This is a genomic window from Streptomyces sp. NPDC005195 (assembly GCF_040608315.1).
GTDB lineage: Bacteria > Actinomycetota > Actinomycetes > Streptomycetales > Streptomycetaceae > Streptomyces > Streptomyces kaempferi.
Genome location: NZ_JBEXHZ010000004.1, coordinates 116227 through 172379, shown reverse-complemented (window position 1 = coordinate 172379; position 56153 = coordinate 116227). Strand labels below are relative to the sequence as shown.

Sequence of the window (56153 nt, the reverse complement as noted above, 5' to 3'; positions counted from 1 at the left end):
GTCCGTGGATACCTGCGCACGCGGGCGATCGCCCGCGAAGGCATCACAGAGATCACGGACTTCCCGGCGGTCAGATGGGCGACACCCAGGGGACGCAAGCGCTGGACCCCCATCACGGCTTTCATGACAAACTCGAACGAAGTCTCGGCGAGCCAACTTCACAAGGCGCGCGCCGTCGGGAAACTGCGGCGGTGGGCGAGGCAGTAAGGACCTGGCCCGGCCATGGACTACTCGCACCAGAGCTACGGATCGCAAGGCGTCGTGCCCCAGTCGTGCCCGGTCGAGCGGGAAACAACGGTGAACCGCGGGCATCCACGGGCACCAGGCAACGCATCGGCCCCTGACTGATTTACCTGGTCCGGGGCCGTTCACCTGCGGTGGGTATGGGATTTGAACCCACGGTGACTCGCGCCACGGCGGTTTTCAAGACCGTGGACGGACCGAGGGGCAGCGAATGCGTAAGACCCTCAGTCGCAATGGGCGGAGCCGTTGAGATCCGGCAGCGAAGGGATTCACCATGCCGTAGCGCCGTACACCAGCATGCCCAGGCCGACAACGAGCGCAGTGACGCCTTGCACCTGTCCCGCTCGAAAGGACCAGGGACCCTCCTCCTGGAACACCTTCCGTCCCCAGCACCGAGCGAGGAATGTGAAGACCAGCACCAGTGCGCCGATGGCCAGGAAGCCCAGGCCTCCGGCTATCGGGTCGTCGTTGGTCTGCGGAGCAGAGGAGAGGAACACGCTGGTAAAGGTAAGCCAGCCCAAGCTCTTCTCGACTGCCACCCAGCCGTCCTGCTCGGGCCCGGGCCAGTGCGGGTCCGTCTCGGTAGGCATCCCCAAACCATCGCGATACAGCAGCGAAGTACAGCAACCGACGTGACCGCAGTCGACCGTCACAGGCGCTCGGCGACTGGTTCACCGGCTCGGCAGACCTGAATGACCGTCGTGCCCATAGTTCGCATCGAGGGACCCAGGGCCGTGCCACTTCCGTGCCAGAACGGACAGGGACTCACGGGGAGTCGAGGTTCCCCAGGGTGTGGACCACCCCTCGCTGCCCAGGGCAGAGATTCCCAGGTCACGCCTGTGATCGCGCAACCTCGCTCCTAAAGCGGTGCTCCATATCTGGCGGTGAGATCATCCGTGTATGGCAGACGCGCGGCTACCCCCGGGGTGGTCCCTTCAGCAGATCCGCGACGTATCCGGGGACAAAGAGACTGTCGCCCTGGGGCCAAACCGGGCGGTGAAATGGGTAGGGCGCCCCGGAGCCCCCGACAAGGCGCTGCACCCGGAGATCGTTCTCGGGTTCCACGACCTGTGCCTTGTGCAGCCTGTCCATGACGACGACTGGTACATGGGCAGCCTGTACGACGACGGCAGTGTCATCTGTTGGGCAGCCTGTAACAGTCTGTACGAGGCACTGCGCGGTCTGTAGAGGCATGCGGGCCTGTCCCTGTACTCACGAGACTTCCTGAAACGGCGGTACAGCAGCGAAGTACAGCAACCACAGAAACCGATCCCATCCTGTAGCACCTCCCTGTGCCCGAAGTGTGGCCTGTATGACCACCGCTGACCGATCTCTCCAGAGCTACGGATCAGAAGGCGGCCCGAAGGTCCGGACAGCAAAAGAGTCCCTCGCTGATCTAGCGAAGGACTCTCTCAGACATCGGGAGAAGGAGCCGGTCAGAACGCTTCTTTTGACGGCGTGATCGGCTCGCCCGACTTACGTACTACAGGCAGAACACTCCACGGGAAGTTGATCCATTCATCGGTCCGCTTCCACACGTACTCGCACTTCACGAGCGAGTGGGGCTTCTCGTAGATCACGGCGCTGCGGACCTCGGCGACGGTGTCGACGCAGAAGTCGTGCACGAGCTTGAGCGTCTTGCCGGTGTCGGCGACGTCGTCCGTGATCAGGACCTTCTTGTCGGAGAAGTCGATCACGTTGGGGACGGGGGCGAGCATGACGGGCATCTCGAGCGTGGTTCCGACGCCCGTGTAGAACTCCACGTTCACCAGGTGAATGTTCTTGCAGTCGAGGGCGTACGCGAGGCCGCCCGCGACGAAGACACCCCCGCGCGCGATGGAGAGCACTATGTCCGGCTCGTATCCGTCGTCAGCGATGCTCTGGGCGAGTTCGCGGACGGCGGTCCCGAACCGCTCGTAGGTGAGGTTCTCCCGCGCCTCCGTCACGCTCACGCCCTCAGACCTGGGTCCGGTGGAAGTTGAGGAAGGACCGGGAGGCGGTCGGTCCGCGCTGCCCCTGGTAGCGGGAGCCGTACCGGTCGCTGCCGTACGGGAACTCAGCCGGCGAGCTGAGCTGGAACATGCACAGCTGCCCGATCTTCATGCCCGGCCAGAGCTTGATGGGCAGCGTCGCCAGGTTGGACAGCTCCAGGGTCACGTGCCCGGAGAAGCCGGGATCGATGAACCCCGCGGTGGAGTGCGTGACGAGGCCGAGCCGCCCGAGGGAGCTCTTGCCCTCGAGCCGCGAGGCGAGGTCGTCCGGCAGCGTGATGACCTCGTACGTACTGGCGAGGACGAACTCCCCGGGGTGCAGGATGAACGGCTCGTCGCCCTCGGGCTCGACCAGCCGGGTCAGATCCGCCTGCTCGACGGAGGGGTCGATGTGGGGGTAGCGGTGATTCTCGAACACCCGGAAATAGCGGTCGAGCCGCACGTCGACACTCGACGGCTGCACCATGGATTCGTCGTACGGAGCGATCCGCACCCGTCCGGCACCGATCTCGGCCCGGATGTCCTTGTCTGAGAGAAGCACGCCCCGAGGATACGCGTGGGGCTGCCCACAATTGTGGACAGCCCCACGCCTACACCTGCTGACACCGCTCAGCGGTTGCCGCTACTGCTTCTCCAACGCCACCGGAACGACGTTCCGCAGCCGCGCGCACCGCGGGCACCGGATCAATCGACCGGGTCCGAGCCGCTCGGCCTTCTGCATCGGGAACGAAGCGGTGCTGAACACGTGCCCGTCGGCACATCGGACGACGGTGCGCTCCATCAAGTCCACGGAGTCCCTTCCCCAAGAGCCTTCGTCAGGCACTGGCGTGACTGACGACGAAAGCCACATTACGGGATGATTGGGACGGCCCTCCAAGCGGCACTCCGACCCCGCCCGGACCCTCTCCCTCGCCTCCACCGTACGCCCCAACTCCGTTCCCCCGCAGCCGTGTCCATCCCCCGAAACGCGCACCGGCCCCGCGGCTTCAGCGCCGGGGGCCAGGCATGAGGTAGAGTGAGCGGGCATTCGACACCGGCCAGGCCGATGTCTTACGCGGGTGTAGTTTAGTGGTAGAACATCAGCTTCCCAAGCTGAGAGTGCGAGTTCGATTCTCGTCACCCGCTCCATGTGAAACCCCCAGGTCGATGACCCGGGGGTTCTTTGTCGTCTAGACCTGCAAGTGGGGCGCGCACCACATCCGGACCCGCTGAGGTTCAGCACCTCCGTGAGCCGGCGGAACGTCGTATGGCTGACTCCGCGACCCCGGGCCTCGGACTCGAACTCGTCGAGCTGGGACAGCACCGTGTCTGGATCGAGCGAGACGGCCGACTGTTCCTCGTCGGAGTGCTGATAGATAGGCGCCGCCTTCTCGGAAGACTGGCCGGCCGCCGAGGCCGCCGAGTGAGCTGGCCAATGTCTATGACCTATTGGAGGAGGTGCGGCTGCGCCCCAGCATGTGGGTCCGTCGCAGCTCGCTGCAACATCTGGACTCCATCCTGACCGGGTACCACGTCGCCCTGGAGATTCACGGGGTGGAGGAAGAGTCCGACTTCGTGCACACCGGTCCCTTCGCCCAATGGCTGTGGAAGCGGCTGGGCATGACGTATCCCAGCGCCCTGGGCTGGGCGGTTGAGATCGAGCGGGCCGCGCAAGCAACCAACGTGCCTGCGATGGACCTGTTCTTCGACCTGTTGGACGAGTTCCAAGCTGTGCACCACGGCGCCCAGCCTTCAGCAGAGCAAGCGCACCAAGCGTCTCCTGAGGCTGAGTAACCTCACGCCACCGAGTGAGTTACAACCTTCTCTACTGGTTCAAGCCCCGGCTGCGCTCCGCTCCGCCGGGCGCGCTCCCGGCTCCGCCGCGGGCGCCGCTCCTGCCTCCGGCCCGCTCCGCCCGCGCTGCGCCGACGCGCACCCTGGTGAGGATTGGCCGGCGGCATGAGGTCAGAACACGTCGTGGCTGGGGCGGTCGGCTCCACGACTTTAGCCAGCCACCATGGGGCGAGCCTCGAAGATCATGGCCCCAACGTCGTGCTTTACCGGGCAGGTCCACAGACTGCCCGACGCGCCGGAAGCTTACGGGGCCATGATCACTCGCGCCAAAGCAGCTCCCGGCCAAAGTCGCTACGCCAACCGCATGCTTATGCGCAGGCTCTGGATCATCCGCACAACCGACAATCACTTGCGACCACTCCTCAGCGCCCGATGACCGTCCCGAATGGCATACCCCGGATGCTGTGCACAGGATGGAGAGGTACGCGCGACCTCTAGCTCTGGCGTCCGGAGTGCCTAAGGGGATGGTTTGTATGTCGTACCCGAAGCAGGTGTACTACGGCGATAGAGGCGAGATCAACGCGCACTTCCTGCCGGCCGACACTGCGACGAATGTCGGCGAACCCGGAGACGACATGCGCATCCGCTACCTTGCGACGAGCGACATCACGCACGGTGAGTTCGGCCTCTATCGGGTCATGCTGGGGGCGAAGGCGGATGGCCCAAAGACGCACTTCCACCGGACCATCTCGGAGTCCTTCTTCATCCTCAGTGGAACCGTCCGTCTCTTCAACGGCGAGAAGTGGATCGACGCGCGAGAGGGCGACTTCCTGCTCGTTCCGCAGGGAGGGCTGCACGCCTTCCGTAACGACTCCGACAGTCTGGCCGAGATGCTGCTCCTCTTCACGCCGGGCGCACCGCGTGAGGAGTTCTTCGAGACAGCGTCGGAGATGGGCGACGCCACGGAGGCGGAGCGCGCCAAGTTCTTCGACAGGCACGATCAGTACTTCGTCGACTGACCGGTCCCGCAGCGGTGGCGCGACAGTACCCGTCCTGCCCACAGTTCGCATCGAGGAGACCGTCGTGCCCCGTGCGTGCCCGATCGAGCGGAAAACCACGGGGAACACCGGTCAGTCACGGTAGCCGGACACGAGAGCGGCCCCCGACCAACTAACCAGCTCGGGGGCCGTTCTCACTGCTCTGCGAGCGGAGGTGGTGGGATTTGAACCCACGGTGACATCGCTGCCACGACGGTTTTCAAGACCGCTTACGGCCTGATTCGGTCGGAATCATTGGACGGCGTAGGCCTGGTTGGAGTAGGTCTGCACGCTGTTGCCCACCGCGTCCGTGGCCTTCGCGCTCAGCGAGACCTTGCCTTTGGCAGGGTTCGGGACGTTGGTCGACCAGGTCGAACCGCTGTGGGTGACGTGCAGGCCGTGCCAGGTCTTGCCATTGTCGGTGGAGTACCAGGCCTGCACGGTCTTCGCGGTATCGGACTTGTACGCCACGCCGTGGTGCGGGTCGGAGCGGTCCATGAACAAGCCGACCGGGGTGGTGCTGTTCGGCTTTGCGATGCCGTACGCGTCGAGGCCGCCGATCAGGAAGCGGCTGAGCACGCCTGGGGCGACCTGCGATGTCCGCGGGTCGGCGTGGAAGCGGAATACCGCGCGGGTGGAGGGCGAGAGCATGCCCGCGGGGTAGGTGATACCGGGCCGATAGCGAATCGCATACGCGTCCAGCGTGTACCAGCCGGCCCCACTCGCTTCCGATATGAACTCGGTCGGGCTGTTGCCTCTGTAGTTCCCGATCACGGTTTTCGTGGAGAGCTGCTTGCCGTCCCGGCTGAGTGTCACCCGTGTCTTGGAGCCGAACTCAAAACCGGTGGTGTATGGGTCCTGGAACATGTGGTTCACGCTGAGGCGGATCTCGCCGTACGTCATGTATGGGAGGAACCTCGCCGGCCCCCATCCCGCCCGATAGAAAGTCTGACTGTACGACGTACCGGCGGCCAGGTTACGAACACTGTTGAAGGTGCCGCCCCCGCCCAGTTCGCCGTACTCGTCGGAGCTCACGTCCCACTTGCCCGCCCCGAGGTGGAGGGCGAACGGATACGGCGCGCCCCCACCGAGGTTGGTGTAGGCGTTCACCCGCAGCCGGCTCTGGCAGGGCGAGCCCTGCGGTGCGAGATACAGTTCCTGGCTGCTGTTCCCGTTCGGGCCCACGTTGGACTGGACATGCTCGGTGGCCAGGTTCTTCGCGTAGTGGACGCCGCCCGGGTTCGCCGGAACACCGACCGTGGCCCCGCTGACGGCGTAGGCCTCCCGCATCGCGCCCCATTCCCATCGGGACAGATAGGCAAAGCGCAGCAGCGACGACGCATTGGGGATGGCGTAGACGTGGCCCGCAGGCCCACCCGCTGTGAGGTCGGTGGACGCGCTGGCTGGGGCACCGTCCACACAAATCGCTGCATCGATGTCCTGCGGCCCGAGGCCGGGCGCGTCGAGCGACACCTGCACCGGCCGGCCCTTCCGGGCGTCGATGGTGACGGAAGTGGCGCCGGAGACCGTCACCACCGCTGCGCCAAACGTCTGGTTATCAGAATCAGACTCGCGAATGAGGGAGACAACCGCGTACTGACCCGCAGGCAACGCGATCGGGCTGCCGTTCGCCCCGAACCGGCCCACCGACCTACGGGTTCGGACATCCACGATCTGAAGAAGCGAGTCAGACGCCACCGAGCCGTTGCGGCCGATCGTGGTGACCTTGAGCGAAGGACTGGCCGCGGCGGCGGAGCCGCCGGTGGTCGTGACGAGCAGCGACGCAAGAACGGCACCGGCCGCCAGCGCCACGCGCACGGGTGATCGCATGAACTTCCCCCCAGGGAATCCGGCCAGCATCCACGAGGCGGCCGGCACGCTGATCGTGAGCGTAGCAACGCGTCCAAGCCCTGCTCCGGCCGGTACTGGTGGCACAGCACCTAGCACGACAGCCTGCGAAATCGCCGACGGAGCTCGGTTCGGCCGGGTCGCTCGGTGGTCTACCCCCAAGGCGCTCCCCTCCCGCTGCGCCCGAACGCGGACATCCTCACCTCAAGTGGTCATCGGTGGACGTGTCAGCCCCAGCAGTCGGGAGACGCATCGGTCGGGCGGCGATCGCGGACGCCTGGACTGACTCGTGACAGGCACGCTGTACAGCAGCGCGGTACCGCAACCCCAGCAACCAACCCCGTCCGCTAGCGCCCCTCATCAACCTCCAAGCGGCCGGTATGGCCACTGCTGACCGATCCGGCTCTAGCTACGGATCAGAAGTGCCCGTGCCACAGCGGTGCCCGATAGAGCGGGAGGCCGCGGCCAGCCCACGGCTCAAGGACTGCCGGTGCTGGGCCGTCGCCCTGACGGCGGTGGCCGCGCGAGCGGAGCGAGCTGCCAAGGAACACGCGGCCGTAGGCCGCTCCTTCTTGCTGGTTTGGCGGAGGTCCGATCGTGCCCGCAGCACGAGGACTTCCTTCGGGCCCGGCCCGGCTCGAACGGGCTGCCACCCTCACCAACTGCGGGCAGGACGCACCCTTACCGGGTAGATGCGCCTTGGGCGGGTCGCGGGAAACTCTAGGGCCCAGACGATGACGGGTCACGCGGTTTAGAAGACCGACAGTTCTCGGACCCCTCCCGGCGCAGCATCAACGACCGCGCCCTCCGCGCGCCGCGGAGGCGTCGGCGTGACGGCAGGTGCGAGGCGGTGTGACGGGCCCCATTCGGGCGCGTCACACCTGCGCCTGCCTAGGGGTTTGGGTGTGATGCGGCCGTCACACCGTTACGCCTTCAGGGGCCGTTGCGGTACTCACCGTGTGGTTCCGGCCGGGCCGTCTGTGGGCCGTCCGAGGTCGACCAACGCCGACAAGCGATGACAGTTGCCGACAGCTCTCCCCCAGCTCAGACAGGGTGGTTTATGTGTCGGCGCAGGTTCCCATCAGCGAGGGTGAGTTGAGGAACATCAGCCGATAGCGAGCCGGGCGGATGGCGAGTCGACGCGGAAGCGCTGACCACGGCGATACGAGCTCAATGGACAGCCGTCGAGATTGACTCGACGCACCGAAGCGAAGCGCGGAGCCTCTGTTGGTCCTTCGAAACGGAGAACGGCCCAGGCGAGGCATACCTACACGAGGACGGTGCCTGCCTGTACCTGGACGTCTGGCAGGCCGACGCTGCATGGTTGGCGATCGTCTTCCGCAGACTCGCTCCCGCGGACCTTGCCGTGGTGTTCTGCGACGAGGGCTATAACTTCGACGTTCATCTCCGGCCGGAGGCCACCGACGCCGAACTGACCGACTTGATGACACATGCCTGATCCAGGCGCGGAGTCTACGTGCACCACAAGCGCACCAGATGGAGCGGGGAACAGCGGGGAATCACGGTGAAAGCAAGCGAGCACGAATAGGCCGCCTCGAAGCCGTCCGCCCAGGTCAACCTCCAAGTCGGCCTCCGATGCTCGCAGCTTCCCAAGCTGAGAGTGCGAGTTCGATTCTCGTCACCCGCTCCATGGATAAGGCCCAGGTCATCGACCCGGGCCTTTTTGCTTTCCGCCAGCATCAGTCGCCGCGTGCCAGAACGATTGTCGGGGGCCTTCTCGACGGCTGTGGCCCGAGCTCTCCGAACTGTTGCCACAGTCGGTGTTCCCGCCTCCGACTTGGTGTCGCCCTGGACCCGTCGCCCGTTCATCCGCTCCGGCTCGGCGAGACGAACACGGACCCGAAGGGTGTCGAGGCCGACGTCCCGGCGACGCAGGCCCGCCAGTTCCTCCGGCCGCATCGGACCGTAGGCGCCGAGATGGACCATGAGCCGCCACCGCATCCCCACCGCTTCTGCGAGGGCATCGACCTGGGCGACGGTGGCGATCCGGCGCTCGGCACCTTTCTCCTTGCCACCGCCCTTGATCCGACAAGGGTTGCGCTGAACCAGTTCGTCATCGACGGCCGTCTCCATGATCCCTCTGAGGAGGCGGTACGCCTTTGCTGTGATCGTCTTGGCCCCGGTCACCCGCAACCGCTCGGCCCGCCATTCGCGGACACGAGGTGCGGTGATCTCGTCCAGGTCAATGTCGGCGAGGGCGATCAAATGCTTGTCGAGGAGGTAGCGGTAGAGATCCTGCGTCAGGGGCGCCAACTCCCGTTCCTCCACCCATTTATCGGTGTAGGCCCTCCACTCGGATGATCCGTCAGATCGCCAAGTGCTGGAGTAGGGACACCAGCACCCGAACGGGCGACCCGGTCCCGCCTGTCGCCGCACCTCAGGTTTCGCTCAACCGTGCGAACGGCGGTGGGAGTCGGCGCTAGGGTCTCTCCTCGGCGGCTGTAGAGGCCGTTGTCGACCAAAGAAAAGCGAGGGGAACGCGTGCGCGGAATTTCGCGAATCATGTCGACAGGCTGTGTCGCAGCGGCACTGGCCATCATCAGCTCCACACCTGCCTCCGCCGCTGTGCCCATGAGTTGCCCGATGACCACGGGCTACGATTTTTCCGGCAGTCAAAATTACTACCGGGACCTGGAACCCCGTTCCGGCGGCGACAGCGGTACGACAATCAGCATCACTTTCCACAAGGGAAAGACGACGACGTCCACCGTGGGCGGAGCGATCTCGGGCGAAGCGAACACGGTCTTCGACAAGGCGTCGGCGTCGTTCGACTACCACTTCGCATGGTAGTAGACGAACAACTCGACCTAGACGTGGTCGTAGAAGGTGCCGAACAACAAGCAGCACGGTTACCTGCACGCGGGTGTGAAGGTCAAGTACACGAAGTGGAACTACAACCAGACGCAGCCCAACTGCACTACCAAGGTGCTGCGCAGTGGATCAACGCGGCTGGTCTACCAGGGTCGCGAAACCTGGCACGGAAAGAGCTGATGCGCAGAAGACATCTGGCCGTACTGCCAGTCATCGTCATCCTGGCCGCCGGGTGTGGGGGAGGGGGAGGGGGAGATCGGGCTTCTGTGAGCAGCCCGTCGAAATCAGTGCTGGTGTCTGATCCGGACCATCCTGACAGCGGAAAGGAGACGCCGGGCCATCTCGGACCCGGGACGGTCAAACTTCCTGTTTCTGCTGACCGGATCGCCGAACTAGGCGTCCGCTACGACTGTCTCGGACCTGGCGGCCTCACTGTCACCAGCGGAACCGGCCTCAGCGCCGAGGCCGGTGGCTGCGACGACAGCGCCACGTTCGGCGCCCGCATCAAGGCGAAGGATCTGCACGGCAGAAAATTCGCGGACACGGTCACCGTCACGGTCGACAAGCGTACGAGGTGGCGGATGTCCGTGGACATCACCACCGAGGACGGTGTGAAGCAGACCGTCCACGGCTGATCGCGTGACGAGATCCCCGCTGATGCTGATCTCTGACTACGGGCTGACGCGGGGGCGACAAGTTCCAGACCGGTTCCGGCCAGGAAGCCGATGAGGAGTTCGGGGTGGCGCTGGGCGCAGCGCAGGGTGCTCTACGTGGCCCAGTACTCCAGTCCTACTTCGTGATCTGACGGTTCAACGGGGTGGTGGGTTCAGTCCAGGTCGGTGAGGCGTCGCTTGCAGTGAGAAGCCGCATCTCAACCGATCTTGAAACCTGCAGGTCGAACGGAGTTCCTGGTCGGGTGATCTTCCGGCCGTACGCGCATCAAGGCAGGGCCTCCTGATAGCTCGGGGGTGCGACCTCATTCCGAGCATTCCGGGAGGCCCTGTTGCAGGGCGGTTGCAATGCGGCGAGGTCAGAACTGCTCGCCGGACGTGACTCTCAGTCGGTAAGGCCCTGCTTGTGCAGGGCGGCACGCGCCCGAAAGCGGATGCGGCCGCAACGATCACGATCTTCATCCGAGGTCTCCGGACCGCAGCAACAATGCTCTGCCAGCCGACGGAGGTCATCGGGAGCGAGCCAGAGGGCGACCCGCCCCCTCTCGTGCTCTCGCTGCGGGTCAGTGGGAACAACAGCAGTCATGGCAACAGAGGTTATCCGTGCCCCTATCGTGCCCGTTCGCTCGAGGAGCCAAGGGGAACACCGGGCGCCAGCGGTGCAAGGACATGGCAACGGCTCCCGACCGAGTTCCTTGGTCAGGAGCCGTTCACCTGCGGTGGGTGTGGGATGTGAACCCACGGTGACATCGGTACCACGACGGTTTTCAAGACCGCTCGCGACTTGTCGGGGGCGGAGGAATCGTCGAACGCCCGAGCGGGGACCGGATCGCGAAATCGGCTCTTGTCCATCCGATCAGGTGGGCCAAGTCCTGGCTGGGTACGACGCTCTTGGCCTGAGGCCCATTCTTGCCCTGGGTGACCTCCATCGTCACCTTCTGGCCTTCCTTCAGCGACTTGAAGCCTGTGGCCATGATTGACGAGTGGTGCACGAAGACGTCCGGCCCCCGTCCCGACCAAATGGGCGACTGGGGGAGCTTCATGGCTTCCGGGCCTGGTCGTCCAGGTCAACGGGTCAACGGGTCAACGGGTGACCATGACCGCATCCAGGTGCACGGTGGAGCGCCCGGCCGAGCTACCGGCCAGCACCTTCAACTGCACCTTGTGGCCGGTGATCTTCGTACCGAGCGTGTACGTGAACACCACCTTCCGGTAGCCCGTCGTCGGAGCGTAGGTGTCCACCGTTCCCACGGTGACTCCGTCGACGAACACGGCGAAGCGGCCGCCATTCGACTTGCGGGTCGCCACGATCCGGATCTTCGTACCGTCGCCGGTGAGGGACACCGTGGCGCCCTTCGTGGCGGACACCCGCTCGGTCTTCGCCCAGGCCGACGTCACCGACGCCGATGTCCAGGTCCCCTTGTAGGTCAGCAGCGAGGACCGGTCGTCGATCGGCACGCCCGTCGTGGCCGCCGCGCTCCACGCCCCGGTCTGACCGGCGTCGTCATGGGCACGCACGTAGAAGCGGTACGTCAGACCGGACTTCGGCGTCACCGGGCTCCCGGATGTGCCGAACGCCGCAGACGTGGCCGTGGTGCGGTTGTGCCACGTCTGGAGCGAACCGAGCGTCCAGACGCCCGTGCTGCCGCGGGTGGCGACCCGCCAGCCGACGTCGTACGACGTCACGCCCACCGTTCTCGCCGCCCAACCGACCGGGATCACCGCGCCCGTCGAGCCGTCACTGGCGAGAGTGGGTGTGGTGGCGGACGCGGCAGGAACGCTCCTGCGCAGGGTGACCGTACCGCTGAGGCCGGCCGCGGGTTCGTCCGTCACCGTGTCCTTCGCGGTGAGTGTCCAGGTGTAAGCGCCCTCGGTGACCGCCGTACCCGCGGTGTTCTTGCCGTTCCAGACCGGAGAGACGTTCCCGCCCGGGGCCGTTCCGGTCAGGGTGCGCACCGAGGTGCTGCCGGACTTGAGGGTCAGCGTCCAGGTCACCGGCCGGTTGTACGTCCAAATGGGCGCCCAGGTGTCGGACGAGCCGTCACCGTTCGGACTGAACCCTGCCGGGACGGGGACGGAACCGGAGGAGCGGGACGGCGCGCCCGCCCACACCATGTGGGTGACGCCGTCATCGTCCATCCAGGCGGCCCACGGCGCCTCACGGTCCACAGCCCACCGCTCGGCGGCACCGGTGTTCGCCCTCGACGGCAGCGTGAACAGCGGCTGCGCGGTGGCGCCGGCCACACCCAGCGCCTGGGCGTTCACGGTGATGCCCGGTCCGGCGTTCCCCGTGAAGGTGTACAGCGTGTCCGTACCGAGGACCGGGGCCGTCACGGAGGAGTCCACCGACGTACGGGTGGTGGTCGCGCCCGTCTTGATCAGCAGGCCCTGGTGGGAGCCGACCCCGCACGTCGTCAGCAGGATCCACGATCCGCGGACCTGAAGACCTCCGGGCAGACAGTCCACCGTGGTGACGGTGGACGTGGTGCCGGTCGCCAGGTCGGTCCGCCGAATGGCCCAGCCGGACGTGCCGCTCTTCACCGAGGTGTAGAAGGCGCCTCCGTACAGGACCGAGCCGTCGGGCACGCGCTCGCTCTTGCCGGTCGCCACGGTGTAGAGCAGCAGGGTGTTGTTGTAGACGGTCGCCCTGTCCGACAACAGGAAGTGGTCACCGTCGAAGTCCCTGACCTGAGCGGTCGAGAGGTCGCCCAGGTCCAGGGGCACGCCGGTCGGCTTCCCGTTGTCGTAGACCTGGTAAGCGCCGCCCTGCTCGACCAGCACCCGGTGCCCGGCGGCGGCAAGCGTCTGATGCACGGTGCCGGTCGAATAGGCCAGAACACGGGACGGCGTGGCCGCCGAGGCTCCGGACGGGCCGACCGTGAGGCCGGAGGAGAGCAGCACACCGGTGCCGCGGGAGGAGTCGTCCGCGGTGTAGAGGGTGCCGCCGGACAAGGCCAGGGCATCCAGGCGCGCCGGGCCGGCGGGGATCGTCGCAGCGTCGCCGTCGGCCTTGGACACCCGGCCGTCGATGACGGTCTGAATGGCGGCGTCCTTGTCCGGCCGGTACAGAGACGCCCGCATCCGGCCGTCGTCGCCCACCGATATGTCACGGAACGTGCCGTCGAGGTCGGCGGCGGCGGTGGAGCCGTCCCGGGACATCGCGTACAGCTCGTTGCCGTTGGCGCTCCACTCGTACCAGGCCAGGGTGTCGTCGCTGATCCAGCGGGCCTTGTCGGTGGGCAGGGTGACGGTCGCCGGTCCGTCGGCGGGCGCGGATCGCCGCCACTCGGTCAGGGTCGCGCCGTCGATGACGCCGAAGTGGGAGGGGGTGAACTCCAGCCCCTGCGGCAGTTGGTCGGTGTCCGGCTCGGCGACGGTGACCGTCGTGCCGGTGGCGAAGTCGACATAGTCGATCTGGTGACTCCAGCCGGGTGCGGTCCGCCGCAGAACCAGCGCGCCATCGGCGTCCGACGCCAGCACCTGGTACTGCTCGTCGTCGGACAACAGGGTGCGGTCGCCGCCGGAGGTGCGCAGCACCAGCCGCACCCGGTACTCCGAGTCGCCGTCTTCGTAGGCCTGTTGGACGAGGATGCCGTCGCCGGCCTGAGCCCGGTAATGCTCGTCGAGTGAGTTGCCGGTTCTGTCGTAGGCGACGGCGAGCGTTTCTCGGGCGCCCGTGTCGAGGTGGCGCAGGGTCACGTGGTCAACGAGGTCGCCGTTGGGGTTGGCCGAGGTGGCGGTCGCCACCACCGAGCCCTGCACGGACACCACATCGGGGTTGGCGTAGTCGCCGGTGTCGGCCAGTGGCCCGAGGTCCTGTGGGGTGCCGTTCGCCACGGACAACCAGCCGTGCGGCAGCCTGTCGGCGGACGTGCTCTGCTGCCAGACGACCGCCTGACCGGACCCCGACACCTGGTCGGCCGACGGTACGGACGTGGTCCGCGCCGGCAGCGAGGCCGTCACTCCGGAGGTGGCCGCGGCGGCGGGGAGCAGCGCGACCGATCCGGTGAGAACCAGCACGCCGGCAACGGCCGCGGACAGGGCGACGTGACGCGTATGTGAGGACATGGGGCCGCTTTCTCCCGAACGTAAGGGCGGGATCATTGCACACAGGCCAATGACACATACGCCCAGGTAGGAGTTGGCGGCATCGTCGCGCCGATGCCCGCGTGAGGTGAAGTTCGTATCCCATGCCAGGGATCATTCACGCCAGAAGTGGTGCGCGGCCGGCGCTGGCAGGTCACTTCGTGGCCATCGGCAAAGCCCGACCGTCGGTTGGGTCCCGGACGAATCTCCGGGCCGCCCCCAGACAGGCCGGGGATGAAGCCATCCCTTCAGAGCTGGAACCCCCGGAAGCCGACCGCGCGCTTGAGACCATAGGCGCGGCCACTGACAACGGACCGGCCGGCGATCGACCGTTGGCCGTGGCCGGTCGGCCCGCACCACAACCGCACCAGTTCGAGCGGGGAATGGCAGTGGCTCACGGGGAACCACCTCAGGGTCCGGGTGTCCGCACAGGTCGGAGCCATGGAGCCCGCGCGGGCGCCGTCACTCCTGGGGCTGCCCGCCGCTGATGGAAACTCAGGTGGCTTCGGTACGCCGTCTGGATAGAGTTGCGCCGTGAGCGAGCTGAAGCTGCTGGATGCCGGACATGCCCCGGCGGTCCTGGCCTTCGAGGTGGCGAACCGTGCCTACTTCGCTGCCTCGGTATCCGACCGGGGCGACGAGTTCTACGACCGGTTCGCCGACCGGCACAGCGCCTTGCTGGCTGAGCAGGAGGCCGGCGTCTGCGCCTTCTACGTGCTGGTCGCCGAGGACGGCTCGGTTCTGGGCCGGTTCAACCTGTACGACTTCGAGGACGGCGCTGCCCGTCTTGGCTACCGGGTCGCGCAGCACGTCGCCGGCCACGGCGTGGCGACCGCGACCGTCCGGGAGTTGTGCCGGCTGGCGGCGGCGCGGCACGGGCTGCGCACACTGCGGGCGGCCGCCGCCCACGCCAATGCCGCGTCCCAGAAGGTGCTGGCCAAGGCTGGGTTCGTCCCGGTCGGACCGGCCGACCCGGCTGCCCTCGGCGGTGAGTCGGGCACCTGGTATCAGTGCGACCTGGCACTCCAGCCGTAGATCGAGATTCTGCCGGTGGACCGGCCGCGGGACGACTGCGGCCACCGTGGGTCATGGGCGTGTGAGGATTGAAGATCATGGGGTGGCCGCAGGTCACAGCGTAGATCCTGCTCGCTGACAAGAGGCGTTCGAGGGCCTGGCGGGACGGATTGCGGGCCGGTACGAGCGGGTCGGACCTCGTCGGATCCATGCCGGAGGCCGGTCCACGAGATGCCGCGGCGAAGTACGGCAGACCGTGCCCGGACGTCAGTGGCCCGAGGGCCGCCCGCCCCGTCGTTTCGCGGAGGCGATCACGGAGACGACGGCGGTCGCGACGAGACTTCCCGTCATCACCAACCCCACGCCGACCATGAAGAGGCCGCTGGAGTCGTCCGACCAGTCCTCATAGGCGGCGACGGTGAGGCCGGCCGTGGTGCCGAGCACAGCGCCCGCGACGTAGCGCCGGGATGCCGCCCAGTACACCGGTGCCGGCAGAGTCAGCACCAGTCCGATCACCTGCCACGCCGCGTACGGACCGGTCGTCGTGCCGTCAGGTTGGACGTCACGATGCTGGTCCCAGCCCAGCCAGGCAGCCCACGCCGCCAGCGACACTCCGGCCAGCAGGAGGATCGACACCAGTTGGGGAACAGTTTTCCGTGGTCGTTGAGACATGGCCCAAGCGTTCCCGCTCACTCCATCGCCGGCCAGAGCGCACGTACTCAGCTCCGCCCGAGTACATCGGCCGTGGACGGTTCGAACATCGCAAGAGGGCCGGCGGTCCCGTCAGCCGCCCCCGCGGTCCTCCATTCCACGGATGAGCCCTCGCACGGCTCGTGCTCAGGGGCTCAGGGACGCCGGTGCGTGACAGGCGCGGCTCCGTTTCCGGGGCGGCAAGCCCTACTCTGATCCCCGTGAGGCAGGCAGGCGCTGGAAAGGGTGATCGGCGATGACGCCCCTGAGCACCGGGGACCCGGAGTCCATAGGCGGGTACACCCTTCTCGGTCGGCTCGGGGCGGGCGGCATGGGAGTCGTCTATCTGGGAGTCTCCGCCTCGGGACGGCAGGTCGCGGTCAAGGTCGTGCGCGGGCCGTACGCCCAGGAGGAGGAGTTCCGGACGCGCTTCCGGCAGGAGATCGAGGCGGCGCGCAGAGTGAGCGGCGCCTTCACCGCTCCTGTCGTGGACGCCGACCCGGACGCCGACCAGCCGTGGATGGCGACGCTCTACGTGCCGGGGATCAGCCTTGCCGAAGTCGTGCAGAGGGACGGCCCGCTGAGCCAACGGGAACTGCGCGCGCTGGGGCTGGGGCTCACCGAGGCGCTGCGCGACATCCAGCGGGCGGGCCTGGTGCACCGGGACCTCAAACCGGGCAACGTCCTGATGACGGAGGACGGGCCGCGCGTCATCGACTTCGGCATATCGCGGGCCTCCGACCACCAGAGCCTCACCACGACCGGGCGGATGATCGGCACTCCGCCCTTCATGTCACCGGAACAACTGGCCGCTCCGCGGGACGTCACCCCGGCCTCGGACGTGTTCTCACTGGGGTCGCTGCTGGTGTTCGCGGCCGTCGGCACGGGACCGTTCGACGCCGACAGCCCTTACATAACGGGCTATCAGGTGGTGTTCGGGACCCCGGACCTCGGCGGCGTGCCGGAAGCGCTTCTGGGCATTGTCGAGCGTTGCCTGGACAAGGACCCGGCCGCACGGCCGGAACTGACGGACATCCACCGCATGCTCCAGGCGCTGCCGGAATCCGACGCCACCGGGTCCCCGAAGACCGGGCAGTCCGCGAGACCCCGGCGCCGCCCCGTTTCCCGGAGCGCGGCCACCACCTCCACGGGCGCCGCGACCGGCACCGGCACCGGCACCGGCACCGGCACCGGCAGGAAACGCCGAGCCCGGACGCTGCTCACCGCCCTCGGTGCGGTGCTGGCCGTCACGGGGCTGGGTATCGGGGTGGGTGCCTTCGTATCCGATGCGGACACCGCCACCGCCACCACCTCGGCCACCGCCTCGGCCACCGCCCGGGCCGCGTCACTGCCCGGCGGCTGGCGGCCGTGGCGGACGAAGCTGCGGTACGACGTGAAGGGCGTCCCTCTCGACTACGACAGTCCTGGATGCGTGGCGGAGGGAAGCGCCCTGTTCTGCGGCGGTACGGGTTTCACGGCCGCCAGGATCGACGCGGCCTCCGGCCGCACCCTGTGGCGGACCGGCACCCGCCCTCAGGGGGCGCGGCCGGCCGGCGTTCGCGACGGGCTGGTCTACATGTACGAGGAACCGGACGACGAGACCAGGCGCGTGGTGGCCCTCGACGCCGGTACCGGGCACCGGCGGTGGCAACGCGGCATCAGTCCGTCCGAGGATGCGGTCCTGTACGACGGCGGACTGCTGACCCTGTCCCCCGACTCCTCGTCCTTCGTGGCGTACGGGGCTTCCGGCAAGGAACTGTGGCAGGCGCCCTCGCTGGACGAGTACTGCACCCCGTCGGCGCTGGGAGGCGTCCCCTACGCCCTGTGCTCGGCGGGCACCGAGCCCGGCCGGACCCCGGTCGAGCTGATGAAGCTCGGACCCGGCAGCCTGACCGAGACGGCCACCCTGCCCAGGAAGGCGCAAGCGCTCGGCGCTGTCGGCGGGCAGCCCCTGTTCCTCGCCCCCCAGACCGCGAAGGACGTGTACGAAGCCGGGTACGAACGTCCGTACAACGCGCTGCTGCGGGTGGCCCCGGAAACCGGGCGGGTCAGACGGATACCGCTGGACCGTCCGCTGACCGGCGCGGCCACCCTTGTGGACGGCGTCGTCTACTTCGTCCGGTCCGACGGTTCGGTCACCGCGGTGTCGGCGGACAGCGGCGAACAGCTCTGGCAGAAGAAGACGGACATGGAGAGTCTGTCCGCGCCCGCGGTGTCGGCGACGTACAAGCGGGTCTATTTCTCCAACCGCTTCGGCCGTCTGCTGGCACTGGACAGCCGCACCGGAGCGGAGGTCTGGCGCACCTCCGCACTGGACGACCCCGGGGACAAGGTGCAGAGCTACCCGCCGCGAGTGCTGCTCGTCAAGGACGCGATCGTGGCGACGGCCGGCGACACGGCCTTCTCCCGGAGCCCTGACGGGTCCACCTGACGAGTCCACCTGACGGGAGTGTCCCGCCCTGACCACGGCGTCCGCGAGTTCGCCGAGGCCGGGGCGTGAGTTCGCCACCTGCTGCCGGCGTGCGTCCTTCCGGACCCGGCCGCCGCGCGGGTGACACCCGGGTGCGGGTGCCGTGGCTCGGTCAGTTCCCCTCCACGCCGAACCATTCGCTGCCGCCGACCGGGTACTCGTAGACGGGACGGCCCTGACTGCCACTGGTACGGAACGGTCTGCCGTGGTCGTCGACGCGTACCGTCCCCTGCCGGCCGCCGCTGGACCACTGCAGCTCCACGTACCAGTGCACGTCGTGGGTACGGGCGTGGGCGGTGATGTACAGCACCTCGGGGTCGGACCGGCTGACCTTGTAGGGGACACCGCGCTGGCCGGCCTTCGGCACGAGGGCGGGGTGACCGGCGTCGAGGTCCGTGTCGAACGACCTCGTCTCCACGCCTCCGCCGCAACCCGACGACCCCAGGTACGCGTTCCAGGCCGGGGGCGGGCCGGAGTCGGCCACCCGGACGTGCAGGGACTCGATGACGACGGTTTCGTCCCCGGTGCCCTGAACGGTCAGCGCCACCCGCTGCCCGTCGGCGGCGATGGCGCCGTGCGCCTTCACCCAGCCCGGCACGTCCTGCCCCATCACCGGCGGCGAGACTTCGCCGGGAGGCCGGTCGATCAGGTACTTACCCTCGCACTGCGGGTCGTCCCAGGCATAGGTGCGGGTGGCCACCGTGAGCGGGACCCGGACGCTGTCGTGGGCGCGGCCCGGGTCCGTGCCACGTGCCGACGGCCGGGCGTCGGACGCCCCGGAGGCCGGGGCCGTGGCAGGGGCCGGAGGGCGGCTCGCACGCGCGGCAGGGGAGGCGGGCGGCGAGGCGTGCGTCGTCGCGGACGCGGAGGGCAGTCGTCCGGCGGAGGTCACGGTGCCGGCCGGCCCGCCCTTGTCCCGCGGGTCCGTCCCCAGGCCCCACGGGCCGAAAGTGAGCGCGACGGACGCCGCGACGACGACCGCGGTGCTCGCCGCGACAAGGGGCCACCGTCCGCGCGCGGTCCGGACGAGGGTCGGCGTGCGCCGGACCAGGACGGCCGTCTCCGGCGACGGTTCGACGCCGGACGTCCACCCGTCCCCGGGCTCGCTCATGGATGCGGGCGAGCCGGCGGACGCGGTGGGCGGTACGGGGGCGGGTGCGGCCGGCGGTCCCTCTACGGATGCGGCCGGCGGTCCGAGTACGGATGCGGGCGGCGATGTGAGGGCCGGTGCGGGTGGGGTGTCCGACGTGGCATCCGGCCGGGGTCGCTCGGTGCGTTCCCGCGTGGGGCGTTGCCGCGGCGCCGACTCCGGCGCAGACGCTCCGGCCCGGTCCGCGGGGTCCGGTCCCGGGTCGGCTGCCCTGCCGGGTCCGTTCTCGTGCCGCGTCGGCCAGGGCCCAGCGCCGGTGCAGCTCGATCAGTTCTTCCGGAGTCGCCCTGCACACCCGGCCGAAGCGGGCGAGGGCCGCGTTGTCGACCGGCACCCCCTCCCCCTTGCAGTACCGGTGCAGCGTCGAGGTGCTCATGTGCGCCCGCTTCGCCAGAGCCTCGTAACTCAGCCCGGACCGCTGCTTCAACTCGCGCAGCAGCGCCGCGAAATCAGCGATCTCCTCAGCCGCCCCCACCCGTCCCCCATCCCGTCAGGCCTCCCAGGAAGGTCATGTCTTCCCAGGTCACAGCAGTTCGCGCATCCCAGCGTCCCAAAAACCCCGACGGAACGGCGGATGGAACGCTGCATGGCACAGGCTTGGGCCATCCAAGCACGGCACCTCGCCGGACTCGGCGATCGGTCCCGCTCAACTCCACTTGCGTGGCCCGCACTTCCAGCGCGCCCCACACCTCACGCGGTACGACCAGGGCAGGACCGGCCTCCACCGCCCACAACCGGAAGATCATCTTCCTGGTGTTCAGAGAAAGCAGTCCCTTCATGCGTGTCACCACTCGTTCCGTCTCCCGAGCCGCCGCCTCGTCGATGGTCGTCGCCTCCCTCGCGCTCGTCGGCCTCCAGGCCGCCGGGCAGACCGCCTCGGCCGCCACCGCCAAGGCGTCCCCGGTGGTGACCTGCACCACCGCGAACACCGCCCTGACCGTCACCGAGGTGTCCCGCCCGATCAACCACCTGCTGCTCAAGGCGACCAACACCGGCACCAAGCCCTGCTACGCCTACAGCGCCCCCTTCCTGAGGGCCGGCGCCGACGCCCAGGCACCGCTGGCGTGGGCCGAGGAGACCACGCCGCAGGCCGTGGTGACGCTCAAGCCCGGCCAGTCCGCGTACGCGGGCATCACGACGTACTCCCCCGACGGCGAAGGGGGCAGTGCCACGAAGACCCTGGGCGTGTTCTTCAGCGACAAGAAGGGCGGAGCGATCAACAAGGAGAAGACCCTGAAGCTGCCGCACGGCGGTGTCTTCTTCAACAGCGCCGCCGTCGTCACCTACTGGCAGGACAACCCGGCGGACGCGCTCGCCTGGTAGCCGTCACGGCATCACGGCGCCCCGGCATCACGGCGTCACGCACGCGCCGTCCCCCGCACCGATGAGTCCCCCAGGTCCGCGCCCTGGGGGACTTCCGCCGTCCTGGTCCGGCCCGGTTGTCCGTGAATTCCCCCGGGATTGTCCGTGATCGGTAACGGACGCATCCCGTGACCGGAATCCGTCGTCCTGCCAAGTGGTCGCGACGCGACCGGGGATCGACGGGGCACTGGGCGAGAGCGGGGCGGACATGGCGCGGCACGGCGGAACGCGGGGCTGGTACGGCAAGGTGGTCGGGGCGGCACTCGGGGTGACGGTGTTCGCCGTAGGTGCCTCGATGTGGACCGCGCAGGCCGGCGCCGTGGGCAGCCCCTCGTCGAAGGCGACCGCGCCGGCCGCGCCGCGCAGTGACGTCAGGACGGTGGCGATGACCATCGCGCACGCCTCGGACAAGGGGGCGCACGGCGTCAACATCACCATCGACGACGGTCCCGACCCCGTCTGGACGCCCCAAGTGCTCGATGTGCTGCGGGAGTACGGGGTGAAGGCCACGTTCTGCATGGTGGGGACGCAGGCGCAGGCCCACCCGGACCTCGTGAAGAAGGTGGTCGCGGCCGGGCACCGGCTCTGCGACCACACGGTGTCGCACGACACCGCGATGGACAAGAAGTCCCCGGCCTACCGGTCACAGCAGATACTCGGCGCCGAAAGCATGATCACCAAGGCGTCCGGGGGCGTCCGGCCGATGTACTACCGGGCCCCCGGCGGCGCCTTCACTCCCGACAGCCGCAAGCTTGCCGCTTCCCGGGGCATGCGCCCGCTGGGCTGGAACGTGGACACCAAGGACTTCGAGCGGCCGGGCGTGGACGCCATCGTCGCCACCGTCCAGCACGAGCTCCCCAACGGGCCGACGCTTCTCTTCCACGATGCGGGAGGCGACCGCTCCCAGACCGTCGAAGCGCTGCGCCGGGTCCTGCCCTGGCTCAAGCAGCAGGGCTACTCCTTCGGCTTCCCCGTGCGCTGACCCACCGGAGCCCTCGGAATCACCAAAACCTCCGGCCCAGGCGCCGGGTACACCCCTGGCTCGTGCTCCCTCGCGTACCCCCGCAAGGCGGCCCGTCGTCCAACCGCCCTCCGCAGCCGAAGTGTTGCTGTGTCACGACGCTGCCACGGCGGTGTCCGGAAGGAACGACGGGCGTGACCTGCGGACCTGGGCAGCCCTCATAGTCGGCACAGAGCGGGAGACCGGCAACGCCGTCGGCTCCCCACCGTCCCGCCGGAAGGAACCTCCCGTGATGAACCGCCACCTGCGCAAGGCCGTCTTCGCCTCCGTCGCGATCACCGCCGGGCTGCTGATGACGGCGTGCCAGAGCGGCACCGACGCCCACTCCTCCGGCAAGAACGGAACGGGCGCGACGGCCGTCGCGGAGAAGGTCTCGAACGCCAAGAACGCCAAGAACTCGACCAGCTCCAAGGGCGTCAGCGGCTCGTTCAAGAACGGCAAGGTCAGCTACCTCGCCCCCGGCAAGTACATAGTGTCCGCGCCGGGCAGGCAGGACCAGGAGTTCTGGGTGGCCGACGACACCGAGGTCTACGGCACCGGCACGATCTGCGGCGAGGCGGGGGCCAAGGTGGACGCGCCGTGCACGCTGGACCAGTTGGAGGCGGCGACCAAGAAGGCCGCGGTGGGCGCGGACGTGCAGATGAAGAACGGTGTCGCGACCCTGGTGACCGAGCGGCGCGCCGCCCAGCAGGGCTCGGGATCCGGCTCCGACTCCGGCTCCGGCTCCGACTCTCGCGACACCGCCGTCGAGGGCATCAACCAGGGCAAGGGCGTCAACGGCACCTGGTTCGGCAACGTCTCCTTCCTGGCTCCGGGCAAGTACACGGTCTCCGACATGAAGGGCGTCGAGCAGCAGTTCCTCGTCGCCGAGGACACCGAGATCGTGGGGTACGACGACATCTGCGGTGCCGCGGGCGGAGCCGGCCAGGACGGCACCCAGTGCACCGAGGACGAGCTGGAGACGGCCGCCAAGAAGGGCTTCGGCGCCGAGGTCGTGGTCAGCAACGGCATCGCGACCAGCATCCGCGACGACCACTGAGCGCGGAGGCGTCTCCCGATCCGGACGAACGAGCCGTCCGCCACGGAGCCGTCCCGGCCGATCGTGATGAGCCCGAGCGGCGGCCAGAGCACGGTCCGACGGTCGGACGAGGTCTTACGGAGCGGTGACATGCCCGGCGCGGCGCCGTGACGACGCAGGTCCGGGGCCTAGCGTGCGCAGCATGCGTGTACTGGTCACCGGCGGTGCCGGGTTCATCGGGTCCCATGTCGTCGAGGCGCTGGCGCGAGACGGCCACGAACCCGTCGTGTTCGACCTGCGCGACGGTCTGGACGTACGCGACGCCGGGGCGGTGGAGTCCGCGCTGCCGGGCGTGGACGCCGTGTGCCATCAGGCGGCGATGGTCGGGCTGGGAACGGGGTTCGGCGACGCGGTGGAGTACGTGTCGCGCAACGACCTCGGTACGGCGGTACTGCTGACCGCCATGGCGGAGGCGGGAGTACGGCGGCTCGTGCTCGCCGGTTCGATGGTGGTGTACGGGGAGGGGCGGTACGCGTGCGAGTGGCACGGGGTGGTGCGGCCGGGACCCCGGACCGTGGCCGACCTGGACGCGGGACGGTTCGAACCCCGGTGCCCGCGGTGCGGAGAGGAACTGACCCCGGGGCTCGTCGGCGAGGACGCGCCGGCCGACCCCCGCAACGTGTACGCGACGACCAAGCTGGCCCAGGAGCATCTGGCGGCGGCCTGGGCCCGGGCCACGGGCGGCTCGGCGGTGTCGCTGCGCTATCACAACGTCTACGGCCCCGGGATGCCGCGCGACACCCCGTACGCGGGCGTCGCCTCCTTCTTCCGGTCCGCCCTCGCCCACGGCCGGGCCCCGCGCGTCTTCGAGGACGGGGGACAGCGGCGGGACTTCGTGCACGTACGGGACGTGGCCGCGGCCAACGTGGCCGCGCTCACGTCCGGATCCCGGGACGGCGCGCTGACCACGTACAACACCGGCAGCGGGGAGCCTCACACGGTCGGGGCGATGGCACGCGCGCTGGCCTTTGCGTACGGCGGGCCCGAACCCGTGGTGACCGGCGAGTACCGCCTCGGGGACGTGCGCCACATCACGGCGGACTCCTCCCGTCTCCGCGCCGAACTCGGCTGGAAGGCCGAGGTCGGATTCGAGGAGGGGATGCGGGAGTTCGCCACGGCGAAGCTCCGAGGGGAGTGACACCCCTCGGCCTCGCCGTGCGGACCCCGGTGGCCGTCCGGCGTCCGACGGCACGCCCCGGCATCCCCGACACCCCCGGCACGCCCCGGACGGTCAGTGGACGCCGCGCGTGAACCGTTCGAAGACGTGGCTGAAGTACCAGGTGTCCTGGGCGATTCCGGAGCAGGCGTTGGCGCCCGCGGTGCCCACGCAGCCGCCGTTGTCACGCTGGAGGGCCCAGAAGGAGAGTGTGTTGATGCCCCTGGCGGCGGCCCACTTCTCGACCGCGACGGCGTCCTGGGCCGTGAAGGTCTCCTCGGGTCCGTAGTCGTCGATGCCGGGCATCTCGGTGACGCCGATCGTGTGCCACAGCTTCGCCGGGGACTTCTCCGGGTGCAGCGCGGCCAGTTGGTCGTGCAGTCCGGTCGCGGCCGTCCTGGTGTCGGCCGCCATGTCGTGGGTGGCGCCGTCCCAGTAGTCGAAGGTCATGATGTTGACGACGTCCACGCGGGCGCCGTTGTCGACCGCGTTGCGCAACAGGGCCACCCCGCTGGGCGCGAGACCGTTCGCGAAGGTGGGCAGCGTGTAGGAGAACTGCACGTGGTGGCGGGTGCGTTCGGCCCAGCGCTGGACCTTGGCGATGGCCTTGTTGCGGCGGTCGATCCCGGCGGTGTTGTTGATCGAGTCGGCCTCGATGTCGAGGTCGATACGGGTGACGCCGTACGTCGTGACGAGGCTCTCGTACACCTTGGCGATGGCGTCCACGCTGGTGCAGCTGTCGGCGAGTTCGGTGCCGGTGGTGTCGGCGCTGTAGCCGCCGAAGGACGGGATGACGTTGCCGCCGCGGGCCTGGATCCGGGCGATGTCCGCGCCGAAGGACGCCTTGTCGATCGGCTGGGCGGTGGCGCCGTTCCAGTACGCGGTGCACGAGCCCGGCGCGTCCGTCTGGAGGAAGGCCATCGTGAGGTACTTGTTGCCCGACGCGGCGGCGAGCGCAGCGGGACTCTCGCCGGTCCACGCCTCGAAGTAAGGCGCCGCCACGTGCGCGGGGAGCGGCTTCGGGACGTGCGAGCGGGCCGGCGCCGCGGCCAGCGCGCCGCCTCCGCCGAGGGCGACCAGCCCGGCGGACAGGGCGGTCACGGTCATGCAGGACAGCAAGGCGCGAAGCGGACCAGGTCGTCTCATTGACGCTCCCATGGTGGAAAAAGCAGGCGGGATGAGCGGAAGGGCATCACCGCGGGAGCCTGCCGGGACGGTGCGCGCCGGAGGGCTCCCGCTGGACCAGGAACGAACAACGAACAGCGACCATCGTTGGACTAGACCAATCAACTGTCAAGGTTCTTTACGGTGAACTGACCCGAACCGCGGGGGCGATGCTCCCGACCCGCGGGGGTGACACCCCCGGACCGCGGACGTCACGGCGCCCCCTCGCCCGCACGCGGACGACTCGGCTCCGCACCTGGACGGTCGACTCCGCGCTCAGACGGGCAGCTCCATGAGGGCGACCGGCGCCGAGGTCGGGCGGGCCGAACCACCGGCCGGTTCCACCGTGATGCCCACCGCCGAGGCCCCGCCGGGCGAACCGTCCAACAGCACGGCCTGCGTGGCCCGGTGGGAGTCCATCAGCCCGGCCGGCCGCATGGTTCCCGAGTCGTCGAACCAGAGCTGGTAGACCTTGCCGCGGGGCGGCACAGCCATCCCGGAGGCCACGAAGGCCGCCTGGTCGCGGCTCCTGGAGACGAGGAGCGTGCCCGCCGCCCCGTCCGACAGGCGTACGTGGCGGGATGCGACGTCGGGCGCCGAGAGGACCGCCGCGAGGTCGTCCGCCCGCTGCCGGGCCGCGCTCGCCCGCCGACCCGCGTCGTCGGCCCTGGTGTGCTGCCAGACCGTGGTCCCGGCGAGCCCCGCGGCGGCCGCGACGCAGGCGGCCAGTGCCCAGCGTCCGAGCCGCCGGGTGAGCGCGCGGGACGGAGCGGGCAGGCGTACCCGCGGAACGTCCTGGCGGACGGCGAGGACCCGGGCCATGACCCGTGCCTTCATCGCGGGGTGCGGCGGAGCGGCGGCGGCGAGCCCCAACCGCGCCGCGGCGGCGGTCAGTTCGGCCACCTCGGCGGCGCAGGCCGCGCATGCGGCGAGGTGTTCCTCGAACTCGGCGCGCTCCTGGTCCGGGAGGGCGTGCAGGGCGTACGCACCCGTCAGGGTGTGCAGGTCGGCGGTGGTCGTCATGCGCTCACTCCCAGGCAGTCACGCAGTCGGATGAGACCGTCGCGCAGACGGGTCTTGACCGTCCCCAGCGGCACGGACAGTTGGGCGGCCACCTCGCGGTAGGTCAGTCCCCGGTAGTAGGCGAGCGTCACGGACTGGCGCTGCAGTTCCGTGAGGGTGCGCAGGCAGCGGCGTACCCGCTCGCGTTCGAGCCGGATCTCGACCTGCTCGGCCACCTCGTCGTACTCGGGCAGCCGGTCGAGCAGCGCCGCCCGGTGGTCCCGGGCGGCCGTGGCCTCGGCGAAGCGGACCCGGTCCACGGCACGGCGATGGGCCAGGGTGAGCACCCAGTTGACGGCGGTGCCGCGCGCCGCCTCGAAGCGGGGCGCGGTGCGCCACACCTCGACCAGGACGTCCTGGGTGACCTCCTCGGACTGGGCCCGGTCGCGCAGCACCGCGCGCACCACGCCGAGCACCGGGCCGGCGACGGCGTCGTAGAGGCCGGCGAAGGCCTGCTCGTCGCCGCAGGCCACGGACCGCATCAACGCTTCCAGGTCGGGACGCCGGGACGGGTCGCTCCCGATGTACACGGCTTCTTTCACTTGGCCATCCTTCGGAGCACGCGGACACGCGGACACGCGGACGGGTGGACACGCGGACGGGAGTCCGGGTGGCCGGGACGGTCGTCCGGCCCGGCCACCCATCCGCTCCTCCCCGTCACGGGAGTCGTGGTGCGGTGCCGGCCGGCCGACGTCGGCTCCTCGGCATACGTGCGCCGACGTCGGCTCTTCGGCATCGCTTCCCCGGCGTCAGCTCTTGGGCATCAGCACGGTGTCGACGATGTACACGTTGGCGTTAGCGGTCTTGACGTTGCCGCAGACGACCTTGGAGGCGTCGTTGACCGTGTAGGACTCGCCGGAGCCCGCGGTGGCCAGCTTGGACTTCTCCAGCGTGGCGTAGGAGCCGCTCTCCAGGTCCTTGGGGGCGAGCTTCTGGCCCACGACGTGGTACGTGAGGATCTTCGTCAGCTGCGCCTTGTCGGCCAGGACCTTGTCCAGGGTCGCCTTCGGGATCTTCGCGAAGGCGTCGTTGGTCGGCGCGAACACCGTGATGTTCTGGGCGCTGTTGAGCGTGTCGACCAGACCGGCCTTCTTCACCGCGGCGACCAGCGTGGACAGGGCCGGGTTGTTGGACGCGGCGGTCGCCACCGGGTCCTTGGACATGCCGTCGAAGGAGCCCGCGCCGTTCTTCGGCACCGTGGCGCAGCCCGGCCCGAAGGGCTGCTCGGCGCCGGCCATGCCGTCGGAGCCGGTGGTGGCGCTGTCGGTCGCGGTGTCGCTCGCGGCGGTCGAGGACTTCCCGTTGTCGGAGGAGGCGCTGTCCTTGCCGCTGTCGGAGCAGGCGCTCAGGGCGAGGGGCAGAACGGCGGCCGCGGCGACGGCGAGGGCGGTACGGCGGAAACGGGTGTTCATGGAGTTCTCCTAGGACGACGCAGCGGGAGCTGCGTTCAAGGGGGGAAATTCGAAGGGATGGAGGCAGGTCGAGGGGATGGGGACGGAGGGAGGCCGGGGCGTCCGGATGGGGGGAGCGCGCCGGTGCTTCCGTACGGGTGCCGGTGCGGCGGCTCGGTGGGGGTCGCTCAGTCGACGGTCACCACCACCGAGTGCCGGCCGCTGGCGCCGTCCGGGATGGTCCGGGCGCGCAGCGCGGTCTGTACCTGGCCGGTGCCGTCGGTGGCCCGGACGGTCAGCGTGTGGCCGCCCTTGGTGGCCTGCCAGGGAAAGGACCACTGCCGCCAGGTGTCGACGGTGTCCTCGGCGGCGAGACGGGCCTGCTGCCAGGGTCCGTCGTCGACCCGCACCTCCACCTCGCGGATGCCGCGGCGCTGGGCCCAGGCGACGCCGGCGACCATCACCGTGCCCGCCCGGGGACGGGCGAACGGCTTGGGCGTGTCGATGCGGGACTGGGTCTTGACCGGTGCCCGGCGCGCCCACTTCCGCTTCACCCAGTACGGGTCGTAGGCGTCGAAGGTGGTGAGCTCGATGTCCTGGATCCACTTGCAGGCGGAGACGTAGCCGTAGAGGCCGGGCACCACCATGCGCACCGGGAAGCCGTGTTCGAAGGGCAGCGGCCGGCCGTTCATGCCGAAGGCGAGCAGGGCGTCCCGGCCGTCCATCACGTCGTCGACCGGGCTTCCGATCGTCATGCCGTCGACCGAGCGGGCGACCAGCTGATCGGCCGGACCGCCCTTCGAGGGGGGCCTCACCCCGCACTCGGCCAGCAGATCCGCCAGCGGCACCCCGATCCAGCGCGCGTTGCCCACGTAGGGGCCGCCGACCTCGTTGGACACGCAGGTCAGCGTGATGTCCCGCTCGATCGCCGCACGGCGCAGCAGGTCGTCGAAGGAGAGCGACACCGGACGGGTCACTCCCTTGCCGTGGATGCGCAGCCGCCAGGTGGTGGCGTCGACCTTGGGCACGACCAGGGCGGTGTCGACCCGGTAGAAGTCCTTGGTCGGCGTCACGAACGGACCGATGCCGGGAACCCGCAGCCGCGCGCCTGCGGGCACGGGGGTGGCCGGGGAGCCCGGCGCGGGCAGCAGCACGCCGGCGCGGGAGGCCACCGCGTCGCGGCCGCGGCTGCCGTTCAGCGACCGGCCCAGCGCTCCGGCGCCGGTCGACGCCGCCGCGGCCGCGGTGGCCGCCACCAGAAAGCCGCGCCGGTCCCAGCCGGGTTCCCCCGGCGTGGCGGCCGGGCCGACGGTGTCGTCGGCCGCCACGGGACGGTCCGCGCCCGGCCGGCCCGCCGGCGCGGCGTCGAGGGGCCAGGTCACGGCCGGACGGCCGGTCAGCCCGTACAGCAGCAGCCCGCCCGCCAACGCGCCCGCCACGGACGGCAGGGCGTCGGCCGCGCCCGTGGAATCCGGACGGCTGAGCGCGGCCGCCGCGCCGACGACGCCGAATACGAGTACTCCGGCGGACCCGGTCCCGCGGTGGGCGAGAGCGAGAAGGCCGAGCAGGACCGCAAGGACGGCGAGCACGGCGAGAATTCCGAGTTGCAGAACGAGTTTGTCGTCCGTGCCGAAATGACGGATCGCCCAGTCCTTCACGGGCGCCGGGGTCCGGTCGATCGCCGCCGACCCGACGGCCACGACCGGGCCGGCCTGTGGCCGCACGAACGCGGACACCAGCTCGGCGAACGCCAGCGCCGCGTAACCGGCCAGCAGCCCGCTCAGCGCGGCCCGTGCCCGCCGCACCCACCGGATGCCGCGCCTGGACGTACTCGGTTCTTGTCTCACGGCCGGAATCCGAAGCAGGACAGTGCCGCGGATTGGTCACTCACCACATCGGAGGAATTTTCGTTTCCGACCAATCCGCGCCGCGTTCGGCTTCGAATAAAGAGCCACGGAAGTGCCACGAAAGAGCCACGCGGGTGCCGCGAATGGGCCGCACGGGAGCCGCGAATGAGCCGCGGGATTCGCCGGAAAAGCGCGTGGTGAATACGGACAGGGCGTCATGTGCGGACGCCGCAGCGGTCAAAGACCCTCACGGCGGTGTACGGGGGCGGGGCCCGGGGCCCGGTCGCACTTCTCCGGCCTGCTGACCACTTCCTCACATGTCCCGTCCAGCATGATGATCATGTCTTTCTCCCTCAACCGCACGGCCGGTGTCCGCCCGGGGCTGTCCGCGGTGGTCCTGGTCCTGTCCGTCGCCCTCACCGGATGCGGGGGCGGAACCGGTTCCGCGGGCGGAGCACGGTCGTCGGCCGTCGGCGCGGATACCCCGGCCGTCGCGTCCGGCACGACGCAGGCCCGGCCCTCGCGGCCGTCCGCGGACACCGGAGCGTCCGGCAGCGCCGACTCGGCGCGGCTGCCGGGCCTGGGCCCCCGTACCCTGGCCGCCATTCCCGCGACGGCGCGACAGGTCGTCCTGGTCACCGGCCGCGGCAGGAACTCCCCGCTCTCGACGGTGGTGCTGTACCGGCGTACGGACGCGGGCTGGGCACCGGGAGCCGAGTGGCCCGCCCACAACGCGCTCAGGGGCTGGACGGACGACCACCACGCCGGTGATCTCCGGTCCCCCATGGGCGTGTTCGCCCTCACGGACGCCGGAGGGCTGCTGGCCGACCCCGGCAGCAAGCTGCCGTACGACCGGTCGGGGGGCTTCACCACCGTCGGCACCGGCTTCGAGGGCGAACCGCTCGTGGGCTCCTTCGACTACGTGGTCGCGATCAACTACAACCGCGAGCCCGGCACTTCACCTCTCGACTGGACCCGCCCGCTCGGCGCGGGGCGCGGCGGCGGCATCTGGCTGCACGTGGACCACGGCGGCCCGACGCACGGCTGCGTCAGCCTCGCCCAGGGGCACATGAAGGAACTCCTGCTCACGCTCGACCCCGCCCGGCATCCCGTGGTCGTCATGGGCGACGCGACGTCCCTCACCCGCTGACCCCGGGACCACAACCGGACGGGGCTCCCTCCGCCCGAGGCCGGCCGGGGTGCGCCGGGCGGATTCTCAGGGGCGTTTCGAGGGTCTTCTCGGTCAGGGGGTCGAGGAGTTTGGCGGGACCGGGCGGGGAAGCGGTGCGCGGGGCGTCCAGGGTCCGCCGGGTCTGCGAGGCGCTGGGGGCCGGCGGAGTGCTCCGGGCGCCGGGGGTGCTCGGGGCGCCCGGACTCCGCGGCGAGTCCCGCGGGTTCGGAATGTGCGGGGTGTGCGGGACGCCGGGCGCGGGGTGTTCCGGCACGGCGGCGGCGGGCTCTTCGCGGGTGCGTCCGCCCGTGGGAGGGGTTCCGATCAGGGACCGGTACGTCGCCGGGTGGACGACGAAGAACATCATCGCGGCGTGCAGCGGGGCCAGCAGGGGAGCCGTCAGCCGTTCCGTACGGCTCAGACCGGGCCGCAGGACCGCGTACAGCAGCGCCTCGGCCAGTGTGAACACCCCGACGGCCGCCAGGGCGTGGAGGAGGAGGCTTGCGGAGCCGGTGCGCAGGGCGTCGGCCACCAGGCCGAGGGACAGGAGGGGCAGCAGGGCCCCCGCGCCCAGCTCGACCAGCCGGGCGGTCCTGGCGGACGCCGGCAGGGCGAGGAGTTCCCAGGGGACCAGGCGCCGGACCGCCCTCGCCCGGCTCAACTGCTGCCGGTAGGTGTCCCCGAGGGTGCCGGGCGCGTCGGCGGTGACGTAGGCGCGTGGCACGGAGACCACCCGCCCACGTGAGCGGGCGTAGCCGCACAGCTGGCGGTCGTCGTCGCCCCCGTCGCCGCCCGAGGCCACGTAGTGCTCCAGATGGTCGGACAGGACCGGCGCCCGGTACAGCGAGAGGCCGCCCGGGGCCGGGCGTGCCGCTCCCACGGCGGAGCGCAGTCCGCGGCCGAGCACGCACAGGACGAACAGCCTCAGGTCCGCCAGACGGGCCGTGAGCCCCGCCCGGCGGTCCCGGGTGAGAACGGTTCCGGTGCAGGCCTGGACGCGGGGATCCTTCAGGACGCGCAGCATCTGCCACACCGCGTCCCTGTGGACCTCGGAGCCGGCCTCCACGGTGAGGACGTAGTCGAACGGCTCCCCGCGGTCGCGCAGTTGCCGGATCACCGCGGCGCGGGCCGCGCGCCTGCCGCCGCCGGGCAGCCGGTGCCAGGTGACCGAGGGATGGTCGAAAGGAGCGACGGGGACGGCCGGTCCGTCGTCGACGACATGGACGGCGTCGACCGGCCGGGACTGGCCGGTCAGCGAGCGGACGGTCGCGTACAGAGGCTCGTCGGCACCCCCGGCGCCGCCGCCTTCGCCCCCCGCCCCTTCGGCCCCCGCGCCCTCGCCGCCGCCCTCGCCTCCGCCCGGGTCCTCGCCGACACGCACGGAGACGATCGCCACCACGCGTCCCGGCGCGGCGCGCTTGTGTCTGCTCCCCGTCGGGAGGGCGGTGAGAGCCGTGCCGAGCAGGACGGACACCGCCAGCAGGACGGGCCATGACTCAGTCGGCATGCCGCTTCTTCCCCGCGGCGCGGCGGTGGCCCAACCCGCCCGCGATGATCAGCACGACAGCGAACAAGATATTCATACTTCCCCCTCGTTACCCGCCCAAGGCTTCAACAACGGCGAGGCCACGACAGGCCCTGTTGCCGTTTCGCGACATACGGGTGGTTGCGCGGATAAATGCGCGCCCCTCGCGCACGCCTCACACGCCGCGCGCTCCCACCCCGACCGCCGAACCCGTACCCACTTCAGAACCGTGTCGCGAGTGTCAGGAACTGTCGTCGCCACGTTAGGTGAAGGCCAACACCGTGGCCCGCCGTCCTCCTGGCGCGTTCCATGGGGACCGGATGCCCGAGTGGACGTACGCCGAGGGGTGGGCCAGCGATGAGCGAGGGAGAGCGGCGACGCGTCGTGGTCGGGGTCAGCGGCTCGCTGGGCAGCCTCGCGGCCCTGCACCGGGGCGCCGTCGAGGCCCACCGGCGGGGTGGCGGGCTGGTGGCCGTGGGTGCCTGGGAACCGCCGCGGGGTGCGCTCGCCCACCCGAGTTCGATGCTCGCGCCACCCATGGCCGAGTTCCGGCAGCTGGCGGACGAACGGCTGCTCACCGCCCTCGACTCGGCCTTCGGTGCCGACGGGCCGGGAGTCCCCCTGCGGGTGGTGGCCGTGTGGGACCGGCCGGGCCGCGCCCTGGTGCGGGCCGCCGACCGCGCCGGCGACCTCCTGGTGATCGGCGCCGGACGCCGGGGCAGGGTGCACCGTGCGCTGTTCCCCTCGGTGGCGCGCTACTGCCTCGCGCACGCCGCCTGTCCGGTGCTGGCCGTACCCCGCTCCCCCCTGCACCGTGAACTGGCCGCGGTACGACGCCGCGTCAGCCTGCGTCTGCCGCTGAACGCCGGCGAGCTGACGGACGACCGTCCCTGAGACCGGCCGCCCCGGCGACCCGGGAAGGCCCCTCGGTCGGCCCGCTCGCCCGCTCGGCCCGCTCGGCGGCGCCCGGGGGCACGACGTGCCCGACCTGTACCGACGTACGGCTGCCGACGTACGGCCGGCCTTGCTTGCAGATGCAAGGATCGCGTGCCTATGTTGGCGCGCATGCAGTCCTACACCATCGGCCAGGCCGCCCGGCTGCTCGGCGTGAGCCCGGACACCGCGCGGCGGTGGGCGGACGCCGGGCGCATCACCACGCGACGCGACGAGGGCGGGCGGCGCGTCATCGACGGGCGCGATCTCGCGGCCTTCTCCGTCGATCTGGCGAAGACCGGCGGGGAGGACGAGACCTCCTACACCTCGGTGCGCAACGCGTTCCCCGGCATCGTCACCGCCGTCAAGCTCGGTGACGTGGCGGCCCAGGTGGAGATCCAGGCCGGACCGCACCGGCTGGTCTCCCTGCTGACCCGGGAGGCCGTCGAGGAACTCGGCCTGGAGGTCGGCATGGAGGCCACCGCCCGTGTGAAGTCCACCAACGTGCACATCGACCGCACGTAGGCACCGGGGACGTCGGGGGGCGGTGGCCCCGCGTTCTCAGGACGTGGTCGTCGGGGCCGTGGTCGGGTCCGCGGCCGTCGCCGTCGCCGTCGCCGTCGAATAGGAGTGCGCCCCCGTGCCCGCGAGCCCGCCGCCGTCGACGATCAGGTACTCGTCCCGGATCCGCGTGCCCTCCAGCCACGATTCCAGGATCTCGCGAGTGCCCGCCGCGTAGCGGGCCTGGGCGGAGAGCGAGGAGCCGGAGATGTGCGGGGTCATGCCGTGGTGCGGCATGGTGCGCCAGGGGTGGTCGGCCGGCGCGGGCTGCGGATACCAGACGTCACCCGCGTAGCCGGCCAACCGACCGCTGCGCAAAGCCCGTTCCACGGCGTCCCGGTCCACGATCAGGGCCCGCGCCGTGTTGATCAGATACGCGCCGCGCTTCATCGTGGCGAGCAGCTCGTCCCCGAACAGCCCCTCCGTCTCCGGGTGCAGTGGCGCGTTGACGGTGACGACGTCGCAGTGCGGCACCATGTCCGCGGTGGTCGGGTGGAAGGTCAGTCCGAGTTCCCGCTCGACCGCCTCCGGCAGCCGGTGCCGGTCGGTGTAGTGCAGTTTCACGTCGAAGGGCGCCAGGCGCCGCAGTACCGCGAGCCCGATGCGCCCGGCGGCGACCGTACCGACGTGCATGCCCTCGAGGTCGTACGAACGGGCGACGCAGTCCGCGATGTTCCAGCCGCCGTCCAGGACGACCTGGTGCGAGGGCAGGTAGTTGCGGACGAGGGAGAGCGTCATCATCACTACGTGCTCGGCGACGCTGATGCTGTTGCAGTACGTCACCTCGGCCACGGTGACGCCGTGCTCGATGGCCGCGTCGAGGTCGACGTGGTCGGAACCGATGCCCGCCGTGACCGCCAGCTTCAGGTTCTTCGCGGCGGCGATCCGCTCGGGGGTCAGGTACGCCGGCCAGAACGGCTGCGAGATCACCACGTCCGCGTCGGGCAGTTCACGGTCGAAGACCGAGCCGTCGCCGTCCTTGTCGGAGGTGACGACCAGGGTGTGCCCGCGTTCCTCCAGGAAGCGCCGCAGGCCCAGTTCGCCCGTCACGCTGCCCAGCAGCCGGCCGGGCGTGAAGTCGGTCGCCTCGGGGGTGGGCGTGGTCTGTCCGCCGGGATAGTGGCCGATGGCGGGCAGATCGTCGCGGGCGTACGTCGTCGGGTATCCGTCGGTCGGGTCGTCGTACAGCACACAGAGCACCTTGGCCATGACGCGGCTCTCCTCAACTCCGGTTACGGAAGGTTCCCTTCACCATCCTCGGGGTCGATTCCGCAGGTCAAAGCGAACGTCGCTATGCGGAGATAGCCGACGGCTATCAACTCCGGCCGCCACCCAGGTAGCTGGTCAGCAGGGCGTCCAGCGCCTCCCGCACGCCCGCCTCGCGCGCCACCTTCAGCAGGGCCTCCGCCAGCACGGACGGAGGGTCGTCCCGCGCCACCACGAGCCCCACCCGCGGTCCGCGCGCGGGCCCTTCGAGCGGCACCACCCGCATGCCCTCCGGTACGCCGAACATGTGGAGCCACGCATGCGAGATCACGCTGGACCAGCGGCCGTTCGGGAGCTGCGCGTACAGCCCGGCGACGCTGTCGGACTCGATCGTGGGCACGGCGGTCGCCCCGTCGGCGGCGAAGCACTCGTCGATGATGCGCCGGTTGCGCATCCGGGGATTGAGCAGGCACAGCGGCAGGGCCGCCGCCCGTGACCAGCGGGCCGTCGACGCCGTGGCCAGCGGGCCGTCCACCGGGGTCAGCAGCACGTACCGCTCCTCGTACAGCGGGAAGCGCCGTACGTGGCGCAGCCCGTCGTCGTCGAGATACGTCATCGCCGCGTCCAGCTCGAACTCGGCGAGCCCGTGGGTGATGTCCGCGGACGACAGGGACTCGAGGCTGACCCGGGCGCCCGGGTGGCGCTCGCAGAACGGGGTGGTCAGGAGCGAGGCGGCGGGCAGGGCGGTGGGCACGATGCCCAGGCGCAGGGTGCCGGTCAGGCCGCCGCGCAGCGCCGACAGTTCCTGGTGCAGGGCGTCGCGCTCGGCGAGGATGCGGTGCGCCCAGGCCAGCACCACGTCACCCTCCGGGGTCAGCCCCTCGTACCGCCGTCCCCGGCGCACGATCGGCACGCCCAGTTCGTGTTCGAGGCGGCGGACCGCGGCGGACAGCGAGGGCTGCGAGACGAAGCAGGCCGCCGCCGCCCGGGCGAAGTGCCGCTCCCTGGCCAGCGCGACCAGGTACTCCAGCTGACGCAGCAGCATGCGCGACCTCCCGCGAACGGCGACCCGCCGACCGCCGACCGCCGGCGGGTCAGGGTCGCAGACGGGTTCGCGTCACGTCCATGGGCGGGAGGGACCGTAGCGGCCGTCCACGTGGATGGTGTCGATGCCGCTGATGTGCCGCGCACCGCAGCGGTCCTGCGGCAGCACGAGCTGGGGGCCCGCCCGGTCCAGCGGGTCGCCGTCGATCCCGACCGCGAGGAGCACCGGGGCATGGGCGAAGTCGGGGTCGATCTCGGCCCAGGTGAGCAGCGCGTGGTGGCCGTCCGCGCCGCCCACCGCGATGAGGAAGCGCAGGCGGTCCTTGCGGCGGGCGGGGTCGAAGCCGGGACCGGCGTCACGCAGCACGTCGTGCAGCAGCGGGCCCTCGAAGCGGTGGTGCCGCACGCCACTGGTGGCGCACTCGAAGCTGACCCGGGCCCGGTGCTGGGGCCACGCCAGCAGATCGGGCACGGTCACCCGGGCCGGACGGGCGAGATCGCCGGTCAGGGCGACCGACGCGAGCGAGTGGGCGGGCGGATGTGTCAGGGACGGGCTCACTGGGCACCACCTCCCGGAAACCGTACCCGGAACACCGTCCCGTACAAACGCACATGCGGACACCTGGTCCTTGATCGTGCGGCTCATGCGATGCGACAGGAGACTTATGGCTCGCATCTGCGAAAGTATGATCAGCGTAAGCATTGCCTGAGGCCTCCGAGGGAGTACACCCGTGATGACCCGATCCGCGCGCCGAACCCGCCGCACCGGCCGGATGCTGCAGGTGGCCGGTGTCGGCGCCGCCGCGCTGCTGGCCCTGAGCGCCTGCTCCTCCGGCTCCGACAGCTCCACGAAGTCCGACAGCTCCACGAAGTCGGACTCCTCCGCGAAGTCCGACAAGGTGTCGGGCACGGTGACGGTGTTCGCCGCCGCCTCCCTCAAGGAGAGCTTCACGACCCTCGGCAAGGACTTCGAGAAGGCTCACCCGGGCACGAAGGTGACCTTCAACTTCGGCGGCAGCGACACCCTCGCCGCCGGCATCACCGGAGGCGCCCCGGCCGATGTGTTCGCCGCCGCGAGCCCCAAGACCATGGCCCTCGTGACGGACAAGAGCGACGCGGTCGGCACTCCGGCCGTCTTCGTGCGCAACCAGCTGGAGATCGCGACCCTGCCCGGCAACCCGGACAAGGTCGCCTCCCTCAAGGACCTCGCCAAGTCCGGCCTGAAGGTGGTGCTGTGCGACAAGACGGTGCCGTGCGGCGCCGCCGCGCAGAAGGCGCTGGACGCCGTCGGCCTCAAGCTCACCCCGGTCTCCTACGAGCAGGACGTCAAGAGCGCCCTGACGAAGGTGGAGCTGAAGGAGGCCGACGCCGCGGTCGTCTACAAGACCGACGTGAACGCCGCGGGTGACAAGGTGGAGGGTGTGGAGTTCCCCGAGTCGGCCAAGGCCGTCAACGACTACCCGATCGTCCTCCTCAAGGACGCGCCCAACGCGGCCGCGGCCAAGGAGTTCATCGCGCTCGTGCGGTCCCCCGAGGGCCAGAAGGTACTGACCGCGGCCGGGTTCCTCCAGCCGTGACCGAGCCGGACCAGGCGGACGCCGAGGTTCTCTCGCGGGGCGACGCTCCCGACGACGGACCCCGGCGGCCGCGTGTCCGGCCGGGTGCCCGGTCGCGTGTCCGATCACGGGTCCGGCCGGGTGTCCGGGGCGGGGTGCCGCTGCCGCTGCTGCTGCCGGCCCTCGCCGGTCTGGCGTTTCTGCTGCTGCCGCTGCTCGCCCTGCTCGTACGGGCTCCCTGGCACGGCCTGCCGGACCTGCTGACGAGTACCGAGGTGTGGCAGGCCCTGCGGCTCTCCCTGGTCTGCGCGACCGCGGCCACCGGCGTGAGCCTGGTCCTGGGCGTGCCCCTGGCCTGGCTCCTCGCGCGCACCGACTTCCCCGGCCGGGGCTTCGTCCGCGCGCTGGTGACCCTGCCGCTCGTCCTGCCGCCCGTGGTGGGCGGGGTGGCGCTGCTCCTGGCGCTGGGGCGCAACGGTGTCGTCGGCCAGTGGCTGGACGCCTGGTTCGGGATCACACTGCCGTTCACCACGGCGGGGGTGGTGGTCGCGGAGACGTTCGTGGCGATGCCGTTCCTGGTCATCAGCGTGGAGGGCACGCTGCGGGCGGCCGATCCGCGGTACGAGGAGGCGGCCGCGACGCTCGGCGCCTCCCGGTTCACCGCGTTCCGCCGGGTCACCCTGCCGCTGATCGCGCCGGGCATCGCGGCGGGCGCCGTCCTCGCCTGGGCCCGCGCGCTCGGCGAGTTCGGCGCGACCATCACGTTCGCGGGCAACTTCCCCGGCCGTACGCAGACCATGCCGCTCGCCGTGTACCTGGCCCTGCAGAGCGACCCCGACGCGGCGATCGCGCTGAGCCTGGTGCTGCTCGTCGTATCGGTCGCGGTCCTCGCCGGACTGCGGGACCGCTGGATGACGGGGGTGTCATGACGGGCGTGAACCCCACGACGGGGAATCCCGCACCCGACCGGGACCCCGCCCCCACCGGCCACGCACCGGGCCGGGACCCCGCGCCGGGCCGAGACCCCTCGCCTGCCGAAGGAACCCCCGTGGCCAGGGACACCGCATCCGGCGAGGGTCTCGACGCCCGTCTCGTCGTCGACCGCGGCGCCTTCCACCTGGATGTGACGCTGGGCGTCGCCCCCGGCGAGGTGGTCGCGCTCCTCGGGCCGAACGGAGCCGGGAAGACCACCGCGCTCCGGGCCCTGGCCGGTCTCACCCCGCTCTCCCCAGGCGGCCGGCTCCGGCTGGACGGCGTCCGGCTGGACCGTACGCCGCCGGAGTCACGTCCGGTCGGCGTCGTCTTCCAGGACTATCTGCTCTTCCCGCATCTGACGGCCCTGGACAACGTCGCGTTCGGGCCGCGCTGCCAGGGCGTACCGAAGGCGGAGGCACGGGCGCAGGCCGCCGCCCGGCTGGAGCGGATGGGCCTGGCCGACCACGCCGGCGCCAAACCGCGCCGGCTCTCCGGCGGCCAGGCACAGCGCGTCGCCCTCGCCCGCGCGCTGGCCGTCCGCCCCCGGCTGCTCCTGCTCGACGAGCCGCTCGCCGCACTCGACGCCCGTACCCGACTCGACGTGCGCGCCGGACTCCGGCGCCATCTCGCCGAGTTCGAGGCCGTGGCCGTGCTCGTCACCCACGACCCGCTCGACGCGATGGTGCTGGCCGACCGGCTGGTCGTCGTCGAACACGGCCGGGTGGTCCAGGAGGGAACGCCCTCGGACATCGCCCGTCACCCGCGCACCGACTACATCGCCCAGCTGGTCGGCCTCAATCTCTACCGGGGCATGGCCGAAGGCCACACCGTCCGGCTGGACGCGGGCCCGGTGATCACCACCACCGAGGAGCTGGCCGGCCCCGTCTTCGTGGCCTTCCCGCCCGGCGCCGTCACCCTGTACCGCGACCGGCCGACCGGGTCCAGCGCGCGCAACCTGTGGCAGGGCGAGGTCGCGGGTCTGGAGACGCACGGCGACCAGATCCGCGTGGACCTCACCGGTGAACTCCCGCTGGCCGCCGACCTGACGACGGTCGCCGCGGCCGAACTCGGCCTGCACACGGGCGCACCGGTCTGGGCGACGGTCAAAGCCGCCCAGACACACGCGTATCCGGCATAGGACATACGGCGACGGTGCCGGTGCCGGTGCGGAGACCGGCGCCGGTTACGCGGACGCGGTCTCCGGCACGGCGTCGGCGCGCACCATCACGCAGTCGAACTCGACGACCCGGCCGGTCGTCTCCTCACGCGTCACCGGGTACATGCCCGTGATCTCGAACCCGGCCTCCTCGTACGTGGCGATCGCCTCCCGCATCCGGGGGCTGCCCTCGTAGAGCCGCAGGGCAGCGACCTCCGACTGCATACCGACGAAGTCCGCGATCCGCTCGCCCGCGCCGGCGAACACCTCCAGGTCGTAGCCCTGGGTGTCCATCTTCAGGTAGGGGCGGGGGTCGGTGATGCCGTCCAGGGCCTTCTCCAGCATCCCGTCCAGCCGGCGGATCTCGATGTCCTCGGTACGGGTCTTCGCGAACCGGAGGTAGCGGTCCTTCCCGTAATCACTGGGCGGGAGAAGGGAGTTCATGGTGTTCCAGCCCACGTGGATGGACTGCGCGGAGTCCTCGCGCCCCAGCCCGACGTGGAACACCTGCCAGTCGTCGTCCTTCTCCGCCACCCGCTCCAGCTTCTCGAAGGCGTCCGCGGTGGGTTCGAAGGAGACGATGCGGCCGGTGTAACCGAGCCTGCGCAGCCGACGACCGTACTGGCCCGCGTTGGCACCCACGTCGAAGACGCAGTTCACTTGGTACTTCTCCAGCAGGGCGGTCACATGCTGGGTGCACAGATACTCGGCGGCCGCGATCTGGAAGCGGCGCTCGTCGGCCGTCGACGCCGTCTCGTCGACCAGCAGGCGCCCACCGGACTCACCGAAGGGCACGCTTCCCCAGGCGTCGCCCCGCGCCGAGGACTCCCGGGCGACCACCCACATGTCGGCCTTCTTCTCCGGGCCGACGGGGGTGACCTCGTAGCGTCCTCCGCCGCGGGCGATCAGATCGGCCGCGCGCCCCACGGGCACGCGGGTGCGCCTGCCGCGTCGGTAGACCACCGCCGCGCCCGAGCCGAGATCGAGGACCTGCACGCCTATCCGAGGGAGCAGACCGAGCATTCTTCTGTAAAGGGTCGGCATCCCCACACCCTTTCAGAATCATGTGGGGAACGGGAGTTGCTCGAACAACTTTCGCGCGAACGAACAGCTGATGACAGTCGTCGGCACCGGTTCGCCGCGATCGCCCCACCCACACCTCCGCGCACGGGGAGAACGTCAGTGACCGTCTCCTGTACACCGTTGGCGGGTTTGTGACCCCGATCGCCGGTTGCCGATCGTCCGGGGCGGGCATCACCGGGGGGCAGGACCGCCGCGCGCCGTGTCGCGCGGGGCCCGGCCGGCGGGGGTCCGGCCGCCGGGTACCTGGTGTCCTGGGAGGGGAAGTGAGGTTGTCATGCGTGCGCAGCAGCGCGCCGTCCGGCAGACCGCCCGCGTGGAGTACACCCTGCCACGCACGGCCGTTTCGGCAGGCAGGGCCCGTAGGTTGACGTCGGCGTTCCTGACCCGGCCGCGTCCGCGGACGGTGCCGCCGACCGCCGACCAGGTCGACGACGCCACGCTCATCGCGTCCGAACTCGTCGCCAACGCCGTCCGGCACGGGCGTACCGGCTGCCGGCTGCGTCTACAGGTGGGGCACGGCGGCGAAGTGACCGTCGAGGTCCACGACGACAGTCCGGGCCGGCCCCGGGTCGGTCTGGTGGACACCGACGCGGAGAGCGGTCGCGGTCTCGCGATGGTGCAGCACCTCGCCCACCGCCTGGAGGTCGTCAGTACGGGCATCGGCGGCAAGACGGTCCGCGCGGTCCTGGCCGTGTAGCCCCGGCCCCGACGGGCGTCGCCCGCCCGCTGGACCGTGCCCTTGACCGTGCCCCGCGCGGCGTCCCGCCCCGTGATCCGAACGACAGGTCCCGCGGGCTGTCCCGCTGCGGCTGCGCGAGGAGGGCCTCGGAACCCGGGGAAACGCAAACGCCCCGGGAGAAGTCACCGGGGCGGTCGACCGCGCGGGCCGGGCGGCCTCCGCGAGGGCGCCGGAAGACGGGACCCGCGGGACCAGGGGACAGTCCTCAGGCCGGTTCGGCCCAGCTGGGTACGGCGGTGCGGGCCGGTGCGGCGGCGGGCCGGCACGTGAAGCCGAGCCGGGTGAGCGCACGGGCCACCTCGGCCTCGGTGAAGTCACGGCGGTCCTGCCTGGTGATGACCTCGCCGACCTGCTTGACAGGGTAGGCGTGCGGGCCGACGACCACGGACGCGCCGGTGACGGACTCGGGCTCGATGCCCGCCATCGAGTGCTCGACCTCGCTCTTGATGAGGTCGAAGGGGAAACGGGCGATCACACAACGCATGGTGCCTCCGCGGGATGAAGTTTCGTGGCCCGGGAACTGGGCGAGGCGGGCCGGATAGTGGGCACGGCGGACAGAAAAATTCGCCGGAAATTCAATCCGGGACGAAACCAGCCGGGGGCCGGAGCCGGGGAACGAAACCAAAAAAGCAGGTGGCCGGGGCCCGCACCTCAGGGTGCAGGTCCCGGCCACCTGTAAGCATCGGCCGACTCAGAAGTCAGGCGTCAGCGGGTCCCGGACTAGGCGGGGACGATGTTCTCCGCCTGGGGGCCCTTCTGGCCCTGCGTGACGTCGAAGGTCACCTTCTGGCCTTCCTGGAGCTCACGGAAGCCCTGGGTGGCGATGTTCGAGTAGTGGGCGAAGACGTCGGCGCCGCCGCCATCCTGCTCGATGAAGCCGAAGCCCTTTTCCGCGTTGAACCACTTCACGGTGCCAGTAGCCATGTCAATCTCCTTCGGGGCAAAGCTCGAGGACCCACACTGTGCGGGTCCGCGTCGCCGCGATGTTGCCCCCTCCGGATAAAACCGGAAATTCAGAAGCGACCGACCGGTATGGACCGGAAAGACGCTCCAAGACTTTGGGAACCACAACTGCAACTGATATCGACAGTAGCACGCCACGGCTCCGGAAGGGCGGCGCACTATCTCACCGCACTCCGGGGAATAAGGAACTGCCCCCTCGGCCGAGTAATTTTCTATCGCGGCCATGACAGATATTCCACGCCCTCCCGCACCGGATCTTCCGTACCGGGGCCGCATCCCCCTAGGGACGGCTCGCGGAGCCGGGCCCCGCGGCGGGTCGCGTCGTCGAGGCGGCCCGCCGCGTGACGACACGGCGGGCGAGCCCCGCCCGGCGTGTCGCGGGCGGCGTGTCGCGGGCGGCGGCCGAAGAGATCGCGCCGCACGCCACCCCGCACCCGGCCCGCACGCCACCCCGTACCCGCGCGGTCCGTCACCCGGCCCCCCGCGCGGCCCTTCCCCGCCCCGCCCGAGTTGCCGCCCCGCAGCGACCGGTGTGCGCTGGAGACCGGCCGACGGCCGCCCCGGCCGACGGATGCCCCTCGTACGGGTCCGAGACGGGACGTACCTCGTACGACAGGGGAACGGCCCCGTACGACGCAGGAGAGCGCATGACGAGCGAGCCCGGTGCGGTGTCCGAGACCTTCGCGTTCGCGTGCCGGAGCTGCGGGCACACCTGGGAGGCGACGTTCCAGGTCATGTTCTTCACCGATCCGACGGACGCCGCAGGCCTGCACACACAGGAGTACGTCGACGAGGACGGCGTCGCGATCAGGTCGCCGCTGACCGACGCCTTGTGCACACGGTGCGGAAGCCGCCGGGTGCGGGTGACGACGCCGGGCGCCGGGCGGCCGGCGCACGACCCGGCCGGCTGACGTCCGCGCGGCCGGTCACCCGGACGGGCCCGGTGCGCTGGTGGTGCGCCGCACCCGGTGGTGGCGTGGACGCAGACATCGCGCCCGCCGTCAGGAGGCCTCCGCCGTGAACCGTCCGCCGCACCGCCCCGCCTCCGTCCCGCCACCGTCCCCCGTGCCCCGGCTGCTGGTCTGCGCCCTGACGGTGGGCGTGCTGTGGTCGGCGGCCGCGTGCTCGAACAGTGGCGGCGGCCGTACGGTCCCCGCGGCCCCGCTGGCCGAGGTGACGCCCTCGTCGTCCACCGCGACGCTCACCGAGGCCCAGGCCAGGACCGCGCTGATCACCAACGCGGACCTGCCGTCGCAGTGGACGGGGACGTCGGGTGCGGCGACCTGGCGGGACGGCCTGCTCAAGAGCAAGGTCGACGCGGCGGGCTTCGGCACGGACAAGAACGCCGCCGCCGACTGCCAGAAGCTGCTCGACGGCCTGTACGCCGAGGATCTGCTCGGCCCGGCGAAGGGGACCAAGGCCGTCACCGGTTTCGACGACGGCAACAACCAGGCGCAGATGCACTACCAGGTCGCCCAGTACGGGCAGGCGGAGCTGAACAGGCAACTGGCGTGGGTGGCCACGCTGCCGCAGAAGTGCGCCGAGTTCACGGCGGTCGACGGGCAGGGCGGCCGGCAGAACGTCCAGGTCGTCTCGACGCAGGTGCCCGACGAGGGGGACGCCCGGCAGGGGCTGATGCTGACCATGAACGGACAGCTGGACGGCGGGCCCTCGACCCTGACCCTGGACATCGCCGCCGTACGGGTCGGCGACAGCGCCCTCTTCCTCACCAACGGCGGCCTCGACGGCGCCGAGTCGGACTCCACCGCGCAGGCCGTCCAGCAGGGCACCTCACGGCTGCGGCAGGTTCTCGAAGGAAAGACACCCGCCGCCAGCCCGACGAACTGACGGACCGCGGCTCGCGGGCCGGGACGGCCGGGACGCGCGCACCGAGCCGCTGCGGGCACACCCGGCACACCCGGCACACCGAGCGCTACTCCATCTTGTCGACCGCGTCCTTCGCCTCCTTGAGGCCCACCCCCGTGAACTCCCGGTACTCCTTGATCGCCTGGATCTTCCTGCCGTCCCGCACGAGCGCGGCGACCTGCTCCAGCTCCGGTTCGGTCTGCTGGATGCCCAGGTGGCCGAGGATCAGGTCGAGTTTGCGCTCGACGCGGGCGATCCTGCGGTCGGTGCGGCCCAGTCTTCCCTCCAGCCCCGCGTAGGTCGCGAAGACGATCATGACGAGGACGAAGAATCCGAGTATTCCCATGGACCCGATCCTATGAAAGCGTCCCGCCGTCCACGCCCAGACGGCGCAACAGGTCCAGCAGCGTGACCCGTTCGTCCTCGTCGAGCGGCGCGAAGGACGCGGCGAGCACCTCGACCGCGACGGCTCGCCCCGCCTCCAGGATCCGTTCGCCCGCCTCGGTGAGGTGGTGCTCGATCCGGCGGCCGCGGCCGGGGCGCCGCTCGACGAGGTGCTGGGCGGCGAGCCGGCCGGCCAGCGTGCCGAAGGACTGGTCGCCCTGGAAGGTCGCCACGGCGAGTTCGTGCGCGGAGGCACCGGGCGACCGGCCGATCGCGCGCAGCGCGTCCCACTGGGCGAGGGTCGTACCGACCGCCGCGAGGCGGGTGTCGAGCGCCCGGTGATGCCGGTACTGCGCCTCCTTCACGGCCCGCCCCAGCGTTTCGAGGCCGACCGCACCGCCGACGTGACCGTCCACGCGCTTCTCCTCCTCGGTCGTGCCACCAGTCATGCCACTCATGCCACGATCCTAAGCCTCGAATACGGTTGCGTATATACGCATGCGTATATAACGTGGGCGCATGACCGAGACCAGGACCCGTACCGTCCGCACCCGCCCCGACCTCCCGCTCACCCTCACCGAGAGCGGCCCCGAGGACGGCCCTCTCGCCCTCGTCCTGCACGGCGGTGGCGGCCCGGCCACCGTGCGGGGCATCGCCGCCCATCTGGCCGCCCGCATGCGGGTCGTGGTGCCCACGCACCCGGGCTGGAACGGGACCGAGCGCCCCGACTGGTTCACCGGCGTGGACGACCTCGCCCTCGCCTACCTCCACTGGCTCAAGGACGAGGGCCACCGCGACGTCCTCGTCGTGGGCTCCTCCCTCGGCGGCTGGACCGCCGCCGAGATGGCCTTCCGCGACGACGGCGACCGCATCACCCGTCTCGTGCTCGTCAACTCCGCCGGCGTGGAGGTGCCGGGCGAGCCGGTCCGCGACATCTTCGCCCTCGACCCGCGCGAGATCGGCACGTACTCCTTCCACGACCCGGCCCGCTTCGCCGTGAACCCCGCCCCCCTCACCGAGGAGCAGATCACCGCCCAGAAGGCCAACATGGTGACGCTGCGGACGCTGTGCGGCGACCCGTACATGCACGACCCGAAGCTCCTGAACCGCCTCGGCCGGATCCGGGTCCCGGCGCTCGTGCTGTGGGGCGAGAGCGACCGCATCGTGACGCCCGCGTACGGGCGGGCGCTCGCGGCGGCGTTCGCCGACGCGCGGTTCGTGTCCGTGCCCGAGGCCGGCCATCTCCCGCACATCGAACAGCCCGCGGCGACGTTCGGCGCCCTCGACGCCTACCTGGCCGGAACGGCCGTGGCGACGGGCTGACGGCCGTCCGCCGAGGGCCGCGCGCCCGCGCTTCCGGCGGCCGGGGGAGCGCTGTCCACCGCCGCCTTGGACGGCCCGGAGACCGCGTCCCCGGTGTCCCCGGTGTCCCCGGTGTCCCCGCCGTTCCCGGTATCCCCGCCGTTCCCGGTGTCCCCCACGCTCCGGATGTCCCCGATCTCGACCACCGCGCCCAGGCCCAACCGCTCGTACAGCCACCGCGCGTCGGCCGACCGCAGCCCGATCCAGCCGTCCGTGACGTCGTAGTTGCCGGGGGCCTTCTGGTCGGTGGAGAGGGCGCCGACGAAGTTCGTCGTCCCGTCCGCGGCGCGCAGTTCGATCACCCAGGGCACCTTCAGCGCGTAGACGTCCTTCGGGCTCAACTCCAGGGCGGGCACCACCCGGACGTCCCGCTTCGCCACGACCGTCATCCGGCCCGTCGGCGTGGGGCGGCCGGGCATGCCCGTGGAGACCGGCAGGTCGCGGCCCGCGGCCGTCAGCACCCGGCGGGCGAGATCGACGGTGGCACCGACCGCGACGGGTGTACTGGGCGGGGCGGTGGGACTCGCCGCCGGGGACGGACGCTCCCGCGTCCCGCCGTCACCGAGGTTCAGGGACAGCAGCAGCGCCAAGGCCGCCGCGGCGCAGGCACCGGCGGCGGACACGGTCACGGCCGTACGGCGGCGGCGCCGACGGCGTACCGCCCGCAGGCGGATCCCGGCCCCGGACACCGGCGGCGGCGTCTCACCGGAGGCGGCCAACTCGCGCAGGTCGGAGGCGAGTTCGGAGGCGAGTTCATCGGACACGGTCGTCCTCCCTCTTCCCCTCGTCCGCGGCACCGCCGGCGGAGGCCGCCGGGCCGGCGGAGGGCTTCGCCGTGTTCGCCCGTCGCCCTCCGTGCGCCTTCTTCCCCCTGTCGGCGGCCTCCCACTCGTCCGCCGCCAGTTCCCGGGCCAGTGCCGTCCGGCCGCGGGACAGCCGGGCCTTGACCGTGCCCACGGGAGCCCCGGTTTCGGAGGCTACCCGCTCGACGCTGAGGTCGCACAGATGGTGCAGGACCAACGCCATCCGCTGCGCCTCGGGCAGCGTGCGCAGCGCGGCGACCAGCGCCGTACGCTCGGGATCGGGCCCCGGAGCGTGCTCGGGCGGCGGGGTGCGGCGTACGAGCTCCAGCCAGCGGCGCGCGCGCCGCCAGCGGCTCACCGCGAGCCGCATCGCCACGGTCCTGATCCACGCCTCCGGCGCCCCGTCGGCGAGGAATTCCCGCCGCCGGTCCCAGGCGCGGACGAACGCCTCCTGGACGACGTCCTGCGCCTCGCCGTGGTCCCCGGTGAACGCGAAGAGCTGCCCGGTCAGCCGGGGGAACGCGGCGGCGTAGAACGCGTCGAACTCTTCCTCGGTCATGCCTCCCGCAGCTTCCTCGGTCGTGCCCCCGCCGGAGATCCCGGAATTTCCGCGGCCCCGTGCAACCCGGCGGAACGTGCCGTGCGTACAGGTCCCGTACGCCGCACATCGAAACACACCACAGGGGGAACACGATGACGAGCGCAGCCAGGAGCCGTCGCCGCGCGGCCGGTTGGCCGGTGGCCACGGTGTGCGCGCCCGCCCTCACCGGATGTCCGCAGGGGCCGACGGTGAGCGGCGCGCGCACCTCGACATCGCCGACGGGCGGACCGGGGTCGTCGGCACGCCGGTGTCCGTCGCTTGCGACCGCGCGACACAGACGGTCGAACGCGCGTGGCTGGAGCGCCAGTTGACGGCCACGACGCCCGTCGGGGACTCCTGGAGCGGGGGCGGGGGACCGCGAGCCGCCGGAGAGGCAGCGGGCCTGCGCGACCCGGGTCCTCATGAACGCGCGGACCGTCGGCCACGGCGAAGAGAACGCGAGCTGGGCGCGGTGACGGGCGGGCAGCGCGCCCGAGTGACCCCGACCGGCGACAGATCGGCCAAAAGGCCCCGTCACCACAGATGTTGTCCGCTCATGAACGCCCACGACGCCGGGGACGAGGTCCACGCCCGGTTCGGGCCGCGCTGAATCCGCGGGCGGGGGAGCCGAGTTGTTCAGGTCCCGGCTCCCCCGCACCGCACCTCCCCCACGTACCCGACTCCGAGGGACCGCCGGCCGTGCCCCACACCTCATCCGACGCCTCATCCGAAGCCCTGTCCGACGCCTTGTCCGCCCTACCCGACGGTGAACCCGGCTTCCCGGCCGTGTCCGGCCGTGGAGGCGACTTCACGACGTACGCCACCGCGGCCTGGCCCCGTCTGGTCCGCACCGCGCACCTGCTCACCGGCGATCTCCAGGAGGCCGAGGATCTCGTCCTGGCCACGCTGGCCCGGGTCCGCACCCGCTGGCGGCGCATCCCGCGCAACGACGTCGCCTTCCACGTACGGCGCGCCCTGGTCGAGCACCACCTCGGCCGTACCCGCAGGAGACGGGTCACGCGTCTGCCGGCTCCCTTCCTGCCCGCGTGGCCGCGGCGGCCCGCTCCCGGCCGGGCTCCCGCGGCGCTCGCGGCCCTCGGGGTCCTCACGGCCCTCTCGGCGCGGCAGCGCGCCGTACTCGTGCTGCGCTACGGCGACGGCCTGAGCGAGGCCGAGACCGCCCAGCTGCTCGGCTGCTCCGCCGGTGCGGTCCGGACACTCGCACGGCGCGGTCTCGAGGCCCTGAGCGCCGATCCCTCCTTCGTTCCTCGCCACCCCGTCCCCGGAGCCCGTCCATGAAACGTCATCGCAGGTCCGCAGCCATGTCGGCCGAGGCCCAGCGGCTGCGCGAGATATTCGCCGAGGCCACGTGCGACGTGACTCCCACGCCCGTCCCGCTGGCCGCCGTCGAGCGGGCCGCCCGCCGGCGCCGGCGGCGCCGCGCGGCCGCCGTGGTGGGTTTCGCCTGCGCGTCGCTGATGGTCCCGGCAGCCGCGGTGGCGCTGCGCGCGGGAGCGGACACGACGCGGGTGACGGGCCCGTCCGCCGGGCCCCGGGGGACGGTGCGGGTGGTGACGCCCGGGGAACGGGTGCGGATCGCGTCCGGCATCAAGATCTGGCTCACCGAGGACGGCGGGCACTGGAACTCGCCCTGGAGCACCGCACCACGCTTCCGCGGCGTCAAGGACGACGGCATCGACATCGGCACACCCGGCGTCACCCTCCAGGAAGAGGGCGCCTGCGCCAACGGCTACTTCGTGTCCGGCATGTACCACGGCAAGGGGGACGCGGCGCGCGTGCGGATCGAAACCACGGCGGGCGACGTCGACGGCACGGCACTCACCCTCGCGGGCAGCCCGCACTGGGGTGTCTGGTACGCGGTGGTGAAATCACCGAAGACGCAGAAGACGCAGGAGACGCAGGAGACACCGAAGGCGCAGGAGGTGCCGGGGACGTCGATGAAACGGCGGGTCCACGACGGCCCGACGAGAAGAGTCACGGTGTACGACTCCGCGGGCAGAGTGATCGCGACCATGGAGTTCGCGACGTGAGCGGCGGGAACGTCGGATACGGCGAGAACGTCAGGATCACGGACCCGAGCCGCCCCGGGCGGACCCGTGGTCCCCGGGGCCGTCGCAGGCTCCGGGCCGGTCTGCGGCGCCGTATGGCCGTCCGCCGTATCCGCGTCCGCCGCACCCGCGGTCGCCGTCTGCGCCGCGCGCTGGTCGTCCTGCTCACCGTCCTCGCCCACCTCGTCACCGCGGTCCTCGTCGCGTACCACCTCACGGTCATCCCCGAGCCGCACCCCGAGACGGCGATGCAGAGCACCGTCTTCGTCGACGACGACGGCGACTACCTGGGCCGGCGCGGCCCCGTCGACCGTCAGGAGATACCCCTCTCGCAGGTGCCGGGGCATGTCCGGGAGGCGGTGATCGCGGCAGAGAACCGTTCCTTCCGTTCGGACACGGGGATCTCCCCGAAGGCGATCACCCGGGCGGCCTGGGCGACGGTGAGCGGCGGCGGCCGGCAGGGCGGGTCCACGATCACGCAGCAGTACGTGAAGAACGCCCTGCTCAGCCCCGAGCAGTCGCTGTACCGCAAGGCGCGCGAGGCCCTGATCGCGATCAAACTGGACCGCACCCGCTCGAAGGACGAGATCCTGGCGGGCTACCTCAACACGGTCTACTTCGGCCGGGGCGCGGCCGGCATCCAGTCCGCCGCCCGGAACTACTTCGGCGTCGACGCCAAGGACCTGACCGTGAGCCAGGGCGCGGCGCTCGCGTCCGTCATCAACATCCCCTCGTACTACGAGAAGGCCGGCTCGGACCCCGCGGTGACGGCGAAGCTGGTGGACCGCTGGGACTGGGTGCTGGACGCGATGGCGGACAGCCACGCCATCACGGCCGCCCAGCGCGCCGGGGCCCGCTTCCCCGCCTTCCGCTTCTATCCGCCGGGCGACACGGACGGCCAGCGCCAGTATCTGATCGACGTGGCGTCCGCCGAGGCCGCCGACCGGCTCGGCATCACCGAGGACCAGCTCGCCCGCGGCGGCTACACGGTCCGTACCACCTTCGACCTGACGGCCCAGGACGCGACGGCGGAGCGGGCGGGCGACGCGCCGCCCGCCAAGGGCGGCGACCGGCTGCACACGGCCGTGGTGGCCCTGGTGCCGGGCGACGGCGCGGTCCGGGTCCTGTACGGCGGCGCGGACTACGCCCGCCAGCCCTTCAACGACGCGGTGGACGGCGCGGTGGAGGCGGGTACGGCGCTGGAGCCCTTCTCCGGCACGAAGCTGCCGCCTCCGCTCGCCGGCCTCACGCGCACCGCCGCACCGACCCCGCTGCGGCTGGCGTCCGCGTACGCGACCGCGGCGGCGCACGGTACGTACGCGAAGCCGTACACGATCGTGAGGATCACCCGCGCGGGCCGCACCCTCTACCGCGCTCATCCGAACACCAGTGCGTCGGCGAAGGGGGGTGGTGCGGACGTGTTGACCAAATTGATGCAGAGCCGGGCCGGCGGTCCCCCGGCCGTCCTCACGGGCGCCGCGGGCCGGCGCACCCTCTGGCGGACGACCTACGACGAACACCTCACCCTCACCGTGGCTCTCTTCGCGGAACACCCGGCCAAGGGCGGGAAGCCGGCTCTCCCGGCGCCGCTGCCGGGCACCGCCGAGGGGCTCTCCGCCCACATCTCGGAGGGCGCCTGGGCCAAGATCACCGGCACCTCCGTCGGCCCCTCTCCGGCCGAAGAAGGAAATCCGGGGCTTCCGATCGGCCAAACAAAGCCCATACTGGCTACACGATGACGAAACCCTCCGCGCCCCGGCGCCACCTGCCCACCAGCCCCTTCGCAGCCCCGGTCGTCCCCGTGGCCAAGGAATTCAGCCTCGGAGACCGCGTAACCCACGACCAGTTCGGTCTGGGCACGATCATCGGCGTCGAAGAGGGCATCGCCATGCTCGTCGACTTCGGCTCCCGCCAGGCCCGCATCCTCAGCCCCTACACCCGGATGGACAGGCTCTGACCTGCACATTGCGCAGTACCCACACCGCCGTCAGCACCCGCGACGCGTGCAGTACCCGACCCGACTGACACCACCGGACCCGGCCACCTCACCCCGCGGCTGCCCCATCCGCAGGTTGCCGGGTTTTCGGTGTGCGACGGCCCGGACGCCCGGCCTCACCGCCCGATGACGCCTTCCCGGGCCCCCACCACCCCTCGAACGGCCCACCCCGCTGGTCCCGGGGCAGGATGTCGTCGAGGGTCGGGGCATGGATGCCGCGGGCGAAGAGCTGCCGTTCGAGGATCTGACCGACTTCGAGGACGCGGATCGCGGATTCATCGCGGCCCTGGTTCCCGGCGTGGTCCGGGACGCGGAGGGGCGGGTCGTCCATGACGCGGACGCCTACGCGTTCCTCGCGGACGACTGTCCGCCGACCGCGCACCCCAGTCTGTGGCGGCAGGCGCGGCTGTGTGCGCGTCAGGGGCTGTACGAGGTCACCGAGGGTGTCTACCAGGTGCGCGGACTCGACCTGTCGAACATGACGCTCGTCGAGGGCCGTGAGGGTGTCGTCGTGATCGACCCGCTGATCTCGGCGGAGTGCGCCGCCGCAGCCCTCGCCCTCTACCGCGAGCACCGCGGACCGCGCCGCGTGACCGGGCTCGTCTACACCCACTCGCACGTCGACCACTTCGGCGGCGCCCGCGGTGTGCTGCCGCACGGCAGCGACAGCGGGGTGCCGGTGCTCGCGCCCGCCGGCTTCCTGGAGCACGCGGTCAGCGAGAACGTCTTCGCCGGCAACGCGATGCTGCGCCGGGCGGTGTTCATGCACGGCTCCCGGCTGCCCAAGGGGCCCCGCGACCAGATCGGCACCGGGCTCGGCACCACCACCTCCACCGGCACCGTCACGCTCATCGCCCCGAACGTGGACGTCACCCGGACCGGGCAGGAGGAGACGGTGGACGGTGTGCGGTTCGTCTTCCAGCTCACGCCGGGGACTGAGGCGCCCGCCGAGATGAACTTCCTGCTGCGTGACCCGCGCGCGCTGTGCGTGGCCGAGAACGCCAGTCACACCCTGCACAACGTGCTCACCCTGCGTGGCGCCCCGGTCCGCGACGCGCGCGTCTGGGCCCGCTACCTCGACGAGACCGTCGACCTGTTCGCCGACACCTACGACGTCGCGTTCGCCTCCCACAACTGGCCGACCTGGGGGCGCGAGAACGTCGTCCGGTTCCTCGGCGAGCAGCGGGACCTGTACGCCTACCTGCACGACCAGACCCTGCGCCTCCTGAACAACGGCCTGACCGGCCCCGAGATCGCCGAGGAGCTGCGGCTGCCGCCCGCCCTGGAGCGGTCCTGGCACGCACGCGGCTACTACGGCTCCCTCAGCCACAACGTCAAGGCCGTCTACCAGCGGTACATGGGCTGGTACGACGGGAACCCCGCCCACCTCTGGGAGCACCCGCCCGCCGAACTCGCCGCCCGGTACGTGGAGCTGGCGGGCGGCCCGACGGAGACCCTGGTGAAGGCGCGGGCGTACGCGGACAACGGCGACCTCCGTTTCGCCGCCACCCTCCTCAACCACCTGGTCTTCGCCGACCCGTCGGACAGCGCGGCCCGCGAGACCCTCTCCGGCGTCTACGAACGGCTCGGGCACGGCGCCGAGAACGGCACCTGGCGCAACTACTACCTCACGGCCGCCCTGGAACTGCGCCGGGGCACGGCCGACACCGCCATCGACACCGCGGGTTCCGAACTCACCTCCGCGCTCACCGTGAGCATGCTCCTCGACTCGCTCGCCGTCCGTATCGACGGCCCGCGCGCCTGGCACGAGCGCCTCACCCTCGACCTCGTCGTGACCGACGAACAGCGCCGCCACCGCGTCAACCTCCACCACGGCGCGCTGACGCACCGCGGCATGCCGGTCCACCACGTCCCGAAACCGCACGCGGGACTGACCCTGACCCTCACCCGGCCGGAACTGCGCGCCGTGCTGGAGGGGCGGGGCCTCGCGGGCATCGAGGCGGACGGCGACCCCGGCCTCCTGGACCGCCTCCTGTCGTACGCCACCGCACCGGACCACGCGTTCCCCGTCGTGACGCCGTAGCGCCGCCGTACGGCCCCGTAGCGCCGCCGTACGGCCCCGCGGAGGCCGTACGAGGGGTACGGGTGCGTACGGGGCCGCCCGCGCGCCCCGGGACCCGCCCCCGTACGCGCGGCGGCGGCGGCGGTCAGAGCGGGGGCTGCGCGGGGGCCGGGCCCAGGGTGGTCGTGCCGGGAGCCGTGCGGTGGCCCAGGCCCGTGCGGTAGGCGTCGAGAGCCGCCTCCACCCGGCCGGTGCGCCGCAGGAGGTCTCCGAGCAGGCGGCAGAGGTCGGCCAGGTCGCCCGCCGCGCCGGCCCGCTCCAGCAGGCTCAGCGCCCGGACGTAGTGCTCCTCGGCGGTCTCGGTGTCCCGGGCGTCCTCGGCGATGATGCCGAGCAGCCGGTGCGCGCCCGCCGAGTGCACGGCGCCGCGCTCGGGGCTGAGGTCGCCGAGCACCTCGTGGAGGAGAACGGCGGCCTCGGTCGACTTGCCGCGCCGGTGCAGCACGTCCGCCAGTTCGACGTTGACCTGGCTGGTGTAGAGGGCGGCCCGCTTCGCCGAGAGCATGACCTGCGCCTCGCGCAACTCACTCTCGGCGCGCTCCAGTTCACCGTTCTGCGCGTACAGATATCCGCGCATCCAGTGACAGTTGGCGAGCTCCGTACGGATCTGGAGCTGGCGGTAGAGCTCGGCGGCCTTGGCGAGGGAGGCGTCCGCCTCCGCCATCCGGCCCTCGGCGATCATGGTGCGGGCCACCGAGCGGTGCATCCGGGCGACGAGCGCCGGGTCGCCGACCTGCGGGGCGAGCGCGAGCGCGAACTCGGCGGCCTGGGCGGCGCGGGCGTGCGCGCCCATGTCCATGTAGGGCGCGATGACGCCGGTGTAGAGCAGCAGCAGGGCGTCCGGGTCGTGCATGCCGGTCCGGTTCAGCTCGTCCAGCGTGGACTCGAACAGGTAGCAGGCGTAACGGAGTTCACCGGCGAGGTAGTGGGAGACGGCACGACCGCGCAGGGCGGGCACCCGCTGGGGCAGCGGCGCGTCGCCGAGGCGCCGCTCCGACGCCTCGAACCGCTCCTGGGCGGTCTCCAGGTCCCCGGTCTCCAGCGCGCATTCGCCGAGCCCGAGCAGCGCGGCGGCCTGCTCGGCGACGAGTCCGTGCGTGTCCGCCTCCGCGAGAAGCACCGTGTACTGCTCCGCCGCGACCTCGGCCTCGCCGGTCGCGAGGGTGCGCTGCGCGTCGGTGAGCCGCAGCCGCAGACCGGTCGCGAGATGGGCCGGCCGACCGGTCGCCAGCTCCTCGTACGCCACCCCGAGCCGCTCGGCTATGTGCCGCAGCGCGGGCTCCGAGGCGCGCACCCGCCCCGCCTCCAGCGTCGAGATGTAGGCGGGCGTGTACGCCGGTTCCGCCAATTGTTTCTGTGTCAGCCCGCGTTCCGTACGCAGCTGCTGGACCCTGCGCCCGATGACCTCCGGGCCGTCACGCTCCGCCATGGATTAAGCATGCCATTAAGTCCACTTAACCCGAGACGACTTTTGACTAATATCCAACTCCCCTTGCGCCCCTTGCTCTTTGGTGCTCCGAGCCCCTACGTTAAGCGACGGGTTAAGCCTGCTTAATACGCCGCTGTTGTTGCGAGGTCGCCGTGCTCCGACGTATTTCCGCGCGCTACTTCCGAGTGCTCGGTGCGGCAGTCATCGCCGTGGCCGCGCTGGTCCTGGCGGCGAACGCGGGCCCGGCCAGGGCGGCCGATCCCGCCCCGGCCCTCCACCAGCAGGGCTCCGGACACACCGAGACGACGTACGGCGACACCTCCTCGCGACCGTAGCGGCCGGCCACACCCACCCCTCACCGCCCCCGTCGTCCACAGGTGTGGACCAACGGACCGAGGACGAACTCCCGTTGTGGACGGCACCCTTCGTCGGCGCCCCCGCGAGACCCGACCGTCCGGAAACCGCGTCCTCCCCCGCGGCGGACGGCGCGAACGGCCGCCGGCGGAACTCCCCCCGTTCCGCCGGCGGCCTCTACCCTGAGCCCGTGAACTCTCCCGCCGCACGTACCGCGCTGGACCTCACCGCCGACCTTCCGGTCCCCGCCCTCGAGGCCTTCTACCGGGACCTGCACCGGCATCCGGAACTGTCGATGCGCGAGCACCGCACCGCCGCCGCCCTCGCCGGCCGGTTCCGCACGGCCGGCTTCGACACGGTCACCGGCATCGGCGGCACCGGGGTCGTCGGGATCCTGCGGAACGGGCCGGGACCCACCGTCCTGCTCCG

The 56153-nt window shown here is 71.0% G+C and carries 53 protein-coding genes, 1 tRNA gene and 5 pseudogenes (1 of these 59 running past the window's edge); 32 read left to right on the top strand and 27 right to left on the bottom strand.

Annotation, left to right across the window (positions count from 1 at the left end; translation table 11 throughout):
- Positions 1-207: the 3' portion of a hypothetical protein gene (locus ABZV34_RS07065; RefSeq protein WP_356272072.1), read on the top strand. The gene continues 363 nt to the left of window position 1, outside the view; only the last 207 of its 570 coding nucleotides appear in the window; its start codon lies beyond the left edge, outside the window; the stop codon is at positions 205-207.
- A 305-nt stretch (positions 208-512) separates the two neighbouring features.
- Here ABZV34_RS07065 and ABZV34_RS07060 read toward each other — a convergent pair whose 3' ends face one another.
- Positions 513-833 carry a hypothetical protein gene (locus ABZV34_RS07060; protein ID WP_356272070.1) on the bottom strand — a complete coding sequence of 107 codons (321 nt, stop codon included), beginning with the start codon at positions 831-833 and terminating at the stop codon, positions 513-515.
- Between the two features lie 406 nt (positions 834-1239).
- On the opposite strand from ABZV34_RS07060, the gene ABZV34_RS07055 reads away from it, so the two are divergent.
- Positions 1240-1431 carry a hypothetical protein gene (locus ABZV34_RS07055; RefSeq protein ID WP_356272068.1) on the top strand — a complete coding sequence of 64 codons (192 nt, stop codon included), beginning with the start codon at positions 1240-1242 and terminating at the stop codon, positions 1429-1431.
- Between the two features lie 248 nt (positions 1432-1679).
- Here ABZV34_RS07055 and ABZV34_RS07050 read toward each other — a convergent pair whose 3' ends face one another.
- Together ABZV34_RS07050 and dcd are read right to left on the bottom strand one after the other, a co-directional pair.
- Positions 1680-2189: a phosphoribosyltransferase gene (locus tag ABZV34_RS07050; protein WP_356272340.1), complete on the bottom strand. Its 510-nt coding sequence runs from the start codon at positions 2187-2189 to the stop codon at positions 1680-1682.
- A gap of 10 nt (positions 2190-2199) precedes the next feature.
- Complete coding sequence (gene dcd / locus ABZV34_RS07045) at positions 2200-2775, bottom strand: dCTP deaminase (protein ID WP_356272066.1); 576 nt, start codon at positions 2773-2775, stop codon at positions 2200-2202.
- A 513-nt stretch (positions 2776-3288) separates the two neighbouring features.
- Here dcd and ABZV34_RS07040 point away from each other — a divergent pair.
- The 3 genes from ABZV34_RS07040 (at position 3289) to ABZV34_RS07030 (ending at position 5026) form a co-directional block, all read left to right on the top strand.
- Positions 3289-3362 (top strand) — tRNA-Gly (locus tag ABZV34_RS07040).
- Between the two features lie 309 nt (positions 3363-3671).
- Positions 3672-4007, top strand: a complete 336-nt coding sequence (locus ABZV34_RS07035) for a hypothetical protein (protein ID WP_356272064.1) — start codon at positions 3672-3674, stop codon at positions 4005-4007.
- 533 nt (positions 4008-4540) lie between these two features.
- Positions 4541-5026 (top strand): cupin domain-containing protein, encoded by a 486-nt coding sequence (locus ABZV34_RS07030; protein ID WP_356272062.1) that lies wholly within the window; start codon positions 4541-4543, stop codon positions 5024-5026.
- Positions 5027-5296: 270 nt separating this feature from the next.
- On the opposite strand, the gene ABZV34_RS07025 is transcribed toward ABZV34_RS07030, so the two are convergent.
- Complete coding sequence (locus ABZV34_RS07025; protein ID WP_356272060.1) at positions 5297-6862, bottom strand: hypothetical protein; 1566 nt, start codon at positions 6860-6862, stop codon at positions 5297-5299.
- Positions 6863-8216: 1354 nt separating this feature from the next.
- Here ABZV34_RS07025 and ABZV34_RS07020 point away from each other — a divergent pair.
- Positions 8217-8351, top strand: a complete 135-nt coding sequence (locus ABZV34_RS07020) for a hypothetical protein (RefSeq protein ID WP_356272058.1) — start codon at positions 8217-8219, stop codon at positions 8349-8351.
- A 326-nt stretch (positions 8352-8677) separates the two neighbouring features.
- Here the strand turns inward: ABZV34_RS07020 and ABZV34_RS07015 are convergent.
- Positions 8678-9217, bottom strand: a pseudogene (locus ABZV34_RS07015) (site-specific integrase); the annotation flags it as partial.
- 279 nt (positions 9218-9496) lie between these two features.
- Between ABZV34_RS07015 and ABZV34_RS07010 the strand changes: the two are divergent.
- The 3 genes from ABZV34_RS07010 to ABZV34_RS07000 all read left to right on the top strand — a co-directional run bounded on the left by ABZV34_RS07010 (position 9497) and on the right by ABZV34_RS07000 (position 10359).
- Entirely contained in the window at positions 9497-9703 is a 207-nt protein-coding gene (locus ABZV34_RS07010) for a hypothetical protein (protein WP_356272057.1), read from the top strand.
- 36 nt (positions 9704-9739) lie between these two features.
- Complete coding sequence (locus ABZV34_RS07005) at positions 9740-9904, top strand: hypothetical protein (RefSeq protein WP_356272056.1); 165 nt, start codon at positions 9740-9742, stop codon at positions 9902-9904.
- A 113-nt stretch (positions 9905-10017) separates the two neighbouring features.
- On the top strand, positions 10018-10359 hold the full coding sequence (locus ABZV34_RS07000) for a hypothetical protein (RefSeq protein ID WP_356272055.1): 342 nt from the start codon (positions 10018-10020) through the stop codon (positions 10357-10359).
- A 911-nt stretch (positions 10360-11270) separates the two neighbouring features.
- Here the strand turns inward: ABZV34_RS07000 and ABZV34_RS06995 are convergent.
- Together ABZV34_RS06995 and ABZV34_RS06990 are read right to left on the bottom strand one after the other, a co-directional pair.
- A pseudogene (locus ABZV34_RS06995) lies at positions 11271-11408 on the bottom strand (cold shock domain-containing protein); the annotation flags it as partial.
- A 70-nt stretch (positions 11409-11478) separates the two neighbouring features.
- Positions 11479-14463, bottom strand: coding sequence for a hypothetical protein (locus ABZV34_RS06990; protein ID WP_356272054.1), 2985 nt, complete (start codon positions 14461-14463; stop codon positions 11479-11481).
- A gap of 552 nt (positions 14464-15015) precedes the next feature.
- On the opposite strand from ABZV34_RS06990, the gene ABZV34_RS06985 reads away from it, so the two are divergent.
- A complete protein-coding gene (locus ABZV34_RS06985) occupies positions 15016-15516 on the top strand; it encodes a GNAT family N-acetyltransferase (RefSeq protein WP_356272053.1) in 501 nt (166 codons plus the stop codon).
- Positions 15517-15762: 246 nt separating this feature from the next.
- On the opposite strand, the gene ABZV34_RS06980 is transcribed toward ABZV34_RS06985, so the two are convergent.
- On the bottom strand, positions 15763-16167 hold the full coding sequence (locus tag ABZV34_RS06980; RefSeq protein WP_356272051.1) for a hypothetical protein: 405 nt from the start codon (positions 16165-16167) through the stop codon (positions 15763-15765).
- A gap of 274 nt (positions 16168-16441) precedes the next feature.
- On the opposite strand from ABZV34_RS06980, the gene ABZV34_RS06975 reads away from it, so the two are divergent.
- A complete protein-coding gene (locus ABZV34_RS06975; RefSeq protein ID WP_356272049.1) occupies positions 16442-18616 on the top strand; it encodes a serine/threonine-protein kinase in 2175 nt (724 codons plus the stop codon).
- 151 nt (positions 18617-18767) lie between these two features.
- Here ABZV34_RS06975 and ABZV34_RS06970 read toward each other — a convergent pair whose 3' ends face one another.
- Entirely contained in the window at positions 18768-19766 is a 999-nt protein-coding gene (locus ABZV34_RS06970) for a hypothetical protein (RefSeq protein ID WP_356272359.1), read from the bottom strand.
- Between the two features lie 265 nt (positions 19767-20031).
- A pseudogene (locus ABZV34_RS06965) lies at positions 20032-20262 on the bottom strand (helix-turn-helix transcriptional regulator); the annotation flags it as partial.
- A gap of 320 nt (positions 20263-20582) precedes the next feature.
- Here ABZV34_RS06965 and ABZV34_RS06960 point away from each other — a divergent pair.
- The 4 genes from ABZV34_RS06960 to ABZV34_RS06945 all read left to right on the top strand — a co-directional run bounded on the left by ABZV34_RS06960 (position 20583) and on the right by ABZV34_RS06945 (position 24404).
- Positions 20583-21128, top strand: a complete 546-nt coding sequence (locus ABZV34_RS06960; RefSeq protein WP_356272047.1) for a DUF4232 domain-containing protein — start codon at positions 20583-20585, stop codon at positions 21126-21128.
- Between the two features lie 247 nt (positions 21129-21375).
- Positions 21376-22149, top strand: coding sequence for a polysaccharide deacetylase family protein (locus tag ABZV34_RS06955; protein WP_356272338.1), 774 nt, complete (start codon positions 21376-21378; stop codon positions 22147-22149).
- A gap of 271 nt (positions 22150-22420) precedes the next feature.
- Entirely contained in the window at positions 22421-23227 is an 807-nt protein-coding gene (locus tag ABZV34_RS06950; RefSeq protein ID WP_356272337.1) for a hypothetical protein, read from the top strand.
- 181 nt (positions 23228-23408) lie between these two features.
- Positions 23409-24404: an NAD-dependent epimerase/dehydratase family protein gene (locus ABZV34_RS06945; protein ID WP_356272045.1), complete on the top strand. Its 996-nt coding sequence runs from the start codon at positions 23409-23411 to the stop codon at positions 24402-24404.
- A gap of 93 nt (positions 24405-24497) precedes the next feature.
- Here ABZV34_RS06945 and ABZV34_RS06940 read toward each other — a convergent pair whose 3' ends face one another.
- The 5 genes from ABZV34_RS06940 to ABZV34_RS06920 all read right to left on the bottom strand — a co-directional run bounded on the left by ABZV34_RS06940 (position 24498) and on the right by ABZV34_RS06920 (position 29886).
- A complete protein-coding gene (locus tag ABZV34_RS06940; RefSeq protein ID WP_356272043.1) occupies positions 24498-25529 on the bottom strand; it encodes a chitinase in 1032 nt (343 codons plus the stop codon).
- Positions 25530-25862: 333 nt separating this feature from the next.
- Positions 25863-26609 (bottom strand): anti-sigma factor, encoded by a 747-nt coding sequence (locus tag ABZV34_RS06935; RefSeq protein WP_356272041.1) that lies wholly within the window; start codon positions 26607-26609, stop codon positions 25863-25865.
- Positions 26606-27190 carry a sigma-70 family RNA polymerase sigma factor gene (locus tag ABZV34_RS06930; RefSeq protein ID WP_356272039.1) on the bottom strand — a complete coding sequence of 195 codons (585 nt, stop codon included), beginning with the start codon at positions 27188-27190 and terminating at the stop codon, positions 26606-26608. The genes ABZV34_RS06935 and ABZV34_RS06930 overlap by 4 nt, the downstream gene beginning before the upstream one ends.
- Before the next feature lie 207 nt (positions 27191-27397).
- Positions 27398-28060 carry a fasciclin domain-containing protein gene (locus ABZV34_RS06925; RefSeq protein ID WP_356272037.1) on the bottom strand — a complete coding sequence of 221 codons (663 nt, stop codon included), beginning with the start codon at positions 28058-28060 and terminating at the stop codon, positions 27398-27400.
- A 167-nt stretch (positions 28061-28227) separates the two neighbouring features.
- On the bottom strand, positions 28228-29886 hold the full coding sequence (locus ABZV34_RS06920) for a molybdopterin-dependent oxidoreductase (RefSeq protein WP_356272035.1): 1659 nt from the start codon (positions 29884-29886) through the stop codon (positions 28228-28230).
- A 340-nt stretch (positions 29887-30226) separates the two neighbouring features.
- Here ABZV34_RS06920 and ABZV34_RS06915 point away from each other — a divergent pair, with 340 nt between their 5' ends.
- Positions 30227-31036, top strand: a complete 810-nt coding sequence (locus ABZV34_RS06915; protein ID WP_356272033.1) for a L,D-transpeptidase family protein — start codon at positions 30227-30229, stop codon at positions 31034-31036.
- On the opposite strand, the gene ABZV34_RS06910 is transcribed toward ABZV34_RS06915, so the two are convergent.
- Entirely contained in the window at positions 31026-32564 is a 1539-nt protein-coding gene (locus ABZV34_RS06910; protein ID WP_356272031.1) for a hypothetical protein, read from the bottom strand. The genes ABZV34_RS06915 and ABZV34_RS06910 overlap by 11 nt on opposite strands.
- A gap of 375 nt (positions 32565-32939) precedes the next feature.
- On the opposite strand from ABZV34_RS06910, the gene ABZV34_RS06905 reads away from it, so the two are divergent.
- Complete coding sequence (locus ABZV34_RS06905; RefSeq protein ID WP_356272029.1) at positions 32940-33476, top strand: universal stress protein; 537 nt, start codon at positions 32940-32942, stop codon at positions 33474-33476.
- A 171-nt stretch (positions 33477-33647) separates the two neighbouring features.
- A complete protein-coding gene (locus ABZV34_RS06900; protein WP_356272027.1) occupies positions 33648-34040 on the top strand; it encodes a helix-turn-helix transcriptional regulator in 393 nt (130 codons plus the stop codon).
- A gap of 36 nt (positions 34041-34076) precedes the next feature.
- Here ABZV34_RS06900 and ABZV34_RS06895 read toward each other — a convergent pair whose 3' ends face one another.
- The 3 genes from ABZV34_RS06895 to ABZV34_RS06885 all read right to left on the bottom strand — a co-directional run bounded on the left by ABZV34_RS06895 (position 34077) and on the right by ABZV34_RS06885 (position 36885).
- Entirely contained in the window at positions 34077-35285 is a 1209-nt protein-coding gene (locus ABZV34_RS06895; protein ID WP_356272025.1) for an NAD-dependent formate dehydrogenase, read from the bottom strand.
- Positions 35286-35391: 106 nt separating this feature from the next.
- Positions 35392-36327 (bottom strand): LysR family transcriptional regulator, encoded by a 936-nt coding sequence (locus tag ABZV34_RS06890; protein ID WP_356272023.1) that lies wholly within the window; start codon positions 36325-36327, stop codon positions 35392-35394.
- 72 nt (positions 36328-36399) lie between these two features.
- Entirely contained in the window at positions 36400-36885 is a 486-nt protein-coding gene (locus ABZV34_RS06885) for a molybdopterin-dependent oxidoreductase (RefSeq protein ID WP_356272021.1), read from the bottom strand.
- A 175-nt stretch (positions 36886-37060) separates the two neighbouring features.
- Between ABZV34_RS06885 and modA the strand changes: the two genes are divergently transcribed.
- The 3 genes from modA to ABZV34_RS06870 all read left to right on the top strand — a co-directional run bounded on the left by modA (position 37061) and on the right by ABZV34_RS06870 (position 39995).
- Complete coding sequence (gene modA / locus ABZV34_RS06880) at positions 37061-37903, top strand: molybdate ABC transporter substrate-binding protein (RefSeq protein WP_356272019.1); 843 nt, start codon at positions 37061-37063, stop codon at positions 37901-37903.
- 134 nt (positions 37904-38037) lie between these two features.
- Positions 38038-38811, top strand: a complete 774-nt coding sequence (locus tag ABZV34_RS06875) for an ABC transporter permease (protein WP_356272335.1) — start codon at positions 38038-38040, stop codon at positions 38809-38811.
- 119 nt (positions 38812-38930) lie between these two features.
- Positions 38931-39995, top strand: a complete 1065-nt coding sequence (locus tag ABZV34_RS06870) for an ABC transporter ATP-binding protein (RefSeq protein WP_356272017.1) — start codon at positions 38931-38933, stop codon at positions 39993-39995.
- Positions 39996-40040: 45 nt separating this feature from the next.
- On the opposite strand, the gene ABZV34_RS06865 is transcribed toward ABZV34_RS06870, so the two are convergent.
- Complete coding sequence (locus ABZV34_RS06865; protein WP_356272015.1) at positions 40041-41057, bottom strand: FkbM family methyltransferase; 1017 nt, start codon at positions 41055-41057, stop codon at positions 40041-40043.
- Positions 41058-41370: 313 nt separating this feature from the next.
- Between ABZV34_RS06865 and ABZV34_RS06860 the strand changes: the two genes are divergently transcribed.
- Positions 41371-41793 (top strand): ATP-binding protein, encoded by a 423-nt coding sequence (locus ABZV34_RS06860; RefSeq protein WP_248002027.1) that lies wholly within the window; start codon positions 41371-41373, stop codon positions 41791-41793.
- Between the two features lie 247 nt (positions 41794-42040).
- On the opposite strand, the gene ABZV34_RS06855 is transcribed toward ABZV34_RS06860, so the two are convergent.
- Entirely contained in the window at positions 42041-42319 is a 279-nt protein-coding gene (locus ABZV34_RS06855; protein WP_356272013.1) for an SCO5918 family protein, read from the bottom strand.
- Positions 42320-42555: 236 nt separating this feature from the next.
- Positions 42556-42759: a cold-shock protein gene (locus ABZV34_RS06850; RefSeq protein WP_010986199.1), complete on the bottom strand. Its 204-nt coding sequence runs from the start codon at positions 42757-42759 to the stop codon at positions 42556-42558.
- Between the two features lie 686 nt (positions 42760-43445).
- Here ABZV34_RS06850 and ABZV34_RS06845 point away from each other — a divergent pair.
- Together ABZV34_RS06845 and ABZV34_RS06840 are read left to right on the top strand one after the other, a co-directional pair.
- Positions 43446-43709, top strand: coding sequence for a hypothetical protein (locus ABZV34_RS06845; RefSeq protein ID WP_356272011.1), 264 nt, complete (start codon positions 43446-43448; stop codon positions 43707-43709).
- Positions 43710-43815: 106 nt separating this feature from the next.
- Positions 43816-44646 (top strand): hypothetical protein, encoded by an 831-nt coding sequence (locus ABZV34_RS06840; protein ID WP_356272009.1) that lies wholly within the window; start codon positions 43816-43818, stop codon positions 44644-44646.
- An 85-nt stretch (positions 44647-44731) separates the two neighbouring features.
- Here the strand turns inward: ABZV34_RS06840 and ABZV34_RS06835 are convergent, their stop codons facing one another.
- On the bottom strand, positions 44732-45010 hold the full coding sequence (locus tag ABZV34_RS06835; protein ID WP_356272007.1) for a ribosomal protein L7/L12: 279 nt from the start codon (positions 45008-45010) through the stop codon (positions 44732-44734).
- Positions 45011-45020: 10 nt separating this feature from the next.
- A complete protein-coding gene (locus tag ABZV34_RS06830) occupies positions 45021-45497 on the bottom strand; it encodes a MarR family transcriptional regulator (RefSeq protein WP_356272333.1) in 477 nt (158 codons plus the stop codon).
- 70 nt (positions 45498-45567) lie between these two features.
- Between ABZV34_RS06830 and ABZV34_RS06825 the strand changes: the two genes are divergently transcribed.
- On the top strand, positions 45568-46371 hold the full coding sequence (locus ABZV34_RS06825; protein WP_356272006.1) for an alpha/beta hydrolase: 804 nt from the start codon (positions 45568-45570) through the stop codon (positions 46369-46371).
- Here the strand turns inward: ABZV34_RS06825 and ABZV34_RS06820 are convergent.
- Positions 46338-47174 carry a L,D-transpeptidase gene (locus tag ABZV34_RS06820; RefSeq protein ID WP_356272004.1) on the bottom strand — a complete coding sequence of 279 codons (837 nt, stop codon included), beginning with the start codon at positions 47172-47174 and terminating at the stop codon, positions 46338-46340. The genes ABZV34_RS06825 and ABZV34_RS06820 overlap by 34 nt on opposite strands.
- Before the next feature lie 127 nt (positions 47175-47301).
- Positions 47302-47772, bottom strand: a pseudogene (locus ABZV34_RS06815) (SigE family RNA polymerase sigma factor); the annotation flags it as partial.
- A 720-nt stretch (positions 47773-48492) separates the two neighbouring features.
- Between ABZV34_RS06815 and ABZV34_RS06810 the strand changes: the two are divergent.
- From ABZV34_RS06810 to ABZV34_RS06790, 5 genes are all read left to right on the top strand, one after another.
- Positions 48493-49092 carry a sigma factor-like helix-turn-helix DNA-binding protein gene (locus ABZV34_RS06810; protein WP_356272002.1) on the top strand — a complete coding sequence of 200 codons (600 nt, stop codon included), beginning with the start codon at positions 48493-48495 and terminating at the stop codon, positions 49090-49092.
- Positions 49093-49115: 23 nt separating this feature from the next.
- On the top strand, positions 49116-49844 hold the full coding sequence (locus tag ABZV34_RS06805) for a hypothetical protein (protein ID WP_356272000.1): 729 nt from the start codon (positions 49116-49118) through the stop codon (positions 49842-49844).
- Entirely contained in the window at positions 49841-51601 is a 1761-nt protein-coding gene (locus ABZV34_RS06800; RefSeq protein ID WP_356271998.1) for a transglycosylase domain-containing protein, read from the top strand. The genes ABZV34_RS06805 and ABZV34_RS06800 overlap by 4 nt, the downstream gene beginning before the upstream one ends.
- Positions 51598-51819 carry a hypothetical protein gene (locus tag ABZV34_RS06795; RefSeq protein ID WP_054234148.1) on the top strand — a complete coding sequence of 74 codons (222 nt, stop codon included), beginning with the start codon at positions 51598-51600 and terminating at the stop codon, positions 51817-51819. Before ABZV34_RS06800 ends, ABZV34_RS06795 begins: the two co-directional genes overlap by 4 nt.
- 247 nt (positions 51820-52066) lie before the next feature.
- The gene (locus ABZV34_RS06790; RefSeq protein ID WP_356271996.1) at positions 52067-53902 is read left to right on the top strand and encodes an alkyl sulfatase dimerization domain-containing protein; all 1836 of its coding nucleotides are present in this window, start codon (positions 52067-52069) and stop codon (positions 53900-53902) included.
- A gap of 124 nt (positions 53903-54026) precedes the next feature.
- Here the strand turns inward: ABZV34_RS06790 and ABZV34_RS06785 are convergent, their stop codons facing one another.
- Positions 54027-55370, bottom strand: a complete 1344-nt coding sequence (locus tag ABZV34_RS06785; RefSeq protein ID WP_356271994.1) for a helix-turn-helix transcriptional regulator — start codon at positions 55368-55370, stop codon at positions 54027-54029.
- Between the two features lie 152 nt (positions 55371-55522).
- Between ABZV34_RS06785 and ABZV34_RS06780 the strand changes: the two genes are divergently transcribed.
- Both ABZV34_RS06780 and ABZV34_RS06775 read left to right on the top strand, forming a co-directional pair.
- The gene (locus ABZV34_RS06780; RefSeq protein WP_356271992.1) at positions 55523-55705 is read left to right on the top strand and encodes a hypothetical protein; all 183 of its coding nucleotides are present in this window, start codon (positions 55523-55525) and stop codon (positions 55703-55705) included.
- Between the two features lie 209 nt (positions 55706-55914).
- A pseudogene (locus tag ABZV34_RS06775) lies at positions 55915-56153 on the top strand (amidohydrolase); the annotation flags it as partial.

Bases quoted from the DNA above. Each gene is read 5' to 3' on its own strand.
- ABZV34_RS07060 (WP_356272070.1), bottom strand. From the start codon at position 833: ATGCCTACCGAGACGGACCCGCACTGGCCCGGGCCCGAGCAGGACGGC.
- ABZV34_RS07030 (WP_356272062.1), top strand. From the start codon at position 4,541: ATGTCGTACCCGAAGCAGGTGTACTACGGCGATAGAGGCGAGATCAAC.
- ABZV34_RS07010 (WP_356272057.1), top strand. From the start codon at position 9,497: ATGACCACGGGCTACGATTTTTCCGGCAGTCAAAATTACTACCGGGAC.
- ABZV34_RS06990 (WP_356272054.1), bottom strand. From the start codon at position 14,463: ATGTCCTCACATACGCGTCACGTCGCCCTGTCCGCGGCCGTTGCCGGC.
- ABZV34_RS06980 (WP_356272051.1), bottom strand. From the start codon at position 16,167: ATGTCTCAACGACCACGGAAAACTGTTCCCCAACTGGTGTCGATCCTC.
- ABZV34_RS06975 (WP_356272049.1), top strand. From the start codon at position 16,442: ATGACGCCCCTGAGCACCGGGGACCCGGAGTCCATAGGCGGGTACACC.
- ABZV34_RS06970 (WP_356272359.1), bottom strand. From the start codon at position 19,766: ATGAGCGAGCCCGGGGACGGGTGGACGTCCGGCGTCGAACCGTCGCCG.
- ABZV34_RS06960 (WP_356272047.1), top strand. From the start codon at position 20,583: ATGCGTGTCACCACTCGTTCCGTCTCCCGAGCCGCCGCCTCGTCGATG.
- ABZV34_RS06955 (WP_356272338.1), top strand. From the start codon at position 21,376: ATGGCGCGGCACGGCGGAACGCGGGGCTGGTACGGCAAGGTGGTCGGG.
- ABZV34_RS06950 (WP_356272337.1), top strand. From the start codon at position 22,421: ATGAACCGCCACCTGCGCAAGGCCGTCTTCGCCTCCGTCGCGATCACC.
- ABZV34_RS06945 (WP_356272045.1), top strand. From the start codon at position 23,409: ATGCGTGTACTGGTCACCGGCGGTGCCGGGTTCATCGGGTCCCATGTC.
- ABZV34_RS06940 (WP_356272043.1), bottom strand. From the start codon at position 25,529: ATGACCGTGACCGCCCTGTCCGCCGGGCTGGTCGCCCTCGGCGGAGGC.
- ABZV34_RS06935 (WP_356272041.1), bottom strand. From the start codon at position 26,609: ATGACGACCACCGCCGACCTGCACACCCTGACGGGTGCGTACGCCCTG.
- ABZV34_RS06925 (WP_356272037.1), bottom strand. From the start codon at position 28,060: ATGAACACCCGTTTCCGCCGTACCGCCCTCGCCGTCGCCGCGGCCGCC.
- ABZV34_RS06915 (WP_356272033.1), top strand. From the start codon at position 30,227: ATGTCTTTCTCCCTCAACCGCACGGCCGGTGTCCGCCCGGGGCTGTCC.
- ABZV34_RS06910 (WP_356272031.1), bottom strand. From the start codon at position 32,564: ATGCCGACTGAGTCATGGCCCGTCCTGCTGGCGGTGTCCGTCCTGCTC.
- ABZV34_RS06905 (WP_356272029.1), top strand. From the start codon at position 32,940: ATGAGCGAGGGAGAGCGGCGACGCGTCGTGGTCGGGGTCAGCGGCTCG.
- ABZV34_RS06900 (WP_356272027.1), top strand. From the start codon at position 33,648: ATGCAGTCCTACACCATCGGCCAGGCCGCCCGGCTGCTCGGCGTGAGC.
- ABZV34_RS06895 (WP_356272025.1), bottom strand. From the start codon at position 35,285: ATGGCCAAGGTGCTCTGTGTGCTGTACGACGACCCGACCGACGGATAC.
- ABZV34_RS06890 (WP_356272023.1), bottom strand. From the start codon at position 36,327: ATGCTGCTGCGTCAGCTGGAGTACCTGGTCGCGCTGGCCAGGGAGCGG.
- modA (WP_356272019.1), top strand. From the start codon at position 37,061: ATGACCCGATCCGCGCGCCGAACCCGCCGCACCGGCCGGATGCTGCAG.
- ABZV34_RS06865 (WP_356272015.1), bottom strand. From the start codon at position 41,057: ATGCCGACCCTTTACAGAAGAATGCTCGGTCTGCTCCCTCGGATAGGC.
- ABZV34_RS06860 (WP_248002027.1), top strand. From the start codon at position 41,371: ATGCGTGCGCAGCAGCGCGCCGTCCGGCAGACCGCCCGCGTGGAGTAC.
- ABZV34_RS06855 (WP_356272013.1), bottom strand. From the start codon at position 42,319: ATGCGTTGTGTGATCGCCCGTTTCCCCTTCGACCTCATCAAGAGCGAG.
- ABZV34_RS06850 (WP_010986199.1), bottom strand. From the start codon at position 42,759: ATGGCTACTGGCACCGTGAAGTGGTTCAACGCGGAAAAGGGCTTCGGC.
- ABZV34_RS06845 (WP_356272011.1), top strand. From the start codon at position 43,446: ATGACGAGCGAGCCCGGTGCGGTGTCCGAGACCTTCGCGTTCGCGTGC.
- ABZV34_RS06835 (WP_356272007.1), bottom strand. From the start codon at position 45,010: ATGGGAATACTCGGATTCTTCGTCCTCGTCATGATCGTCTTCGCGACC.
- ABZV34_RS06830 (WP_356272333.1), bottom strand. From the start codon at position 45,497: ATGACTGGTGGCACGACCGAGGAGGAGAAGCGCGTGGACGGTCACGTC.
- ABZV34_RS06825 (WP_356272006.1), top strand. From the start codon at position 45,568: ATGACCGAGACCAGGACCCGTACCGTCCGCACCCGCCCCGACCTCCCG.
- ABZV34_RS06805 (WP_356272000.1), top strand. From the start codon at position 49,116: ATGTCGGCCGAGGCCCAGCGGCTGCGCGAGATATTCGCCGAGGCCACG.
- ABZV34_RS06795 (WP_054234148.1), top strand. From the start codon at position 51,598: ATGACGAAACCCTCCGCGCCCCGGCGCCACCTGCCCACCAGCCCCTTC.
- ABZV34_RS06790 (WP_356271996.1), top strand. From the start codon at position 52,067: ATGGATGCCGCGGGCGAAGAGCTGCCGTTCGAGGATCTGACCGACTTC.
- ABZV34_RS06785 (WP_356271994.1), bottom strand. From the start codon at position 55,370: ATGGCGGAGCGTGACGGCCCGGAGGTCATCGGGCGCAGGGTCCAGCAG.